This is a genomic window from Vibrio sp. 811, from assembly GCF_033339195.1.
The window spans coordinates 230686-288356 of the sequence record NZ_JAWOUB010000001.1; the positions used below are offsets into that span (position 1 = coordinate 230686).

Sequence of the window (57671 nt, forward strand, 5' to 3'; positions counted from 1 at the left end):
GAGTCATCCAAAATCACTTGTTTAAGGTAATCTAGGCCCCCTTCCATGTTCTCCATCCACACAGACGTGCGCTGCAAGCGATCTGCGGTGCTGACGTAGAACATCAATACTCGGTCGATCATGGTGATCAACTCTGATTTGGATAAGTCGGATGCAAACAAATCTGCGTGTCTTGGTCTCATGCCGCCATTACCACAAACGTATAGATTCCAGCCGTTTTCAGTAGCGATCACCCCAATGTCTTTACTTTGCGCTTCTGCACACTCGCGAGTACAGCCCGATACGGCAAACTTAAGCTTATGGGGCGCTCGCAATCCTTTGTAGCGGTTCTCTAACTCAATGGCTAATCCAACCGAATCATCAACACCATAACGACACCAAGTAGAACCCACGCAAGATTTCACAGTGCGCACCGATTTGCCGTAGGCGTGTCCTGTTTCAAAACCAGCATCAATCAAGGTTTGCCAGATTTCAGGAAGCTGTTCTAACTGCGCACCAAATAAATCCACGCGCTGACCGCCAGTGATCTTGGTGTACAGATCGTATTGCTGAGCAACTTCGCCTAGCACGATGAGTTTGTCTGGTGTGATTTCACCGCCCGGAACACGAGGCACTATCGAGTAAGAGCCATCTTTTTGCAGGTTCGCCATAAAGGCATCGTTGGAATCTTGCAGAGATTGATGCTGTGGCTCCATGATGTGTTCATTCCACAAAGAAGCAAATACAGATGCTGCTGTCGGCTTACAGATATCACACCCATGCCCTTTGCCATGCAGTGCAATTAAGGTGTCGAAGTCTTTGATTTGTTCCACTTGGCAAATATGGAACATCTCTTGGCGACTAAGCTCAAAGTGCTCACAAAGGTGGTTGTTAACCTCTACCCCCATGGCTGCCAGTTGAGTATCCAATACCGACTTGACCATATTGCTACAGCCACCACAGCCAGTACCGGCTTTGGTGTTGGCTTTAAGGTCCGTTAGGTTGGTAGTGCCGGCTTGAATCTCGGCAACTAAGTCACCTTTTGTGACGTTGTGACAAGAACAGATGATGGCGCTGTCTGGCATCTCTCCATCCAACATTCCAGTATCAAACAGCAGGTTCGCCGCGTGGTCTGGCAGGACCGTTTTGTTCAAATAACACTGTAAGAGCGCATCGTAGTCACTGTTGTCACCAACGAGAATCGCACCTAGTAATTGGGTACCGCTCGCATCAACCACCAGCTTTTTGTAGATGCCTGCAACCGCATCTTGCAATACCATTTCCTGTGCGCCTTCGGTTTGCATTTGTGCATCGCCGATAGACGCCACATCCACCCCAAGTAGCTTGAGTTTGGTGCTCATGTCTGCACCTTTAAAACCTTCGCTTGGCATTCCAGTCAGGACATCGGCAGTGGTTCTCGCCATGGTGTAACCGGGTGCGACTAAACCAAAGATCTTCTGCTCCCAAAGAGCACATTCGCCAATCGCATAAATATTCTCATCGCTGGTTTGGCATTGGTTGTTAATCACAATACCGCCTCGCTCGCCTACTTCTAGCTCAGCCATTTTTGCCAGCTCATCTTGAGGGCGAATCCCTGCGGAAAAGACAATCACATCCACTTCGAGAGGATCTTTGTCTTTAAACACCATGCGATGCTTAGCCGTTTCACCATCGCAGATTCGTTCCGTACCCGTTGAAGTGTGAACGGTTAGCCCTAGCGCCTCAATCTTCTCTTTTAGCACTAAGCCAGCACCATCATCTAACTGTACGGGCATCAGGCGAGGTGCAAACTCAATGACGTGAGTTTCTAGCCCCAACAGTTTGAGTGCGTTTGCCGCTTCTAAACCCAACAAGCCGCCGCCAATCACTGCGCCTGTTCTTGCGCCTTCACATGCCTTTTTGATTTGTGAAAGGTCATCAAGCGTGCGGTAGACAAACACGTTGTCTCGGTCTTTACCTTCAATTGGCGGCACAAATGGGTACGAACCGGTCGCGAGCACAAGTTGGTCGTAACCCAGCACATCTTCACCATCAAGCAGAATACGCTTTTGCTCTCTGTCGATGCCTGTTACTTGGCTGCCAAGTACGAGTTGGATGCCATGCATGTCGTACCATTCTTGGTTACTCAGCATTAAATCATCATGAGACTTACCCGCAAACAAAGAGGACAACTGTACACGGTCATACGCGATAAAACGCTCTGCACCAATCACGGTAATTCGGTGCTCCAAATGCGCGTTTTTCTGCACTAATTGCTCGACAAGGTGTTGCCCGACCATACCGTTGCCTACCACAACGATGTGGCTCAATGCGTTCTTTACTGGGATCGTTAAAGGACTGTTCATCGCTGCCTCCTTATGCCGTTTGCGCTGCGGTTTTGGGTTTGTCTTCTTTCGAAGCAGGAATCTCGACTTTGGATTGCTTCTCGTAAAGGAACTTCAGCACCGCTTGTCGACACTTCTGATACTGCGCATCATCCGCCAGTGCGACACGCTCACGAGGGCGAGGTAGATTCACTTCCAACACTTCACCAATGGTTGCTGCCGGTCCGTTAGTCATCATCACGATTTTGTCGGATAACAGCACCGCTTCATCCACGTCGTGAGTAATCATGATGACGGTGTTGTTTAGCTCGGCTTGAATCTTCATCAGTGCATCCTGCAAATGCGCACGGGTTAACGCATCCAACGCACCAAATGGTTCATCCATCAGCAAAACCTTTGGTTGAAGTGCCAGTGCTCTCGCAATGCCGACTCGCTGCTTCATACCGCCCGAGATTTCATCCGGCTTTTTGTGCGCGGCATGCTGCATTTGAATCAACTCCAAATAGTGGCTCACTTGTTCCTGAATCCACGCTTTGCCCTTTTTGCCAGCAATTTGTTTTACTGCGAGCTCAACGTTTTGATATACGGTGAGCCAAGGCAATAATGAATGATTTTGGAACACCACTGCGCGGTCAGGTCCTGGTCCAGCTACTTCTCGTCCATCGACGATCACGCCGCCGTCTGTTGGCATGTGCAGCCCTGCGACTAAGTTCAATACCGTTGATTTACCACAGCCAGAGTGACCAATTAGGGATACAAACTCGCCTTTATTTATTTGTAAATCGACGTTCTTAAGCGCGATGAACTCGCCATCTGGCGTTGGGAATCGCATCCCTAAACGCGTTAGATCTAATAATGCTTTTTCCATGATCGTTTCCCTTATCTCAACGCTTGTTGTTTATTCCAAGACAGCCACTTTTGAAGTTGCAGCATGCCTCTATCGAGCATCAAACCGATAAAACCAATGGTGATGACTGCCACCATGATGCGCCCCAATGATGCCGAGCTGCCGTTTTGGAATTCATCCCAAACGAACTTGCCTAACCCTGGGTTCTGCGCGAGCATTTCTGCCGCAATCAACACCATCCAAGCGATACCTAAAGAGAGACGTAAACCTGTGAAGATCATTGGAATGGCAGAAGGTAATACGATGGTGCGGATGTGCTGCCACCACGACAGTTGAAGCACTTTACTCACGTTGATTAAGTCTTTATCAACGCTCGTTACACCCACAGCGGTATTAATCAGCGTCGGCCATAAGCTACACAGCGCCACGGTGATCAGAGAGTTAATGAACGACTTAGCAAACATCGGGTCATCACTAACATAAGTGGCACTTACAACCATGGTAACGATGGGTAGCCAAGCTAAAGGTGATACTGGCTTGAGCAGTTGAATGATTGGGTTGAACGCTTGATACAGCCCTTGATTAAGACCAAGCACGATGCCAAGCGGAATCGCGATAACCGTCGCCAACAAAAAGCCCGCAGTCACAGTCACTAAGCTTGTTATGATTTGGTCGAAGAACGTCGGTTTACCAGTGTAAGGACGAATCTTTACTTCGGCGTCTGGATTCTTGGCTAACTTCGCAGCATTACGTTTTTCCTGACGCTCGATAAACGCTTGTTCCTTTTCTCGCTCTTGCCAATGGTCATCGACAAGGTTGCTGAACTGCTGAAAAGTTTGCACAGGCCCCGGTAACGTACCTAATGAGGTTTGCACTTCTCTCGCTGCTAAGTGCCACATTGCCAAAAAGATCAGCAAACCAATGACGGGCAAAAGCACCAACCGACTTCGGTTCACTACCTGCTTAGCAGGAAAAAGGGAAATGACATTACTAGACATACTCACTCCTAAGAAATTTACATCCTTGTTGCCACAAGCGAATTCCCTCGCCTGTGGCGTTTATCGTTATGGTTAAACCTTGTCTTTTCCTTTAAGCCCGATAGAGAACTTCTCTAGATATTTATTTGGCTCGCGACCGTCATAAACGATGTTGTCGATAAAGTGTGTTTGTGGCGCACGAAAACCATCTTCAGCACTGAAATCTGGGAAGTCTTTTTTGCTCAACACACCATCTTCAATTAGCGCTTGAGCCGCTTGTTGGTAGATATCTGGACGGTAAACCTCTTTTGCGACATCCATGTACCAATCATCGGATTTCTCGCTTGAGATCTGTCCCCAGCGACGCATTTGGGTCAGATACCAAATCGCATCGCTGTAATACGGATACGTTGCGTTATGACGGAAGAACACGTTGAAGTCTGGCACGTCTCGTTTGTCGCCTTTCTCGTATTCAAATGTACCCGTCATTGAGTTAGCGATAACTTCGGCATCGGCTCCAACGTATTCGCTTTTTGATAGCATCTTCACTGCTTCTTGGCGGTTGGCATTGTCGTTTTCATCCAACCAATGTGCCGCTCGAATCAAGGCTTTCACTACGCGAATGTGTGTGTTTGGATACTTCTCAGCCCAAGCTTTGGAAACACCAAACACTTTCTCTGGATTGTTCTTCCAGATCTCGTAATCGGTCACGACTGGCGTACCAATGCCTTTGAATACGGCTTGTTGGTTCCATGGTTCGCCTACGCAGTACCCTTTGATCGTGCCCGCTTCCATTGTTGCTGGCATTTGTGGTGGCGGTGTAACACTCAAAAGAACGTCAGCATCTAATTGGCCACTGTTATCACCTGAGTCTGGTGCATAAAAACCTGGATGAATCCCGCCTGCCGCTAACCAGTAACGCAACTCATAGTTGTGCGTCGATACAGGGAACACCATACCCATGTTGAACGGTTTGCCTTTATCCAGATAGCTGTCGACCACAGGCTTAAGTGCATCCGCTTTGATTGGGTGAACAGGTTTGCCATCTGGTTGCTTTGGAATGTACTGCTTCATCTGCTCCCAAGTATCATTGGAAACCGTGATTGCGTTGCCGTTCAAATCCATACTGAACGCGGTAATCACTTCTGCTTTTGTGCCGACACCAATCGTTGCGCCCAATGGCTGACCAGCAAGCATGTGCGCGCCAGCAAGCTCACCATCGATGACTCGGTCTAAAAGCACCTTCCAGTTTGCTTGCGCTTCTAAAGTGACGTACAAGCCTTCGTCTTCAAAAAAGCCTTTCTCATAAGCAACCGCCAGCGGTGCCATATCGGTTAACTTAATAAAACCAAACTTCAGGTCTTCAATTTCTGGTTCACCCAACTCTGCCTTTACGCTGACCGTGGTGAATACCGATAACGAAATTGCTGACACTTTCAGCATCGAACTCCATTTCATTGGTTTGCTCCCATAAAAAAAGCGCCACTACTCCGAAGAGCAGTAGCGCCGTTGCTAAGTCTACAATTACCGCCGTTGATAATTGAGATAAGCGATTCAACAATAAACCCAATTCTACTAATCCAATTACTGTGCCAACTTATTTTTCACTGTAAATACAATGAATTAGTTTATTCTACCGTTTCTAATTCCCTGTTATTGCTTGCTGATAGTGCAACACGCACCACGTTAGAAAACGCACCCTAACCCCAAAGAGGTAGAGCGACTAATCCAACACTTCCAAAGTAGTTATCAAATTCTTGGCAACTTGTGCGAGCGTTTGGCTCGATTGCATGGCTGAATTTCTAAGCGCTTTATAAGCTTGCTCTTCATCAACGCTGTGCATCTTCATCAGCAGACCTTTGGCTTTTTCCACCAGCTTGCGCTCTTCGATCTTATGGGTCAGCGATTCAATTTCCGATTGCATACTTTCGAATTTCGCTCTCACTAATGTCGCATGCTCAATCCAAGGTTGAAGTGCAAACTCACTATCGTGCGGCATAAGAACATAGTCCATTTTTTCTGATAACCGATTGATATCATTAGATGAAAGCTGCTTTAAGACGATAAGAAGTGGTGCCGATTTTCTGCGGCAGAAATCGACGATCAAACGCAGTTCTGCCGTTGGCTGCTGCCATCCAACCACAACGCTTGCCGACGGTTCTCGTTGCATTAACGTTTCTAGTTGTGCCAATTGGCAGCCGATGATGTTGTCGTAATCTTTGCTCAATAAGCCGGACAATCGAGCCTGCTCTTGGAGGCTATCACAGCACACTATGATGGGTGTTTTTGACGTTGATCGAGTCATGCACATTCCTTGTTTATATCTCACTCATTAAGAGAGACATAACAAGGACTGTGCCAATTAAAGTTGAAGTATTTTAACTAGAGGTAAGATGTTCTTTGAAGAAGCCTAGTGTGCGTTCCCACGCGAGCGCCGCTTCTTCTGGTGCGTAGCGTGCCGTTGAGTCGTTGTGAAAGCCATGATTGACGTTTTCATACATTAACGCCTGATATTGCGCATCGTTCGCGATTAATTGCTGCTCATAGGCAGGCCATGTGTCGTTGACGCGCTTATCGAGCCCTGCGAAGTGAATCATCAACGGCCCTTTGACCTGCTTTTGAATCTCTTGCGCCGCTGGTGTTCCGTAGAAAGGCACACCTGCATCCAGCTCTTCTGGCATTACCGCTGCAAGCATATTGACGATGTATCCACCGAAGCAGAACCCAACCGCGCCCAATTTACCGTTTCCACCCTCGTATTGTTTTAGGAAGTTAGCGGCTGCAATAAAGTCTTGTTCGATCTTGGCTCTGTCCATCTCTTTCTGCATTGCGCGACCTTCATCGTCGTTCCCCGGATAGCCGCCGAGTGGATAAAGCGCGTCTGGAGCGAAAGCAATAAAGCCGTCTTTTGCAAGTCGTCTTGCGACATCTTTGATATAAGGGTTCAGGCCTCGATTTTCATGAATCACCAACACGGTCGGCGATTTCAAGGTCTTCTTCTGTGGCATAACCAAATAACCACGCCCTTCTCCATGCCCATTTGGAGATGGAAAGGTTTCGTAAGTTGCTTTGATATCAGGATCGTTAAATGAAACTTGTTCTGCGAGTGCGTAATTCGGGGTTAACGCATCGACCAGTGCTGTCATGCTAAAGCCAAGCACAGCAAGGCCACCCAACCTATTTAGAAACTCACGGCGCGAGATTTTTCCGTGGGCGTATTCGTCGTACCAATCGAAGGCTTCTTGCGGGATCGGATGAGAAGCCTTTTCACTAAGAGTGGTATGCTTTAGAACCATTATCCATGTCCTCTGTGTCTTACCATATGGGAATTTCTCATTCTCAAAAGCGCAGCGAGAAACGAACGCTATCGAGGCTAAAACTGCGGTTTCACCCCCTGATACGAAGCAAGGTGGTGAAACACATCATTGGCGAGCTAGGATCTTTTACCTTCTTCAAACAATAGATAATGGATTCAGATTCAACAACTTTGCGCCGTTGGTTTTACATTAATTGACAATAGTACGTTATTGCTGGCCGCAATAGGCTTGCCAGTAAGAAAAGGCACGTTCGAATGCTTTTTCTCTGTCGTGCATTTGTGCAAACAAGACCACTGTCATGGTAGCAAGAACCGTATTTGCCATTTGGTTCATGTCGTCTTCTGACGTCCCAAACGGGCAGTTTGCAAGCATTGGCACCTCAGACAGCATTTGTTCCGTCCAGTAATGCGATGTCACGCCGCTTGTTTGGCTTAACCATACTGTTTGGCTTACTTTCGGGTTGTATTCGGACTCACCCGATTGTCCTTTGAATGACACAACGGCATGAGCGGTTTTGCCAATCTCGAATTCGACTTCAGCATGAAGTTGTTGGAATCCCGGATGGAAGCTACCACGAATACCAATCGTTGCTTGCCCCGGATTCAATGCTCGAACCACGGTATTAATCGGCGTTCTAAGCCCATAACGATTCTTCCAACCGATCATGGTTTCTGCTTGAGGAGCGAACGCACTGAGCGGCAGATACACAATGTTTTGTGTTTCTAACACACGCTTTGCGTCTTCTGCTGATTCCGCTTTCTTGATAGCAAACTTGTCGAGGTAATCTTCGGCATGCAAACGACCAGATTGGCGGTCGTGATAGCCGTGCATCAGCACCTTATGACCATTATCGGCGAGGATCTTCGCTGCCAACAGGTGCCAAGGCTGACCTGCCGCTTCACGTTTGCCTGCATAACATGGCCAGTCAATGTCTGCACCAATGGCTGGCATGCGGGATTGGAATGCTTTCACAAAGCCAGCGATTTCTTGTTGAGTCTCGTTCTGTACGCGGATCAGCATCAACAGCATTGCCATCTGATCGTCGTCGCACTCACCGTTTAGGTATTCATCCATAACTCGAAACGCTTGGTCAAAGTTCAGTGGTTTTCTACCACGTTCGCCACGACCGACGGTTCTAATACATTCCAAAACGCTGCTCATATTCCCTCGTATTCCGTCACTGACTGTACGGTTTCTATTAGTTGTTCGCGCAGTTTGACAACTTCTCCCATCACAATCAATGCTGGGCTCACGCCTTTAAGTGTAATCGATAAATCATTGAGCTGATTGAGTTGTGTAACGTGCACTTGTTGTTGAGGGCTGCAACCATGAGTGATGATCGCGACTGGGAAATCTGCTCTCAAACCAGAGCCTATTAAACCCGTTTGTATTTGCGATGACTTTTCTAACCCCATATAGAAGACTAACGTTTGTCCGCTTTGCATCAGTTGGCTCCACGCTTCAAATGCGCCTGTAACCGCTTGCCCCGTCACAAAGGTAACGCTGCGAGCAACGCCACGATGAGTCAGCGGAATCAAGCTGTTTACTGAGCATCCAATCGCAGCGGTAATGCCGGGAATGACTTCGTACGCGATTGAGTGTTTGACGAGCGCTAATGCTTCTTCGCCTCCGCGGCCAAATACGAAAGGATCTCCCCCTTTTAAGCGCACAACTCGCTTTCCTTGTTGAGCGAGCGATACCATCAAGTCACAAATTTCTTCCTGACCAATACTAGGTTGCCCGCATCGTTTACCCACGTAAATCCAATCGGCTTGTGGCGAAGCCAACTCCAAAATATCTTTGTTAACCAAACGGTCGTAAAGCAACACCTCTGCCGACATAATCGCTTTCACAGCCTTTACCGTTAACAAGTCAGGATCGTGCGGCCCTGCTCCAACAATCGAGACAAAACCTTTGCGGTTCGCGTCGAAGTCTACTGAATGGTCTTCTAAGAGTTGGTTCAGTTTGCTTGCTTGATCATGCTTAGAAAAGCGAGACGAGCGTTCTTGATTCTGACTCGCTTGTCCTTTCTTAAACCAAGACTTTTGATAAGGCGCTTCCATGTGCTTATCCTCTTTATGACTTACTTTATTTGAATAGCCAGACTTTGCTGGTTCGCTTGCTGTTTGCCCTTTTGATGCTGATGACTGTCGACCATTTGTTTGATTTGAGAGACGCACGAGCCACAGTTGGTGCCGCATTTGAGTTTGTTTTGAAGCTGGGTCAGTGACGTGCAGTCTTGTTTCTCCATCGCGTCATGTATTTGTTTATCAGTGACACGGAAACAACTACAAACCAGTTTGGCACTGCTTTGCGATTGAGTGATGGTAAGCAGTTGCGATAGCTCCATTGGCTTGCCAATCAAGCCGGTAAAGTTGGTGTAGTCGGTTTGAATCGGTTCACTAGACACCACTAAAACAGAACGAATGATACGAACGTCTCCAACAAGGTCGTAATCCACTGCTAACCAACCTTGGGCAATATCTATCGTAATTCTGCGGCTCTTTTCCGTTCGACAAAAACTCTGCTTCTTTGGTCGCTTATCGTGTGCAAAGCGCCAAATGCCCAAATTGCTTTCTGCTTGAAATGCGCTGTAGAGAAATTTACCGGAATCAAACTGTGTACCGATGAACATACCGTAGGTTTTTACCGCCGCATCTTGCACTTCAACATAAGACGACTTAAACGCAGGCTGCCCGGAAATAGGGTCTTTTGCGCTGTTTACTATCGCGTTAACACTGTTTTCACCGCCATATCGACCCGCCCAGTGCATTGACATAAATAGCTCTTGAAAACCCAAACCTTCATCAATGGCAACTTTGGCATAAATACTGGTGTTTGAAGTAGGCTGAAACAGCTTGGTGAGTTGTCCTGCTTTTAAGCGATTTTGAGTAGCAGAGAGTGTGTTCATGTACACGGTTGGTTCTAACTCAGAGGCGGCAAGGTGTGCGATATGACCTGTGCGCGTCATGGTATGCCATTGATCACGTTGCCTGCCCGTATTGAGCCACCAGCCTTTTGTTCTTTCTAAACGCGTAGGAGATTCACTGGTCACGACAAAACGTGCTTTACCATCTGGGTGCGAATAGATGCCATCAGCAAAAGGACGCTCTCCTCCCCATTGTGTCGGCATCCACTCTTCGTATTCTTGCTGGGTTAAGTTGGCGTATTGAGAAAGATCTAGCTTCAATGGCGAATCTGCATTCATACCTGTCATCGCCGCATATTCCCTGAATACCGCCCGCTCAGAAGTAAACGCAAAGCCATTTTGTGTCTTTTCCAATGCACACAGAGCTTGTCCGACTTGGCTTATCGCCCACCAATCTGATTTTGCTTCACCCGGAGGCATTTGAAACTGGCGCTGCCTTGAAAGTCGACGCTCAGAATTGGTCACCATGCCTTGCTTCTCCCCCCAGCCAGCGGCGGGTAGCAATAGGTCCGCATAATGCGCTACATCCGAATCCGCTGTGATATCGGAAACAATCACAAACGGACAAATCTCTAGTGCACGTTTTACCAATTGGTTATCTGGCAAAGAGACAACAGGATTGGTTGCCATGATCCAGAGAACTTTAATCTCACCACGTTCTACCGCCTCAAACAGTTCAACAGCTTTTAAACCGGGCTGAGTGGCAATTTCTGGTGACTCCCAAAACGCCTGCACTTGCTTGATAGACTTTGCGTCAAAAGCGCGATGAATCGCTAACTGGTTTGCCAAACCACCGACTTCTCGTCCGCCCATCGCATTCGGCTGACCTGTAATAGAAAATGGTCCGCAACCTGACTTGGCAATTTTACCTGACGCCAAATGTGCATTAATAATGGCATTGCCTTTGTCGACACCATTTTCGGCTTGGTTAACCCCTTGGCAAAACAACGTAATTGCGGTTGGGCTTTGCGCAAACCATTGGAAGAATGTCGTGAGTTTTTCTTCTGAAATGCCAATGGAAGACGTCAAATTAGTGACATCGTAACGAAAATCAGAAACTTCTTCTCTAAGTGCATTAAATCCGTCGGTATAAGAATTTATGTATTCAGAATCAATCAATTGTTGTTCAATAAGAAACTTGAGCAGCCCATTGAAGAGTGACACATCACCATCGTTTTTAATCGGTAGATGCAAATCCGCTTGCTGTGCGGTGACCGTTTCACGCGGGTCAATGACCACCAGCTTGAGATTAGGATTGTTCTCTCTCGCTTGTTGAATGCGTCGAAATAAAACAGGGTGCGTCCAAGCAGTATTCGCACCGCAGATGACCAACAGCTCGGTATTATCAATGTCATCGTAATTGACAGGAACGACATCTTCGCCAAACGCTCGTACATGAGCCGCAACCGCCGAAGACATACACAAACGGGAGTTAGTATCGATGTTTGCGCTGCCAACATAGCCTTTCATGAGTTTGTTGGCGACGTAATAGTCTTCCGTCAACAACTGCCCTGACACATACATCGCGACGGAATCCGATCCAAACTCTGCTTTCGCTTGATGAATCTTTTCTGCAATCAGATCCGTGGCTTGTTGCCATTGCACTTCTTGCCCTTGAGGTCGCAGCTTGGTGACAAGCTTTGGATACAGCAAGCGCGAAGGCATATTCAAGCTCTCTGCCAACGCGACGCCCTTTACGCACAGTGATCCCGCATTTGCAGGATGACACGCATCCCCAACGATTCCTTTCGCATTGACCTCGACACCACATCCAACACCACAATAGGGACAAGTGGTTTTTTTGCATCCTTGCGACATAACACCTCCAGTGCGATTCAGCCCAACTTACTAGCAAAAAAAAGCCTCTCCCGAATCGAGAGAGGCAGCAATGCCTTTAACGCTGTTAGTACATTTTCAAAAAGTAATACCCTATACCGCTCTCGCCTGCTATTGAGAGCGGTGCATCGAGTTATCGATGAACGTTTATGTAAAGCAAGTGAGGTGCCAAGATTAAAAACCATTACTATACAAAAGGTTAGCTTAAAACCAATTATAGCAACGTAATGCTACGCACTGATTGTGTGCAAATTTCGGTCATTATCGTGCAGTATTACTTTACTAATTCCATGACTAACCTGGATTCTTCGTCACCAAAATAATGCGCTTCTTCTTCTAACGTTTTAAAGCCAAGGGAGAGGTATAAAGACAATGCAGGTTGGTTCTTAGGATCGACAGTCAATTTCACGCTTGAGCCTAACGTCAACGGCGCAATAACGTTTTCTAGGAGGGAACGCGCAATACCTTTACCTCTATGTTGAATATCGACGGCCAATGACATGATCCAATATTGATGTGCATTTGTGCTAGTCGTTAGCAATATATACCCTGCGACCTGCTCTCCCTCTTTTGCTACCAGTAAGGTCTCTCCCCAACAATCAAAAGCTTGCCGAAAGAAAAATTGAGGATAGGCGTGTTCTCCAAATAAAGTATTTTCGAGCTTATATATGGCAAATAAGTCCTCTTTTTGCGCAGACAAGATGTCCATTCAATGACTCCTTCTTTAACATGAATGGCAGCAGTATACCTAAATCTCATCTAAATGACGGGACACAAACATCTCAATTAAGTGCTTAAGAAATGTAATATTCTTCCTGAAAATTAGGCCTAACTCACTTAGAACATACATCCGTGATTAAGTTTTAACCGCAAAATCAAAAACCACACAAGATGAAAATTTCAACACATACAACCATTAAACGCATTGAATTTAAGAACTTTATTCTGGTTTATTGAAAAATTCATAGTTGGATAATTTACAACCACCCCGAATTCACAGCATTATTCACCAAGCTTCGCGTGTGATAATAAACACTAAAACCTTTACCATTTTCAGCATTATTATTTTTATAAAAGCGAGTTTTAAAGTGAAAGAATCTCGAAATGCCTTAAATCCTAGCGAAATAAACACAACCACAGCTTGGTCAAAACATGATACACATTGGGTTCTTAGCCTATTTGGAACAGCCGTTGGCGCAGGCATCCTGTTTCTGCCAATTAACCTTGGGATTGGTGGTTTTTGGCCTTTAGTCGCGATGGCAGTACTTGCTTTTCCAATGACCTATCTTGCGCACCGTGGCTTAGCTCGTTTTGTACTATCTTCTAAGATCAAAAACGCAGACTTCACTGATGTAGTGGAAGAGCACTTCGGCGCAAAAGCAGGCCGTTCTATTTCACTGCTGTATTTTCTTTCGATCTTCCCGATCCTGTTGATATATGGTGTTGGAATAACAAACACAGTAGATAGCTTCATGGTAAATCAGGCTGATATGGCTTCTTTACCTAGACCTTTGCTTTCTGGCGTACTAGTGTTTGCACTAATTGCTATTATGATGGCGGGTGAAAAAGTAATGCTACGGGCCTTTGCCATTATGGTGTTCCCACTTGTTGCCATTCTTGCCTTTCTATCATTTTACTTAATACCGAACTGGACCATGCCTGTCATGGATGTGCCAGAAGCGTCAGCTTTTGCTAGCACTATGTGGTTAGCAGTTCCTGTAGTGATTTTCTCGTTTAGTCACGCAGCTGCAATTTCAAGCTTTGCAAATGTACAACGTCGCCATTACGGTAAGCAGGCAGATGCCAAATCCGAAGTTATTCTTCGTCGCACTAGCATCATGCTGATTGCCTTTGTTCTTATTTTTGTATTTTCCTGTGTGCTAACACTGTCACCTGAACAATTGGCTCAAGCAAAAGAACAAAACGTATCCGTATTGTCTTACTTAGCGAACGCAACCGATAATCCATTTATTGCAACACTTGGTCCTTTAGTAGCGTTTGTCGCTATCACTTCATCTTTCCTTGGGCATTTTTTAGGTGCGCGTGAAAGCTTAAATGGTTTAATTAACAAGCATTTTAACCTACCTGAGAAGCGTGTTGATCGTATCAGCGTGGCAGCACTGTTCTTCTCAATCTGGGCGGCGGCGATCATGAACCCAAGTATTCTTGGTATGATGGAAGCATTGTCAGGGCCTGTTATTGCAATGATCTTATTTATTATGCCAATGTTAGCGGTGTATAAAATCGAGGCGATGAAACAATATCGAGGAAATGTCTCTACTTACTTTGTTCTAGCAGCAGGCATTGTGGCGGTAAGTGCATTGATTTTTAGCTTCTTCAGCTAATAACTAAAGACTAGCTTGGATTTTCAGGGGAATACCTTACACAAGGTTAAGGTGATTCCCTGAATTTTCTTACTCTTTAAAAGGTAATCATCGTTACCCTTGACTCTTAAATAAGAGCGAAAACACCCGCAATCATAAGTACTGAAGCGATGCAGGTACGGCCGATAATGCCGAAGTGCGAAGGTTGAATCATTTCATTATGCATAGTTAATCTCCTATTTATTATAAAAGCCATTTTTTATTGGCTTAATAACACTATGTCTAATATCCAGTTTTTAACAACCCATACAAACATTAAATATTTATGACAGAAACGTAATTTTTTACACTTCACCCTGATTTCGAGCGATGAATCCGCGGCTTAAATCATTAGATTGAGTCCACCGAATATGCTCACTTACCTTCCATCGTTACCCTACCTATGCCATCTTCCAATCATTACATAAGTTTTCAATAGATTTTGTTTTTATAAATCATAATATTATAGAGATCCTTCTCGTCTCTCACTCCCAAAGCACTTTGCCACTGGGAATCCATCCGCACTTAACCAACAAGAAATGGTAGACTTAACTGGTATTCGGTTAAGAGATCACATTTTATTAATACGCTCATGCACTTCTCAATTAAAAAACTGGCTTGCGCACTTTGTACTGCACTTGGACTTTTCTTGCATACGACCAACGTACTGGCGAGTACCGAAAAGCAAGCTTATCTGGAAGAACACATTTCAGCAGAAAGCAAGCCCATGTTAAAACTCTACTTTCGCTCGATGGGTAAGCCGCGATCAATTCAAAAAGATGAGTTAAATGCGCCACAGAATGCATCAGCGGAGTCTCTTGCTCTGTATTACTTTGCACGAAAGTACCTTAAGCGTTACGAAGGCGTTCCATTACCGAAAGATATGCCCGATTTAATCGAATTCGGTAAAAAGCACCATTTGGAATGGGTCGTCGCTGAAGCACAGCTCAATAAGGCTGTAACAATGATTGAGCAAGACGATAACTGGAACGCAGAATTGTTACTCCATGACGTTGTTTCTACAGCCCGTGATCTTGGTTATCTAGCATTAGAAGGCCGTGCTTACCGCTGGTTAGGCAATCTAGAAGTATCTCGAAATCAACTACGCAGTGGCCTAAAATATTATCGCAATGCCTATGAGTTATTAGAAAAAACAGTGTTTGAAATACAAGTCGCGATGACACTGAACAACATTGGGACGGTCTACATCGACGCATCAGATTGGGCTCGGGCCAACAGTTACCTAACGCAAGCTCTCGACACTTACCTAGAGAGCGAATATCAATACGATAACAGCTTTTTTATGGGGGTTATCTACGCAAACCTTAGCATCGTTCACTCGAGCCTCGGAGATAACAAAAAAGCGGAATATTATTTCAATGAAGCCATTCGACTTTCAATGCAAACGGGGTCGGACACAGTCAAGCACCACTCTTTATCCAGCTTTTCACAAATGTTGAGCTCGGTAGGAAAAATTGATGATGCATTAATGGTCGCACAACGTTGCGTAGACCTGCCCATTCCAAAAAATCTAGAAATGCTAAAAACGTCTTGTTACGAGGCATTTGCAGAGGCTTACCTCGCAAACAAACAATACGATAAAGCTATTACAACAGCGCTTAACGTTCTAGAACAAACCAAATCAACCAGTGAATTAGAGCTGCGTCAGCGTATTGATATGCTTTCGGTACTGGTAAACGCTCATCAAATTCTTAATGACTATGAAGCGGCTTTTCATTATTTAACCCAATTAAGAGAGCTAGAGGCTGAGTTTTCTCATCATATTCATGGTGAAGAGATGATTAACATTAAGTTTGACCTCGAAGCTAAGTTAGCCCAGAAAGAACTCAAATTGCTAGAAACAAAAAATGCGCTACAAGCCTCTGAACTGCGTTCACAGCGCTATCGAGAAATGTTCTACTTTATCGCTATTGCGGCAATTGGAGTCGTTGGTTTTCGTTACGTACTGCGCGTTAGACGTATTAATAAAGCACTCACTCAAGAAAATACTACCGATCCATTAACTCAACTGCATAACCGTCGCTATCTTCACATTTGGTTGGACAAAATGGCTCGTAGAAGCCCAGATAGAACATTTGCCTTAGCCGTTTTAGATGTCGATCATTTTAAAACCTTTAATGATCAATATGGACACGATATTGGCGATAAAATGCTGACTCATATTGCCACGCTATTTAATGAATCCACCCGCTCTGGTGACCTACTCATTCGTTGGGGTGGAGAAGAGTTTGTCCTATTATTCGAAGTACAGCGAGTTGAAGATTGCGCTAAGTTTTTGGAGCGATTGAGATATACTGTTGAAAACACACCATTGGTGGTTGACTCTAAACCATTAAGCGCGACAATTTCCCTTGGAGCAGTGGACAAACTGTCGGCACAAACAATTAAACAAGAATGGGATCAGTGGTTTTTCTTGGCAGACCAAGCTTTATATGATGCGAAGCAAGCTGGCAGAAACCAGTTCATCATTCACCCTACATCATAAAAAAGCACACATGAAAAAAAATCTAATCATTATTACTTTTGCGCCTCTATTTCTTATGGCGTGCAGTAATCAGCAAGCATCTCAACTGGGAATGCGCAGCAGCAGTGTCAACGTATATGCCCAGCAAATGAGTAACACTCAACTATGTGAAACTCTCTACTACAACCGTGCAACTAACCAAACCAAAGTGGCGATTGGTGCTGAGTTCAATCGACGTGGATTAAACAAAAAGTGGTGTGATAAAGAATTCGATAAGTTGTACATTAAAAAATGGATTGATAACGTGCTGCCTAAGGAAAAAGCCGAACCTAAAAAACCAATGGCAACTATTCAACCCGCTTCAACTAAATAACTCCTCTCTTGAAGCAGACGGTACACTCGTATTTTCTGCTTTTCACTTTTCATGCATGTTCGATACGACATATAAAAACCTCATAGTTTCAGCAAATTAACAAAGACTTATGTTGTCCATCGAACTTTTAATGTAAACAAGTTGTAAATGGTTTTCGTCCTTATTCTTTGTCGTTAGCTTTGTTTGTTCCTGTTAGCGGAATATGAAACAGGAACTAAAAAATTCCAAACAAAGACATGAGGTCAAAAATGGAAATTCGCATTAATCGCCTATTTGCTGCTATGTTGGCAGTAGGCATTGCACCTGCCGTCTCGGCGTTTGATCCACTCTATTCTGAACAATGGCACTTAGACAACACGGGGCAAACTGCGTTTGCGGCTAATCCTGCTGTTGCTGGGAACGACTTAAACACTAAGCTCACTCAGGCAATGGGGATTGCAGGTGTTGGTGTGAAAGTTGCCGTCATTGATTCTGGAGTGCAGATCGATCACCCCGACCTTGCAGGTAATATAGTTACAGGTAGCAGAAACTTCGTCGAAGACTCTTCATTCCCACCAAGTTATCCGGTTGATACTAATGGTCATGGCACTGCTGTAGCCGGTTTGATTAGCGCCGTCGGCAACAACGGTGAAGGCGGACGCGGTGTCGCTTCTCACTCTTCCCTCATTGGTTTTAACTGGTTAGCCAACCAGACATTAGAAGGTTGGTTAATCTCCCATGGCATGGACCCAGCAACACGTGATGTTCGCGTATTTAACCAAAGTTACGGTTTCAGCCCTATAAACCCGATTACTTTTGATGAAAGCGACCCTCAACTAAAACTTGAAATGGACGTGATGAAAAACGTCAGCGAGAGTAACGCCTGGGGTCGAGGTGCTGTATTTGTAAAGTCAGCAGGTAATGGTTACCGCTATTTCAATGCAGGGCGATTCTTCGTATTACCAAGTAACTTCTTTGCTGGTGGAGACAATCAAGGCTTACCGATGCACAACTCTGCTCAGTCTTATGATAACGCCAATTACTTCAATTTAGTCACTAGTGCACTACGAGCGGATGGTACGCGAGCGAGTTACTCATCGGTGGGTTCGAACGTGTGGGTTGCAGCACCAGCAGGTGAATATGGGCAAGACTTCCCTGCCATGGTCACCACCGATTTGATGGGTTGTGAAGAAGGGCAAAACACCAGCGACGGACTTGGTATCAATGGCTTACACGGCGGAACGGAGCTAGACCCGAACTGTAACTATACCAGTACAATGAACGGAACCTCGTCGGCTGCGCCAAACACGTCAGGTGCCATCGCGGCAATTATGTCAACGAACCATGCGCTTTCTGCTCGTGATGTACGTGCTTTACTAGCGGAGACAGCAAAAGTAACGGATAAAGCGCATCCAGGCGTACAGCTTGAATTTACTAACCATAAAGGTGAACAGGTTAGCTACGAGGCCATTGCCCCTTGGCAAAAAAACGCAGCAGGCGTAGATTTCCATACTTTTTATGGCTTCGGCGCTGTAGATTTAGATGAAGCGATGCAACGTGCTCGCATGACGAATCGTGTTTTACCAGCTCAAGTCATTACGCCATGGGTTAATAACGCTACAGAAGTAAGTGTACCCGATGCAAGTCTAGTTGGTGGTTCTTCAAGTATCGCCATTGCCGATGAGCTGACAGTAGAATCCGTTCAAGTGACATTGACATTGGACCACGCTCGTCTGCCCGACTTAGCTATCGAGCTCATTTCGCCATCAGGGACTCGTTCTGTTTTGCAAACACCGCGCAATGGTCTTGTTGGTCAATCTCTTGATCCAACGATTACTGGCTACAAAGATCAATTAATGTTGTCTAACCAATTTTATGGCGAAGATGCAAAAGGCGAATGGACGTTGCGAGCAATAGATACGAACGGCGATGAAGTCTATTCTTACATTGCATATTTCAATTCTTCCACCATCTATGACGTTCCGATGGCAAACAACGCTCAGCCCGGTGTTATTAAGAACTGGTCGATGCGCATATTTGGACACTAAGGAGTCAATAACATGAAATACAAATCATTTTCTATGCTGGCTCTCGTTATCATGACGTCGAGTGTATACGCTGAGCAACAGCTCTCTCAACAACCTGCACCAGAACTGTTTGTGCCATCAGAAGCGGTTGAGATTAATGGCCAAGATTATCGAAAAGTGCAAACTGGCACTGTTAGAACCCTATCTGAAGACGTAAAACTTCAAGCGGGTGATGAGGTGTTTAAGAATGCGTTTAGTAACGTATCCAAAGCCACTGGACTGGTTTATATCACCGTAAACAATCCTAACGAAGCGAAAGCAGTCGCCAAAGAGTTAAAATTAGAAGTTATCTTCGCAGAGGGGGAATCAGCGGTGTTAAAAGCATCTCAAGATCAAGATCTGCTAAGTATTAGCGACTACCTAAACGCAGACAGCCGGGTAAAAGCGTCTAAAATTGAACTAAACAGCGGTAAATACCGTGCACAATAATTCTCTAACAAGAGAAGTTGGCCTGTAAAACCATGCCTCAGCGATTGCTGAGGCATTTTTATGGGTAGGAACAGATAGGCTATTATTCTTTAATAACATTTCGCATAACCAGTATGATACCTAAACACCCTACTCGCCTGCGCCTGTCATTTCTTAAACAAAATAATTTCCGTTCTTAGCTCTTCTTCCGTGGTTTCCTTCGGGCTATTCAGATAGCGTTCGATTCCTAAAGGACTGGTTTTGACTTTCATACCACTCTGACGAACCAAGTTCATCGCTAAAGCCCATGCATTTCCCAAAAACTGATATTCACCTCGGTGTTCAACGACAAATATTTCACTCTCAGGAATGGTACCGGTAACCGCCCCTTGAGGCGCTGGTACTGAGTTATGAAGAGGAAAGCAAGTGATAAACTCGAATGTACCTTTCTGCATATCCATCGACTGGTAATAACAAAACAATTCACCATTCACGGATAGGGTTTCGTCACTAATTAACTGTTCTAGTTGCTGAACATGCTTCTCAATTACCGAACCTAATTCCTGCAAGCTAGCCACACCCTTGATCCCAATGTAATGAATTTGAGGCAACGTTCGGTTACCAATTTCGGCTAAGTCTGAATGCACTCGTCCGGTTTCAAGCTTACTTTTAAGCATGCGTAACCCACGTTGATAATCCATCTCTATCATCGACTTAAACATACTTTTCAGAAAGAACAGATACCAAGGGACGCGAGATTGCATTTGCCATTCGACTAAACAGCCATTTTGTGACGGCGTCACGATTAGAGTCACCTTTCCATGGCTCTTGATTGGGCGAAAGAAATGCAGCTCCATATCTAATCGATGCTCTTGAGTACTTTCCAGTACAATCGCGCCAGTCCCAATACGCTGACCATTCCATTGATAACCAGCTCCAACGTGGCCCTGATTATCACTGAATGTCAGCTCGCAGCTTGGTTCAAGAATGATCCATGGTGACCAGCTGGGCCAGTGTTTGAAGTTCTTGAGATAGCCAATAATTAAACTTTGATTCTTATTAATTTCAATACTTCGGCTGACCTGATAAGAGAGCATAACGGTTCCTCGAGTTTCCGCTTCACTAACTTCAGTCTAATTCAAATTCCAGTTTTTTCTTGTTTGACTGCGGGTTAGATGCGTACGACAAGAAAAATCCAGAGCGTTAATTCTCGCTTGAATCAATACGCGCAAAGCTAAGAGCAGAACTCCACTTTTGCACTAAATCGAACACCATCATCGTCCAGTACTAACGCCCATCCCATCCGTTCACATATTCGTTGTACGATAACAAGCCCACAACCATAACCAGCGTTGTACGTCTCGTTGCCATCGTGACGATTTAGGATCTTAAGCGCATGACCTTTCAACTCAATTTCAATATCTCCCACACTATAGCTAAAGGCGTTTTTAATCAGATTGTTGATAACAATGGCCACAAAACTCTCTGGTGCCTTCACTACACCACTATGTTGTTCGTGCAAAGCGTAATTCGAATCTTGCTTGGCAAATAAAGGAGCTAGCTCTTCCAACTGTTTTTGTAAACAAGTGAGAAGCTGATGCTCTCCGTAATGCTGAGGCTCTATTTTCTCTTTACCAAGTAAGAGAAACGCTTCTGTCAGTACACGCATCTCGTCACAAGCTGACTGCATCCTCGTGATGGCTTTTTGCGCAATTCGAGGTTGATCAGGAATACGCGTCAGAATGTCTGTTGAGCCTTTTATCACCATAATTGGCGTTCTCAACTCATGTGATGCAAAACGACTAAATTCTTGTTCTCGTTTGAAATAGCCCGCGATATCGTTCTTATTATCCAGCAAAGTCTGCTCTATCTGGCGTGTTTCGCTGAACTTAGTTTCAACTTGGAAAGCGGGTTGATCCGGTGACATTTGGCTAATTTTGTCTTCAATTTGCGCTAATGGCCGAGACAATATTCGAACCATGTAAATGCCATACCCAACCATGACAAATGAAAACAAACCACCGAGCAGCAGCGTAAACTGATGCAGCGAGCTTTCGTATTCGTCCAAGTAATCATCTGAGTCATCTTGAAACACAATGTACATAAGCCCCTTCCCTGAGGGGTGTTTCAATACAACAAAGTGTTTATCTTCTTCACCAAGCAGGTATTCGTAAAAACCAGGTGAAGTAAAAGAGAGCAACCAATCGGGTGTCGGTGCTTCACTCCAATATGAGTTGAATTCCAATACGTTTGGCAATGGCGCATCCCAACCCTGTTTCTCGAAATTCTCACTATAAAGCGCAGCTTCAGTATCGAGCCAGTGATGTAAACTCAGCACTTCCAGTTTGTTTTCTGCCACATAAATCAGCGACCAAAAAAGAGTAAACATCACAAACGTCATGACCCCAAAACCCCAACGGACCTTGCGATAAATGCTTGGATATTCGTTATGCTTTAAGTCGGTAACCTTGTCCATGAATAGTCTCTAATCGTGATTCTTCAAAACCTTTGTCTAGCGCGGTTCTTAAACCGTAAATATGGCTACGAAGTGCATCACTTCCGGGTGGTTCGTCTCCCCACACACTATCGATCACTTCTGTGCGCGAGACCGCTGCTGGAGCACGTTGGAGGAGCAATTTTAAAATTTTAGTTTGAATTCGACTCAGCTTAATTTCTTTGTCTTTTCTCGTTACTTTTCCTGTACGCGCATCTAAACAAATATCTGCAAATTTGAGCGCTCCGATATCTTGTCTTGGACCACGATTAGCCAAAGCATGAACACGCAAACTGAGCTCTTCCATCGCAAATGGCTTCATTAAATAATCATCTCCCCCCGCTTTAAAAGCCGCGATTTTGTCATCTAGCGTATCTTTTGCCGTTAGGAAGAGAATTGGCGTTCCACATAACTTATCTTGTCGAAGCTTCTGTACCGTACTGATGCCATCGAGCTTCGGCATCATGATATCCATGATGATTACATCGTAATGATTTTCCTCGATTAACTTAATCGCAGCCTCTCCATGAAACGCACAATCGATAATCATGCCTTCGAGCTCAAGATAGTCTGCAATCGTCTCCGAGACGTTATGGTTGTCATCTACAATTAAAATTTTCATAAAATCACATTTCTTCACGATCTCTTCACGATATGCCCAATAAGATACAGGCAATTTCCTAAACTCGCTCGTAAATTGAGGTTAATACAATGAAAAAACTCGCTCTTATTTCTGTAGTAGGTTTGGCATTGTCTGGTTGTGGTGGTTCAGGTGGTGGCAGCAATAGCGATAGCACACCAACTCAACCAGCAGTGAAACTAAGTGTAGCGATTGGCTCTGTCGAAGCGGTCAACGCTGAAGAAAGCACGTTAACCGTCAATGGACATACGTATCGTGTGTCTGAGGTGGTTTATGACGACACACAAGTGCAATTGGCCGATGTAAAACCAAAAATGGTGGTTCGCGTGGGGTCAGATATTCGGCAAGCTTCGGACAATGGCGTCCGAGTCACACTTGAACCAACCATTACTGGACGTGTTACAGCAATTGATTATGTGAAGAAAACATTTACGGTAAACGGCGTAGATCTGCAGTTTGACGGTTTAAGTGATGATATAGAGATCAACGACTGGGTGATGGTGTCATCCTTGCCGACTGCGGATGCGGGTTATCGAGTGTTGTCTGTGGTCGAAATCGACGTAGATAACGATTACCCAGCCCTTGGAAGCTACTACGAACTGGAAGGCCGTATTACCAGTATCGATGAAAATGCTGGAACATTTAAGTTAGGTGGAAAAGTAACGGTGGCATATAACAACGTTAACCAGCTTAGCATTGGTCAATGGATTGAAGCCGAAGGTGAAATGCAAAACGGTATCTTCATGGCACATGAGGTACAAGTTGAAGACTACGACGATCTAAAAAATGACAGCGATGTGGAAGGTATCGTGACTTGGATTGCCAAGGATTATAGTGAGTTCTCTCTAAACTATCGAGGAGCCTTCTTCATTGATAACGCAACACGCTTTGAGGATGGTAGCAAAGCTAATCTAGAACAAGGTCAAGAAGTAGAAGTTACCTCTGTGATGAAAAATGGCAAACGCACCGCTACCGTCATCGAATTCGAGCAGTCGGAGTTTGACAATGACAACCAATGGCGAGGTAAAGAGTTTGAATGTGAAGGCTATATATCAAACTACGATGCTGATTCAAGAGTGTTTGAAATCGAGCATTGTGAGAATGATGCTGATCAAGTACTAAGTAACACCACCGTTGTGATTGATGCACAAACACGCTTCCAAGGCATTGAAGAACTTAACCTAAATGGTGCTCGTGTCGAAGTCGAAGGTGTGATCATTAACGAGCAAAATATTGCCCGTGAAGTGGAGTTAGACGTTTACGACAACTAATCCCTTCTACGCTTAAGAAAAAGTGTCACTTCGGTGGCACTTTTTCTTTTTACCTTACTTTGCTTCCCAAGCTCAAACCAACAAATTCTCAGCCAAAGCCTTTTCTCTCCGTTACACTTTACCTATGTTTCACAACATTGGTGACGAATATGAAAAAACGCAACCTCATTTTGTTAATCTTGTTTTTTGGTTCAGCCACGAGCTTAGCTAGCGTTATGGATCCTGACTGCGATGCAGAAAAGGCAGCTAAAGCCGCTGCGACAAAAGCCGTGGTTGGTGTTGGTGGTCGCTGTACGCCTAAAGAGGCACTGAAAGATACCGCAGTTGATGCAGGAAAAGACAAATTGCCAGATGAAGGGATGGCGGGTAAAGCTGTTGATGCAATGACACCGGAAAAAGAGAAGAAAACGGTGAAAGATGTAACCAAAAAGCTCAATAACGATTGATACCTACATCATAGATGTTTGAGCGTAGAAAACATTTTCCTAGAATAAAGTGGCGATTTACCAGTTGTTTGAAGCACACGTCTAATCTTGGTTTTTCATATTCAAAAACCTGCATTTGACCACACACTATTTTTACTACACAAGTTCAAAAATTAGTAATAATTCCTCCTAACTTTGAGACTTTGAGCCTAACGAGAAATGTAACAACTTGCATACAAGTCACTTGGCTATATTGTACACATACTATATATCGAAGAAAGGAGGTTTAACGATGGTTAGAGGTTATAGTGAACAGACTCTAAAAGCCGAACCTGTAGTTCAATTGGCGGTACTGACAGGCTTAGATGCCGATTTGAACTTCATCAGAAACAACAGAGAAAAGGTTTTGCCTATAATCACAGGTGTCATTTTGTATCGACAGCTCAATAGACGCGACCAAAGAAAAGTCCTTGAGCAGGCACAGGCTTTAGGGAATTCGAAATTTTTCGGTAAGATTCAAATGCTGGTAGCGCAAAGTATTGCCAAGCCAATGTGGAACCCTTGGAGCCTATCAGATGGTGAGCTGCGCCAGTATTTTAATACTCATAAAGCAGTTGCAAATTTCCTTTCTACATGGTTTATCACCATCGATATTAAACTTGAGGTCGGCTTTATGGCAGCTGTTATATACGCACTATCAAAAGGTCAAGGGGCTGCATTGATTAAAGAAATGGCTTCAGTGCACATCGCTGAAGAGACTTTCAAAAAACTCAGCCTCTCATCAACTGCACAACAAGCTGGCGCGAGAGCATTTTTTGTAGCTGTTATTCTCGCTAGTGTACTCAAAGGCTTTAACGAGGCAGATGCGCTAGCTGCAAAGAAAGAGTTGTTACGACGTAACATGCTTGGAATAGAGGATTTGTAAGCTATGTTTTGGATACTGGGTCTTTTAGTTTCCTTGTTTATCATGTACTCGGATTACGCGCATTACTTCTATACCAAGCGACATGGAAAGAAATCTAGGGTTTCTCGCTTATTTAGCTTGTTGATCACGGTAACGCTTCCTATGATTGCGACTACCGAGATTTTGAACGATCTTAATGTAGAGAAAACCAGCTACCAAGTGTGTGTAGTTTTAGTCTCAGCTTTAGTTGGCCTTCTGGTCTGCTTGTCGGAACAGTATCGTTTTAAGTCAGAAAGAGATTAGTGGTATCGGGTTGTCCAGCTATCACCAAAGGCATCAAATTGGTGCCTATTTTATTATTGGTTTATTAATAACTGATCTGGCGAGTAAGGCCGGTTCGAATATCTTCTAACGTTCACCCTCGAGCACGAGACCGCTATCATGACTTCTTTAATGAAAAAAAGAGAGCCTTTTGACTCGGGGATTTAGAGCTCTTGGACGTCTGAATGCGCATAGTTCATACCCTCTATTGAGACGTCGGAATTATTCGCTGTACCGTGATAGAAAATTATTTATGTATTGAAACACATATACCTTGCTCGTGAATATCTAGCCGTCTCGGACATCTCAAATCTAACCTCAACTTATATCCAAATGAATTTGTAGTTTGTATCACCAACTGCTCATAGTTTATTTAACAATTAACAACGAGTTCATGGGGAGCTAATACAAAAAAGAGCGCCGATTGACGCTCTTTCCGAACTTTAATAGATAACCAATTATGCAGTCTCTGCTTCACCTATCCAATGATAATGGTGGTTGGCTTTTTTCCCCACTAAACCGAGCTCTGCCAATTCTTCAAATACCTTGTCTACCTCTTCCGCAGACAGCCTAAACTGTTTAGCAACGGCTTTTTTGGTGCACGTAATTTGATGCGTTTTAAGCGCATCGCTAACTTGCTCTAACAAGGTTTTCGGTTCCTTTGGTTCTTCTGGCTCCGGCGCTACTGGTATTTCTTGCTCTTCTTCCTCTTTTATATGAGGAAGATAACCCGCAGGCGCTGGGTCTATATCGCGAACTGTTTTCAATATCATGCCCTCATTTCTGCGATAGAAATATCGGAACCGTTGCTCTTCACCAATCAAGCCAACAAAAAATGCAGCAAAGAAGTCCAAAAGAATCGAAAGAAATACAACCAAGCCAAGCTGAGCTTGTTGAGAGGTGGTACCAAATGCGTTGGCTAGGCTATCAATCAAACCAATCACTGAGCCTTGCGTGACCGGCGGTAAACTATCACGCTCCATAGCCAAGCGTTGCTGCTCTTCACGTAAGGCTTTGTTTTGATCCTGAATGCGAGTTACACCAGTCGCGATACGCTCCATCTCGATGTATTTCTGCGCTGCCATATTGTTGAGCTCAATCTGCTTATCGATTGCCGCAATCTGACGATTAAACGCTTCCACTTTCGCCTGCTCTAACGAAATATGACTTTGTGCACTATTGGTTGCACTATTAATCCCACCAATACTACCGCCAATGGAAATCGCAGCTAAGACTAAATAAAACACGAGAGCGGTTGCGGCTCCTGTGTAGTTGCGATGGGCTCGGCGCTCACCGTATTCATACCAAGCGTAAAATTTACCCGCTTCAAAAATGATCGCTAAACCACCAAATAAGGTTTGCATCATCGGGTTTTCGTCGATCGACAAAAACAGCAATAGAGAAAAAATAGTCGATGCTAAAATCGCAGCACCGGTGAATGCATATACACTCACCATGGCAAATCGACCTTTAGGGTATCGATATCCAATCTGTTGTTCGTATTTCATTTGAGAAATTTCTTAAGATTAATCGCCCCTCCGACTAAGTAGGACGGACGTTTCTGGCATATACAAAGGAGCGCAGAATACCGTATCCTTTATTAAATTACTGTCATAATTCCGTTAATGGAAAACAAGTGAAGATTCGGTGTGCATTTTGAATCGATATCAGCCAAATCTAGCACGTAAAAACACCACCACGACACCCACTAACCGAAGCTTCAGTGACATATAAGAGAGATTAATTCGGTATCTTCAGAAGCGACTAAGCAAGACTGACAAGTTGAATTGGAGGTTGTGAATGTCAGCCGAATCAAGACATTAAAGCGTTAAAAATAGGCAACAAAACAAATAATGCACACTTGCATCACCTTTTAGTAAACTGATAATTACATTGTTTGGTTAATTTGTTAGTATCCCGCGCCGAAGAAGATAAGCACTCAATTGTATGGAAAACACTCTAATACAGCACAAACACCATCGCTTGCACGCTATTGCGGTTATTATCGCGGTGTTGTTTCAGTTGTATTTAGCGTCCACAGCCGCTCTTAATCCTACACAAGTTCACAGCACAACTTGGCTCAACAAAGTCCAAAGTGAAAAGGTTTTACTGTGTACCGCAGATGGTTTCAAATGGGTGGATATCAATACGTTGATTGAGGCTAACGCTCAATCTTCTTCTAAGCTCATCCAAGATCTTAACTTACACGACGGCTTCCAGTTTGAATGCCCGCTTCTTCAAGCTGTTCAATTCTTTCTTTTGGTTGCGATTGGGCTTTACCTGACAACCATCCATTGGCTGCGCCGAGTAAAGTATGCACTGACGACTTATCACTTTTCAAAATGCGATAAGCTCGTTTACAAACACATCGCGCCTAAGCACTCTCCGCCGAGTGTTTTTCCTGCCTAACAGGCATCTAATCATTGACAACTTTATTCAAAAATAACGATGACTCTGTTTGTTGTCCATTCAGAGAAGCTATTCATTCAAAAGGAAAAACACATGCTTAAATCATTTAAAACCGCCGCTATCGCGCTTATTGCTGTCATCGCTAGCCCACTGAGTTTAGCGCACGATTATGAAGCAGGAAAAATTCATATCGACCATCCATGGAGCCGAGAAGCGCCACCAAACGCACCTGTTATCGGTGGTTTTTTTCAACTAACCAACCACGGTGACAGTGAAGATACATTGATCGCAGCAGAAAGCCCTATCGCAGGGCATGTCGAAATTCACACGCATAAGAAAGAAGATGGTGTGATGAAAATGATTAAGATTGACGAAGTGCGCGTTCCAGCCAATGAGTCTGTGTTGTTTAAACCAGGCAGCTTCCATTTAATGATTTTTAACCCAACACAAACTCTTAAAGAGGGTGACCGCTTCCCTATGACATTAACCTTCAAAAACGCAGGTAAGGTTGAAGTGGAAATGGCGGTTGAGAAACAAGGCCACATGGAAAAACACATGCATCATTAATGACGCAAACAAAAGTGCCCGCTGATTTAGCGGGCATTTTTATCTCAGCTTAGTCAAAATCATTATCCAATAGGTCCTAACTCGACTCTTCAGAACAATGGTGATAAATAACGCTTGGCGAAACGGCGTCATATATCATAACAGCGTGCTCGGGCAAGAGATTCTAAATCACGCTCGTTCCTCGCTATTCAGAATGACCTTGAAAGACTTAAGATCCTAAAAAGGTTCCCTAACCGCTTAAAACTCAACCTCTCGACAAAGTTATCCAACCATCACTTGGCAAGCCTAAATGAAATCATAAGTTTGGCAACAAAGACCCACGGTTAATCGGCTTTCTTTCTACTTGCAACAAACCTCGGCCCAACGAGCTAAGCCCGCAGCTATAAGTTCAATTGTTTATATATCCCGATTATCCTGACTAGATACAAATCATGCACGACCGTAAAAGTCGATATATACCACTGGATGAGTCAGCATCTCAAGAAAGTACGTGATCGACTTCTCATTGTTGGTGTTTCTCTGTTTATTAAACTCATTTGTATTACAATAATACTCTATGTTAAATAAAAAATCCTTTCCAACTCTACAAACATGAGAGAACACCATTATGTCTACTAAAATTGCATTTATTTCTGGTGCTACTGGCGGTATCGGCTTCCAAGTGGCAAAGCGTCTTGGTCAGGATGGATACACGGTCATTCTAAACGGCATTGAAGATGAAAAAGGTTCGGAGTGTGTCTCCAAACTACATAACGCAGGAATTGAGGCTGAATACTACGGTTTTGACGTTACAGATGAACATGCCGTCGATGAAAACATCAATGCTATTGGTGAAAAATACGGCAAAATCGATGTTGTCGTTAATAACGCAGGTGGTCTTGGTGGTCGTAGTCCTATTGAAGGTATGGAAACTGATTTTTTCCGTAAAGTCATGGCTTTAAACCTCGATAGTGCATTCTTCGTATCACGCGCAGCGATTCCATTTCTAAGAAAGTCTGATAATGCATCAATTATCAACTTCACTTCAAACGCGGCTTGGAATGCAGGTGGTCCAGGTGCAGGTATTTACGGTACATCAAAAGCCGCCGTTCATACATTAACTCGCGCTTTAGCTAAAGAGTTAGCTCCGGCTGGAATTCGTGTCAATGCAGTATCTCCTGGCACTATCGATACACCATTCCATGCTCAAATCAAAGCAACCAAGCCTGAAGTATTTGCTTCTTGGGCAGACAGTATTATGCTTGGACGCCTAGGCCAGCCAGAGGAAGTCGCCTCTGCTATCTCTTTTCTGGTAAGTAAAGATGCATCATTCATTACCGCAGAAACACTGCAAATTGGTGGTGGTCAAGCTTTAGGCATTTAGTACCAATAAGTCTTTTTACCTATCAGTAAGTGCGCTTTAGTACTGATTTGATAACGGCCGCAGTATGTTTGTACTGCGGCTTATCCTTATACCACCTCGCCTTTCACCCCATCTGGAACGTTTCACCCATTTTTGGTATAGACAGTATTCCTCTAGCTGAAACAAAATCACTTGTATTACAATAAATCTTATTTTACGTTATTTAAGCCTCCTAAAGGATTTGTTCACGATAAAATGGAAGCGTGATGAATCCGCTTTTCTTATATACACTGATGAATAAAACCCCCACAAACCTTACTTACATCTCACTTTTAGAAAAAATTCATCCCAAGCCCGCTATGCTCATAATTTTCAATTGCAAAAGCCACAATAGTCATTATGATTACTAACAAGCAATATAATCATACAATAGTATTTTTGGAGTTAAAATGACTAAACCTATCATTGGTTTCATCGGCCTAGGCTTGATGGGCGGAAACATGGTTGAAAACCTACAGAAACGTGGTTACGAAGTTGCTGTAATGGACCTCAATAAAGATGCTGTTGACGCAGTACTAGCTCGTGGAAACGCTTCTGAAGCTTCTTCAGGTAAAGAGCTAGCAGAGAAAAGTGATATCGTGATGCTGTGCCTAACAACATCTGAAGTTGTCGAAAAAGTTGTTTACGGAGACACTGGTGTTCTAGCTGGCATGTCAGAAGGTAAAACACTCATCGACTTCGGTACATCTATTCCAGCTTCAACGAAGAAGATTGGCGCTGACCTTGCTAAGAAAGGGGCTGGTATGATTGATGCGCCTCTAGGTCGTACACCTGCCCACGCAAAAGATGGTTTACTGAACATCATGGCCGCAGGCGACGTCGAAACATTCAATAAGGTTAAGCCCGTACTGGACGATCAAGGTGAAAACGTATTCCACCTTGGCGCACTAGGCTCTGGTCACGTAACTAAGCTTGTGAATAACTTTATGGGTATGACAACCGTAGCAACCATGTCTCAGGCATTTGCTGTTGCTAAACGTGCTGGTGTTGATGGTCAACAATTATTCGACATCATGTCTGCAGGACCATCAAACTCACCATTTATGCAATTCTGTAAGTTTTACGCCGTAGATGGCGAAGAAAAACTAGGCTTCTCTGTCGCAAACGCAAACAAAGACCTCGGTTACTTCCTTGCTCTATGCGAAGAGCTTGGTACAACTTCCCTAATTGCAGAGGGCACTTCTAAGAGTCTACAAGCGGCAGTTGATAAAGGCCTTGGTCAAAATGACGTTCCAGTCATCTTCGACTACTTTGCAGAGCTAGAAGCTTAGTCACACTCAGTTGCAACTATAAGCCCAGCAACCAATGTAGCTGGGCTTTTTTGTTTTTCCCAAACGCTCATCACTCCTTGATACCCTAGCCACTCCTTTAAAGTTTTGCAGGGCAGCCTCTTCCAATTCTCTTATATATTTTCCACTCACACTTCAAAACCTCTCTCCTATTTCTGGCGTACGCCTCATTAAAGCTACGTCTGGTTTAATGCTTTTTCTTTGCTAAGAAGGCACACATATTTATTTAAATAGACAAAGCATCAGGTTTGGGGTGTAAAGTGTAAACACGGCATGCAAAGAAAGTTAGATTGCTTTTTCGCTTTAGGCTGACGACTCTAATGTGAATATAGTCGCACCTTATTGGGAGTTCCCCAATACAACGAATAACAACAAACGATGCGCCACGCTTTCTCAGTCAGCTTGATCAAAAAATCCCACGGCTTTAACACCGCGGGATTTTTCATTGAGAGTCTTTAACTTTGGTTAGCTTTTCGCGTTAGCTAACTTTGGGCTTTTAGGCCCTCGGGCTGCGTTCACCAATAGAACACCCACCGAGAGAACAATCGCACCACACAAGATAAAGAGTAGTCGACCAGATGGTTCATTTGGAATTAGAGCCATAGCTAGGATACCGAAGCCCGCTACGCTGATAAGCTTACCAAGCATGCCGCGCTGTTTTGTATCTAGGTTCTGCTGCTCTTCGCTGTCAGCCACAAGTGGCGTATTCCAGTTCTCGAACAATTGGTCCACTTCTTTCTCACGTTCAGGTGATAGACCTTTGTAGAAGCGCGTTGTCAGCAAGAAGAAACCACCGGTGAAGATAACGTGTGCCGCTAAGCTCAAGCCAACTTTCAGATCTGCCCACTCACGTCCTGTAAACGCTTGCTCTAGACCGAATAGGCGCTCTACATCTTCTGCTTGTAGTGAGATACCGAAGATGTAAGAAACAAAGCCACCAACAACCAGTGTTGCCCAACCAGCCCAATCCGGCGTCTTACGAATCCACATACCAAGTAGTACAGGAATCAGCATTGGGAAGCCAATTAATGCACCGACGTTCAGTACGATATCGAACAGGCTCAAGTGACGTAGTGAGTTAATGAATAGACCGATACCAATGATGATGAAGCCCATCACGATAGTCGTTGCTTTACTCACGATAACCAGTTCTTTTTGCGACGCTTGTGGACGCACAATCGGGCTGTAGAAGTTCATCACAAAGATGCCCGCGTTACGGTTAAGACCAGAGTCCATTGAAGACATGGTCGCCGCAAACATTGCTGACATCAGAAGACCCACCATACCTGCTGGCATTACGTTTTGTACGAATGCTAGGTATGCTGCATCACCACCTACTGAGCCGTATTGCTCTGCGAAATCAGGCATAAATGCCGCAACGTACCAAGGTGGTAGGAACCAGATGATAGGACCAACAATCATCAGCACACATGCAAGACCTGCAGCTTTACGTGCGTTTTCACTGTCTTTTGCACATAAGTAGCGGTAAGCGTTGATGCTATTGTTCATGACACCGAACTGTTTAACAAAGATGAAGACAACCCAAAGGATAAAGATACTGAAGTAGTTCAGGTTGTTACCCAGCATGAAGTCGCCGTGGAAGTTCGACACGATGTTGCCAATACCGCCACCATGGAAGTATGCCGCCACCGCACAAGTGATCGTCACTGCCATGATAACCAGCATCTGCATAAAGTCAGATGCAACAACCGCCCAAGAGCCGCCTGTTACCGCCATTAGCATTAGCACTAAGCCCGTAACGATGATGGTCGCTTCCATAGGAATGTTGAAGACCGCTGCCACGAAAATCGCAAGACCATTCAACCAAATACCGGCCGAGATCAAGCTGTCTGGCATACCAGCCCAAGTGAAGAACTGCTCTGAAGTCTTACCAAAACGTTGACGAATTGCTTCAATCGCCGTCACTACACGTAGTTGGCGGAACTTTGGAGCAAAATAGAGGTAGTTCATAAAGTAGCCAAACGCGTTGGCTAAGAATAGGATTACAACAACGAAACCGTCGTTGAACGCGCGTCCTGCGGCACCTGTAAACGTCCATGCTGAAAATTGCGTCATGAAGGCGGTAGCACCTACCATCCACCATAACATCTTACCGCCCCCTCGGAAGTAGTCACTGGTCGAGGTAGTGAACTTACGGAACATCCAACCAATTGCAACTAAGAAGAAGAAGTAGGCAAGAACAACAAGAGTATCAATAGTCATTTTTTCAGCCTTTCAAGTTTGATCATTTTCTAACGTCTAGACTACTCTCCTCATAACTCTATTTGTACTACAATAAGTTTTAATTGTGATCTAAAGCATAAGTTATTCAACGAAAAAAACACGTCAAACCCCTTACTTTCTTAGACCAATGGCTTTCTAGGAGATAATTGCCATTCAGAACACCTCAATATATTGTAATACAAATCGTCTAATTGAAATTTATTAGAGTATGGAATATTTTTCTTCTTCGCGCTTTGTCTGAAGATCAAAAATGCGCGGCATTTCTTTGAAGGAAACGTAATGAGATGTTTCGAAAAAATTTGATAGAAAGTAGGATTTATATGAATGCGATTCTTAACTCTCGCCTCTTTCAAACTTTCAAACACAAAAAAGCGAGCACTGAGGCTCGCTTTTCATTCTTTCGCTAGTTTTATCGGGGTGTTACGACACTTATGCTACGTGAGCTACTGCGTCGCGAACCAGTGTCCCTAGTTCATCCCACTTACCTTCATCGATAAGTTTTGTTGGAACCATCCAAGTGCCGCCACATGCCAGTACTGAAGGGATAGACAGGTACTCGTCTACGTTACCTAGGCTCACGCCACCTGTTGGCATGAATTTCACTGGGTAAACCGCCGTTAATGCTTTAAGCATACCAACGCCGCCAGATGGCTCAGCAGGGAAGAACTTAAGTGTACGCAGACCCATTTCCATCGCTTGCTCAACAAGGCTTGGGTTGTTTACGCCAGGTACGATAGCCACACCTTTGTCTAGGCAGTATTGAACCGTGCGAGGGTTAAAGCCAGGGCTTACGATAAAGTCCACACCAGCTTCGATCGCTTGGTCAACTTGCTCGTTAGTTAGGATCGTACCTGCACCGATCAGCATTTCTGGGAACTCAGCGCGCATAGCACGAATCGCTTCTGCAGCACACTCTGTGCGGAACGTGATTTCAGCGCAAGGCATACCGTTTTCAACCAAAGTGCGGCCCAGTGGAATCGCATCTTCTGCTTTGTTGATGGCAATAACAGGAATTACTTTTAGGTTTGCTAATTGTTCGTTTAATGTCGTCATAAGAGTGTACTCGTCGTCGTTAACTTGAGTTCAATAAATCACTGCGGAGCGCCGATTACTCAACGCTCCGCAAAAGAATTACAAAGGAAGATCTGGCATCACTTCACGTGGAATGATGGCACCTTTATGTTGAATTACCGCGCCAGCCATACAGTGGCCAGAGTAAGCCGATTCCGCTGCATTGCCGCCAGTCAAACGCTTCGCCAAGAAGCCCGCACTGAAAGAATCACCAGCCGCTGTTGTATCAATCACGTTGTCGACTTTGTTTGGCGCCACGTATTGCGCTTCGCCATTCGCGACAACCAAGCAATCTTTGCTACCACGTTTGATGATGATTTCATCCACGCCCAGTGCAGAGGTTCTCTCGATGCACTGTTCTAGATGCTCGTCACCGTAAAGCATTTGCTCATCTTCAAATGTGAGCAGTGCGATATCCGTATGCTTAAGGATCTTAAGGTACCAAGACATGGCATTCTCGCGGCTTTCCCACAATTTAGGGCGGTAGTTGTTATCAAAAATAACCTTACCACCTTGTGCCTTGAAGCGCTCAAGGAAGCCAAACAATTGCGTCTTACCTTCTTCAGTAAGGATCGCTAATGTAATACCGCTCAAGTAAACCGCATCATACGAGTAAAGTTTGTCGACTAATAGCGGAGACTCGTTTTGCTCGAATAGGAACTTCGCGGCCGCTTCGTTACGCCAGTAGTGGAAGTAACGTTCGCCAGTTTCATCGGTTTCGATGTAATAGATACCTGGTTGCTTTTCTTTAACGGAAAGAACCAGACTAGTATCGATGCCCTCTTCTTGCCATGCTGATAGCATTTCTTGGCTAAAAGGATCGTTACCCAGAGCCGTTACATAGCTGGTTTTGATATCGTGAGCTTTGGTCAAACGAGATAAATACAGTGCGGTATTCAACGTATCACCACCGAATGACTGCTTTAGCTGACCTTCCTTTTTCTGTAGCTCAACCATACATTCGCCAATGACCGCGATGTTTAATGATTTCATGTTGTCACCTTAGCAACTGAGGTTGCGCTATAGATTATTTTAAGAAGTCTTCACGTGCTGGGTTGAAGATATCTAGAAGAATGCTGTCTTGCTCTAGTGCAACCGCACCGTGCATCATGTGCTTACGAGCAAAGTATGCATCGCCTTCTTTTAGTACTTTCTTCTCGCCTTCGATTTCTGCTTCAAAGCTGCCACGTACTACATAACCGATTTGATCGTGAATCTCGTGAGTATGTGGAGCGCCAATCGCGCCTTTGTCGAAACATAGGTGAACCGCCATTAGATCATCTGTGTAAGCAACAATTTTACGTTTGATACCGCCGCCTAGCTCTTCCCACGGGTTCTCATCTAATACAAAGAAAGAATTCATCGTCATACTCCTAAAAAGTCTCTATTAAAGCGAACCCTACGGCACTTCATTCTTAACCATGCTTTTATTAAAGGGTTCTCTTAAAAAAGCGTCGTATTGATAAAAGTGAAACGCGCAGCGAAAGGGTCTGCTGTCGAATTGGTAACGAGCATATCTGATCTATTTTAATTGTCATACAATATATCTAAAAATATGTGATATTCATCAAACGGTGCTCGTTAAAGCATTCCACTTAACGATTGATAACGCCGAAACATCAGTCACAACAAGGATTACCACAACAATACAAATCAATGGGTTAGCTAAATTCGCGTGATTTCACTCTCCCTTTTTGCCACAAAAACTACACCCAAACCTAATATTGTATTACTTTATAGAAAGTTTAAGAAAACAACACACTTCATCTGAGGGTGGTAAAGAAATGACTACACAACCGATTTTGTTGACTGAAGCAGAAGTCGAACTACTAAGAAAGGAAGTCGGAAAGCCGAGCTTAATGGGCAAATCCATTGAAGCGAATCGCAAGGAACTTGAAGCCTTCATGCGTCTGCCTCTAGACGTACCAGGTCACGGCGAAGCGGGTGGCTACGAGCACAACCGCCACAAACAAAACTATACCTACATGAACCTAGCGGGTCGTTTGTTCTTGATCACTCAAGAAGAAAAGTACGCGCAGTTCGTTAAAGATCTTCTCGCTATTTACGCAGAGAAGTACCTCACTTTTGATTTCCACGTACAGAAAAACACTAACCCAACAGGTCGTCTTTTCCACCAGATCCTTAATGAACACTGTTGGTTAATGTTTACTAGCCTTGCTTACTCTTGCGTGGCATCAGTGATGACAGAAGAAGAGCGCACAGCCGTTGTTGAGCGCATTTTCGAACCAATGCTAGACATGTTCACCGTGAAATACGCGCACGATTTCGACCGTATTCACAACCACGGTATCTGGGCAGTTGCGGCTGTTGGTATTTGTGGTCTAGCTATTGGCAAACCTGAATATCTAGAGATGTCGGTGTACGGTCAAGATCGTGATGATACCGGTGGCTTCCTAGCGCAAATCTCACAGTTGTTCGCACCTTCTGGTTACTACATGGAAGGTCCGTACTACCATCGTTATGCGATTCGTCCAACTTGTGTATTTGCAGAAGTAGTACACCGTCACATGCCTGAAGTAGACATCTACAACTACAAAGACAAAGTGATTGGCAACACAGTACAAGCGATGCTGGCAACGGCTTACCCGAATGGTGAGTTCCCTGCCCTAAACGATGCATCTCGTACCATGAGCATTACCGACATGGGTGTTCAAGTTGCAGTGAGCGTTTACAGCAAACACTACGGTATGGATGACAACATCCTAGGCATGGCGAAGATTCAAAACGCCGTTTGGATGCACCCATGTGGTCTTGAGCTTTCTCAAGCTTACGATAAAGCCATCGCAGACCGTGAAATCGGCATGCCTTTCTGGCCAAGTGTGGAGCTCAACGAAGGTCCAACTGGTAACAACGGAGCACAAGGCTTTATCCGTATGCAGGATAAAACCGGTGATGTGTCACAGCTTGTGATGAACTACGGTCAACACGGCATGGGACATGGTAACTTCGATACGCTTGGCATTACCTTCTTCAACCGTGGTCAAGAAGTGCTGCGTGAATACGGCTTCTGTCGCTGGGTAAACGTTGAGCCTAAATTCGGCGGTCGTTACCTAGACGAAAACAAATCGTACGCACGTCAAACTATCGCGCACAACGCGGTAACGATTGATGAGCAATGTCAGAATGGTTTCGATGTAGACCGCGCTGATTCAGTGCACGGTTTGCCTCACTTCTTTAAAGTAGAAGGCACTGAAATCAACGGTATGAGCGCGTTTGCGAACGACCATTACCCGAACACAGACATGCAGCGCAGTGTGTTCATGCTTAACCTAGATGAGCTTGAAGCACCGCTATTGCTAGACCTTTACCGCATCGAAGGTGAAGGCGGGCATCAGTACGACTACTCTCATCAATACGATGGTCAAATCGTACGTACTAACTTCGATTACCAAACCTTTGGTGAACTGAGCACGCTTGGCGATGACTTCGGTTACCAACACCTTTGGAAAGTAGCAAGCGGCAAAGTGCAAGATACGGCGCTGGTTAGCTGGCTACAAAACAACACCTACTACACTTGGTTAGGCACAAGCAGCAGCGCGAAACAAAACGGTGATAATGAAGTAATCTTCACTCGCACTGGCGCCAATGACCCAAGCTTTAACCTACGTAGCGAACCGGCATTCATTCTACGCAGCAAGGGAGAATCGACGTTATTTGCTTCTGTGCTAGAAACACACGGCTACTTCAACGAAGAGTTTGAGCAGTCTGTGAATGCACGTGGTCAGGTGAAAGATATCCGCGTCGTGGGTTACAACGCCGTTGGCAGCATCGTAGAAATCACGACTGAAAAATCACTAGTTACTGTGATGATCAGCAATGTGCTAGGCGCTGACGACCAAACCCCACACCAAGTAGAATTGAACGGTAAAACCTACAGCTGGAATGGCTTCTACTCTCTAGAAGTAAACGCATTCGGGCAGGAGAAATAATAATGAGCTACCAAACCCAGTCTTACCAACCGCTATTAATGAACTTTGAAGAAGCGGCAGAACTAAGCAAAGCACTTGGCACGGATAGCCTATTAGGAAATGCATTAGCACGTGACATCAAACAAACTGACGCTTACATGGCCGAGGTGGGTATTGAAGTTCCAGGTCACGGCGAAGGTGGCGGTTACGAGCATAACCGTCACAAGCAAAACTACATCCACATTGATCTAGCGGGTCGCCTATTCCTTATCACTGGCGAACAGAAATACCGCGATTACATCGTGGACATGCTAACGGCTTACGCGAAGGTTTACCCGACGCTAGAAAGCAACACCAGCCGTGACTCTAATCCTCCGGGTAAGATCTTCCACCAAACTCTGAACGAGAACATGTGGATGCTATACGCGTCTTGTGCGTACAGCTGCATTTACCACACGTTGGAAGAAGAGCAAAAAACACTGATTGAAAACGACCTGTTCAAACAAATGATTGAGCTGTTCGTAGTCACTTACGGTCACGACTTCGACATCGTACACAACCACGGTCTGTGGGCAGTAGCTGCAGTAGGTATCTGTGGTTACGCGATTAACGATCAAGATGCAGTCGACAAAGCGCTTTACGGCTTGAAACTGGATAAAGTTAGCGGCGGCTTCCTAGCTCAGTTAGACCAACTGTTCTCACCAGATGGCTACTACATGGAAGGTCCTTACTACCACCGTTTCTCGCTGCGTCCAATCTACCTATTCGCAGAAGCGATTGAACGTCGTCAGCCTGAGCTTGGTATTTACGAGTTCAACGACTCGGTCATCAAGACCACGTCTTACGCAGTATTTAAGACGGCATTCCCAGATGGTACTTTGCCAGCACTGAACGATTCATCGAAGACGATTTCGATCAATGATGAAGGCGTAATCATGGCAACGTCAGTATGTTTCCACCGTTACGAGCAGTCTGAAACGCTACTTGGTATGGCAGACCACCAGCAAGACGTTTGGGTTCATATCTCAGGCAAAACATTGTCTGACGCGGTTGCAGCCGCAGACAACATCAAACCATTCAACTGGGGTAGCCTATTCGTAACTGACGGTCCAGAAGGTGAAAAAGGCGGCGTAAGCATTCTTCGTCACCGTGACGAGCAAGACGACGACACAATGGCGCTTATCTGGTTTGGTCAACACGGCAGCGATCATCAGTACCACTCAGCGCTAGACCACGGTCACTACGATGGTCTGCACCTGAGCGTATTTAACCGCGGTCATGAAGTGCTGCACGATTACGGCTTTGGTCGCTGGGTAAACGTTGAGCCTAAATTTGGCGGTCGTTACATCCCAGAGAACAAGTCTTACTGTAAGCAGACAGTCGCGCACAACACAGTAACGGTTGACCAAAAGACGCAAAACAACTTCGACACAGCGTTAGCAGAAACCAAGTTCGGTTCTAAGCACTTCTTCAAAGCTGATGACGAAAAACTGCAAGGCATGAGCGGTCGTATTTCTGGTTACTACAACGGTGTAGACATGCAGCGCAGCATCATTCTTGCTGAGTTGCCAGAATTCGAAAAACCACTTGTGATTGATGTTTACCGCATCGAAGCAGATCAAGAGCACCAATACGACCTGCCAGTGCACTACTCTGGTCAAATCATCCGTACGGACTTTGAATACGACGTAGAAAGTACGCTGCGTCCAATGGGCGAAGACAACGGTTACCAACATCTATGGAATGTAGGTTCAGGCCAAGTTCAAGGCAGCTCGCTTGTTAGTTGGTTGCACGACAACAGTTACTACTCGCTAATCACAAGCGCAACAAACGGTGGCAAAGTGTTCTTCACTCGCACTGGCGCAAATGATCCAGACTTCAACTTGAAGAGCGAGCCTGCACTGATCCTACGTCAATCTGGTCAGAACCACGTGTTTGCTTCTGTGCTAGAGACACACGGTTACTTCAACGAGTCTATCGAAGCATCGGTTGGCGCTCGTGGCCTAGTAGAGTCAGTAACCGTCATTGGCAACAACGAAGTGGGTACCGTGATTCGTCTGCAAACTACCACAGGCAACGCTTACCACTTCGCTATCTGCAATCTAGACGAAGACAAGCAAAACGCGGCACATCGCGTTGAGTTCGACGGTGTGACTTACACTTGGGAAGGCGCATTCGCACAAATTTAATCTTTAGCTAGTCACTAAAAATTAATGTAAAAATCGGGAACTAATTCAAAGCCGGACGTCATGTTCGGCTTTTTTTGATTGTTTACATGACTCTACATGAGCTTATCAATTAGCGTTTAATCATAGTAAAACCGTTAATAACTCTTAGGAAAAACAGACATAACTTAACCTTACGCCTTATCAAAGACACCACTTATAGATATAGAACTCTTCTGAGATTTAATTAACACTTTTACTATTTAACTTATGACTAAACTACTCCCCAATAACACTAAAATGATATTGTATTACAAATATTAAATGGTGTAAGAGACGTACTACTGTGTTTATAAAATCAACTAAATTGCTTCTAATAAGCTTCTCTGGGCTTGGATTAATAGGGTGTGGAGGAAATACCTCCCCTACAAGCCAAGATGATAAACCAAATATTCCACACCAAGAGCATGTAGCACCATACTCAATAGCAAAATTTCAAAACATATTGAGTAATTCAGATTTACAAGTATCAGATCCCAATAGGGAGGAGGGAAACAAAAACAGTGACGTCAAAAATGGAGCATTCTCGGATTATAAGAGTGACCACTTTTACGCAGAAAAGGATTCCAATTACCTTGTCTTTAAAATGTCGAACTACAAAATGCGCTCAGAAGTTCGTGAGCGAGAAAACTTTAACATTTCAGAACAAGGCGTCTTTAGAACTTTGTATGCAGATGTTCGATTACCAGAGATTAACCTTGCAATGGCTAGCTCCCCTGCAAACCACGATGAAGTCACTTTCCTGCAAATTCATAACAAAGGCACAGATACTTCTGGTATAGGTGCTATCCCACACCCTTTGTTACGGATCGTTTGGGAACAAGAACGAAACAGTATCACTGGTCATTACTGGGCGGTAGTAAAGAACAATGCCATAGATTGCAGTCTACCTTCTAGCGCATCAGATTGTTATGCAACATCATATGATCGTTATGATTTAGGAAAAGCCGATCTCAACGCATTCACGCGATTCGAAGTAAAAATCGGAGAAAACACATTAACCATTAAAGTGAACGATGAGCAAAAGGTAAATGTAGATGTATCCTACTGGCAGCACCTCCTGAGCTACTTTAAAGCCGGAGTTTACAACCAGTTTGAAAACGGTGAAGCAAAGGTACAATTTAAGCAGCTAGGACTAACCAAAACTGACCATACTGATTCAATAGCCTGGAATATTGACGATTGGAAATTAACCATTCCTGCAAGCAAAAATGATTGGTATGGTTTTGGCGGTGACAGCGCGGCTGAATTAGAGCCTGAGCGTTGTAATTCAAGTAAAGATCCTCTGTCTAACGAAGAGAGCGTTTACCAACGCGAGATTGATTTATCATACTTCAATGTTATTGACGGTAGCATGCATTTCCGTGCCGATATGGGTTACGGCACGTCAACGGCCAACTCCAGTTACATCCGTTCAGAGTTGCGAGAGCTCTACATCAGTACTAACTCCCCGGATTGCAGCACCAGCGATGAAGAGACAAGTTGGTATATTGAAGATAGTCGTACCGGTGCAACTTCGCATACGCTAAACGCAACACTAAGAATCAACGAATACCCTAAAATCGACGGTCAATTACCAAAAGTCGTGGTAGGCCAGATACATGGTTGGAAAATCAGCCAAGCACTCGTGAAGCTACTTTGGAAAGGTGACAATAAGCCAGTCCGAGTTATTCTGAACGATAACTACAAACTTGATAACAACAAAGACTGTACTGATTGCAACGCATTCAGTGTTAAGCTTGGTACCTACGCGGTAAACGAAGACTGGCAATATACGATCCGTGCCGATAAGGAAGGACTGTTTTTAGCCACCTACGATGCAGATGGCAGTAATATGGTCTCGCACACACTGAAGTGGGGAGAAGCATACTCAGACACCGCTAACAACAAGTCCTATACTCTTACTGAAAGATGGGCGTCGCCTGATATTGCGTTTTACTTCAAAGCCGGAATTTACCCTCAGTTTAAACCTGATAATGCATATCGAGGAGAAATCTTTGATGTGAGCTTTAGTGCTTTGAGCACTCTTCATCAATAGTCATTTCAATCTCTTAGCAATAGGCTTGCTACTTTGCTCTAAAGCAACGAACAAAGCTCATACTGCCGCCACGGGAAATTTATTTTCTCGTGGCCTCTTCTTTTAGAACACCACAATTCAACTCGCTTCACGCATAGTGTTTCCTTCTACGATAAATATATAAATCAACCTCCACTTAGGCAGCTTAAAAACAGCTTCTATAGTTTCGTGAGATATTTATCTACCCTAACGCTGAGTTATTTTAAATTTAACCAATTAAACTACTCTAATATACATTAGCACTTAAAAATAAACATTGTCAGAAGATAAAAGCAATCAATAATTATTACCTATCTATGGTGATAAATTTTTAAATTAATTTATCTATGTCAATTAAAATAATATTTGAGCTGTTTTATTCTTCTATAGAAAAAAAGCCCTCAGCTACAAAGCTGAGGGCAAAGGACTTCAATCAACTAAAAGTGATAGAACTAGCCTTGGTACTTACCAAAAGATTGTTTTAATTTATAGAAAGTAGCTTGTGCGTAATCATCTGGATTACCGTACATATTCTGGTTATAGACACCGGCTTTAAAGTACATATATCTGCCACCTTCGTCATAGCCACTGTCACTCATATCTACGACTTGAACAACATCATCTTTACCATCACGTTTTACCGTAACTGTCATTGTGTTGCCTTTCACATCAATGATGTAGCTGAATTTTTCACCTAGCGCGATGCCATCGTCACCGATTTCACCAGTCATATCACCCACTAAGCTGTAGTAATCCTCTGTTCCAGTTTTGGTTTTTTCGTGAGCAAAGTAAACTGTACCTGTTGGTTGGTCTGGTAGCTTACGATAATAAAGACGAATTGGCTCATCATCTTTGTCATGAATCTGGCCGATAATAAAGCGGCCAACTTCATGCGACTGACCAGTTGTGGTTGCGTGGTCAATCTTCAGAGTCGCTTCAAGCGTACCGTCTACACCACCCGCTTCTTTTTGATCTTCAACTGGTGCAGAACTGAATACCCAGTTATTAGGATTTACACCTTTTGTGCTGTAAGACTTATCACCAGCACGAAGCATGGTACGTAACTCAGTTCGCGCGTATTTAGTGTTTTCAGAAGTTCGAGCGCCTTTCACATAGCTCTTGAATACCATTCCGCCATCATCTGCTGTGTAGAATATATCAGAGTGTTGGAAGCCGTTAGCCAAGTCCCACTCATCAATATCATCAGCACGACCATCTTTGTCATGGTCGAAAGGTGTCGTCAGTTTCCAACGTGTTAAGTCAAAGTTTTCACCCGGTGCATTTGTAGCGAGTGGCTCTTTCGGTAACGTAGGGTAAGGCATCGCTTTAGAAAGATCACACGTCACAGTCGTTTCACAAGGACGGACGATTGGTGCTCCAAAGTCGCCTTTACGATTCTTTTTGAGTAAATCCTTTTGTGCCTTTTGCTCCGCTTTCATTTGCGCAATCATAGCCGCTTCAACGTTAACGACGTCATCAGTAATGATGTGACTTGCCGGACAGGCATTAATTCCGCAATTAACTGCAGCTAACTCAGTAACTGAGTTCCATTGGTTTTTGCTATTACCGTGGCCAACGTAACGAACATAGCGTGCTTTTACTGCAGGCTCAAACTGGAAGCGCTCTAAGCCAAGTGCGCGACCAGAGCTTTGCGCACCCTCAATAACCGTCACCCAGTTTTCACCATCAGTACTAAACTGAACATCAAATTTGCTGACGCGTTCGTTACCTTTGCTGAACGAGGCTTGAATTGCGTCGAACTCATAAACCGAGCCGTAATCCAACATCGCCCACTCACCATCACCATTTGCTGACCAACGTGTCATAATATCTTGGTCAAACAACTGCTCTGGAACATTACCATCATGACTACTCGCCGTTATCGTAACGGGAGTCAGAATATCAGCACCAGTTTCTTGGTTGTTTGGAAATGGATCTACCATGGTCGTCGTACTATTACAGCCCACAGCAAGTAAAATAGAAGAAGCTAACAAGCTTTTGAAGAAAATATGCTTCATGTAATCTAACACCTACAATATAAAAATGAATTAACAGCTCTTTTGCTGTAACAACAATTAGGCAATAACACTCGGGTTAAAAGCTGTATTTAAGGCCAAGGCGTGTTCTCAATTGGCGGTCATCCGTGGTTGAACCATCCTTACCTTTGACATTCCACAATTCAAAGTAAGGACGGAAATCTCCCATTTGGTAACCAACAATTAAGCCAGCATCCCACTCAGAATCTTTCCAATCAGATAAACGCACTTCGTCATAGTTTTTGTTGTAGTTGATCTCATAGCTCAGCTTGACGTTATCAAGGTACTCGTTATCAAACTGACGCATATCGTAAGAGCCTGTCAGTGTCCACTTACCTTGTTCAACTGTTTTCCCAGCAACGCTTACCGAAGTACCATCCGTTAGTGTTTTGTTACCTGCACCATCTGAATAAACTTGAAATTCGTGTCGGTAACGTAAAGCGGTACTTAAGCCAAAAGAGGATTTGTAACCAACACGAACTTGTGGTTTATAAGTGGTTTTTTCGTCATCATCACCAAAAGTAATAGGCATCCCTGGTTGGATAAACCATTGTTTATTTATTTGGTAGCGAACTCCCCAATCAAACTCAGAATCACCAGCAACGAGTTGATCCCAAAAATGCGAGTTGTCGTAACTATGGAATTTTTGTTCAACACCAAAGTTCAGTTTGGTCTGATCGTTAATTTTAGAACTACCACTAATTTTGATACGTTGGGCATAAGTTTCACTCTCATGCTTATATTCTGCGCGATAGTCTAAAGTTGCTGCGGAAACCGCTCCCGCCATTAATGTGGAAGCAACGAATAGGGACATTGTTGTAACTGCTTTCATGATTATATCTCTCTGTATATATTTTTTGGGATACCACTTAAATCCCTGGACCTGATTCAACACTATTGAATTAATGTATGACAAATACTAGTTAATTCATCATGAGAGTTCTGTGATATTAATCATGTAAGTGCCCCTCAACTGACAATTTGTATTATTATATATTCAAAAGTGTTAGCTATGTCTGATTCTAAAACGACCTTTGTAGACATCACTTACAGAGAAATGTTTTAACTCGTTTCATATGATAAAGAAGAAAATTAAAAAATATAAAAAGCAGTAAATTCAATGATTTAAAATCAAAAATCTTGATGTGAAATCAAATTTCTTTCCTAAATCACCTTTAGTTTTTGCTGTTTCTCTATAAAGAAAGCCCTCAACCTCATAAACGTTCAGCTCTTATTGATGTTGATATTCAACTATTTTGTGTGACTTATTCATCACTTCAGTGAGCAATCATTGTATCTAGTGTGAGTCGGATCATTCTATTGATAAAACCATCTAGATGACAGAAACTATTTGTCTAACAATATTACATAAATAAAAACACATAGAAGTGAGTACCTACCATGCAAGTAACAAAAATTGCAGCAGCAATTGCTATTTCCACAGGTTTGTTAACCGGATGTAACACTGATTTAAGGGATGCACCATCGGCTCCCCCACCAACAGAAACTGAGTCTGAGTTGAGCCAAGGTATGTGGGATATTTCAACACCAGCCACTGTGGCGAAATCCGATGATGAGCACGACCTGCCAAACGTCTATGTCTTTGAAGACGGTACGCAAAAGTATTATAACGATGATGATAACTTCGGTACTTACACAATCTACACTTCAACTTATACCGAAGATAAAGATACAGAGACGCTTACATTCAACCTTTATGACGAGAGCGATCTAGGTAACCCTACCGAGTTAACAGGGACTTATGAAGTTTCAAACGGCATGTTAACCATCTCAGGAACAAATGACGGAAACTTCACCGGTAACGATGAATCAGCAAACGATGCGGTGAAAGATGCAGTTGCAGCGGCAAATAATGACGCTGGCGATAACAACGTCGTACAAATTTTGGATACCAATAAAGGTGGAACAGAAGAAGACACCGGTGAGTTACGAATCAAGCTGTCTGATTCAACGAGTGTTTCAGAAATTTCAACAGGCCGACTAACTGTAGATCTAACTTACCAGCATCATGAAGAAACAGAACAGGAAGCCGACGGTTCTGGTGACAATGCTTACATCTCATTTTATGCAGCAAAAACCTCGAATTCCAACTTGCATGGCGAAGTGGCATTTGAAAACGGCAAAATCAAATACCGCGATGCAAGTGGAAACTTGACGGAAACAGGCGACACGTTTGAGTTAGGTGAAAACCTCGCGATAGAAGTCAGTTGGATAGAAAACTTCTTCTCTTTTTCGGTTAACGGTAAACAAATAGGTGAAATGTTACCTGTCGCTGATGGCACCGCTGTAACCTATGTATCACTGAGACTAGGTGATAATGGCAACACTACAAACTTTGAATTAAATGCAGACAACTTGAAGATTTACTCTAGTGATTCGGGCTCTGAAGTGTTGGTTCTAGAAGAGGATTTTGACAACTACATTCCAGGCTTAGACCTTGCGACAATTTACAATAGTGCATCAAGCGAAGCGGTTGTCATTTCAGACGGAAGTTCTAATCCTGATAAACCGTCAGAAGACGTGAGTGAAAACTTTGACTCATACCCAGTAGGAACAAATATCAGTTCAGCAAACTCTAGTTGGAAAGAATACAATACGGTTGCTGATGACTCCTCCACCTTGACCTCCGTGGCTGTAGTAAGTGATGACGTATCAAAGAGCGGCACTAACTCTCTGCTAATATCCGACACAGATACGACCAACAAACCATACGTTACGCGCGAGTTTTCAAACGGAGCAACATCAAACGGTAGCGTGTCATTCGATGTTTACATTCCGTCAGACAACGAAAAAACTACATACATTAATGTTGGCTCAGGTAAAAACAACTCAGATCGTTACTACGAATTGAGAATTTCGGGCAGTGGTAAAGTTGAAGCCGAAGCAGGATCAGATGACGTAGAAATAGGCACTATTACGACTGACGCTTGGAGCTCAATGTCCCTAGCTTGGGATGGTGATGAGATTAACGTTTCTATTAATGGAAAAACGGTTGATGCGCCAAGTCAGTCCGAAACAGGCTTAGACGCAACGAATACACCATCACAACTGACTATTTATGTAGGGGACACAAGTGGTGCTTCAACAAAAGCATATTTCGATAACATCGATTCAAAGCAACTCTAGTGTTATTTTGTAGCACTTGATACTAGGCCAGGCTTTCGAGCCTGGCTTTATTTTTTTACCTCTTCAGAAGAACAAAATTCAACACAATACTCTAAATTCAAGCCAGTCCCAGTGATTGCTTGCTCTATCTTGTTTCTTACCTTTTAAAGAATTCCACTGAAAACAAAAGCCTCATCAAATCGATGAGGCTTAAGTAGAAATCGAGTAGCTCTTAGCTTTCTATTAGTTTCAATTTTGATTTAGCTTGAGCTTAGAAAATGTCACGCTGTTATAGTCACCGTTTTTCTTGTCGACTGAAAAATCACCGGTGCCCGCACATCCTGTACCCCACACAGGGTGAGACTCACTGACGCTACATTGACCATAAGCTCCTGCTTTAAAATAGAACATGTCTTCTGCGTAGCCATGCTCAAAGTCCTTACTATCAATCCCCTTACTGAGATCTATGGAATAAGTCACTGTCTCGTGGCGTTCTGTTTCAAACGTCAAGTTCATCATAGTTCCTTGAACTTCTATCTTGTAGCTGAACTCTTCACCAAGAGCGATACCTGCTTGGCCTGGTTCTTCAAGGTTATCCCAAGTATTTCCCCATACTGGATATGCAATATCAATACGATTTGGATCTTCCTTCGCTAGGTTACGCTCGTAGTTCCAAAATACAGAGCCCATTTTGTGTTCTGGGAATTTTTTATAGAAGATTTTAATGGGTTCATTTCCATGTCCATAACCTTTACCCTCTTTTATTTTTGCATCAATTTTTTTCGCGTGGATTTGACCGACAACAACAGAATGAGCAGGCCCTTTCTCTGGAAATTTGGCGTGTTCAGAAACATGGTTCACTTTCAAGGTCGCTTCCAACGTTCCACCTACACGACTGTGTTTAGCAGCCTGAGGGTGGCTCGATAAAGCCCAATGGTTTGCTAAATCATCGGTTTGAATAGAAAAGTCAGCGCCACGAGGCATTTCACGTAGTTCAGAGCGTGCATTCTTCGAGTTTTTTGTCGTTACCGCTTTATTCTGCACTTCAAACACCAAGTTGCCTTCTTCGTTCAAGAAGAAGAAATCTTTGTGTGAATAACTCAGCATCGCCACACCCTCGATTTCGTCCACTTTTCCGTCTTCATTGATATCGGAAGGAATAGTGATCTTCCAGTTTCGCATATCAAATTTATCGGCAGGGACTGGATAATCAACGCCATTATTTAAATCAGAAGCGATAGCAAGAGTTGGTAAGGTAACAGCCATTGCGGCTACGAGTAGATTGAGCTTCATGTTCAAACCTTATTATATGTAATATTGTCATACATATAATAAGGTTTGCAAAGGAATGATTCGAGGAAAGAAGTTATGATGTGCTCTATTGATCACAATTTATAAACTCGATAAACGCCAAAATGATAAGCTAGACATACTCCTCTTTAGTCCATAGCATCTACGAATATTTTCGACCTAATCCGAAAGTCATAGGATCAATCGTACATTAGCTTGTCTGCCTTATTAATATCGAAACCTTTCAGAGACTTACGTGCTAAATGCCTAAATGGCCATGCCTTAACAATTTCTTCAAACGGCATGATTGCAAACACCCAAAACACTGAAAGGTCCAAGTATAAAATCATCAAAGCACATAACGGTATTGAGATTACCCACTGACCGGTAAAGTTAATCTTAAACACCTCCGTTGTTTTACCTAACGCTCTCAAAATATGACCATGAACGGTGTTATAGCCACGTACTATCGGTAGCAGTATGTAAAGTGGAGCAATCGCGGATAACGCTTTGTAAGTACTCGGGTCTAAGTCGGGATACAAATCAGGAAGAACGAAACTAAGTGCAAAAAAGAAAAATGCTGAAACGAACGAGATCATCACGGCCATATCAATACTAATATCGACATTGTTACGCAGCTCATCCATTTTTCTTGATCCAATTGCTTGGCTAATCGTGATTGCCGATGAATGCGCCCAAGCAGTAATGAACTGAGTACCCGCTTTGATCCAAGGCATCACGATAGTCATAGCGACATAAGCATTTAAGGTCAGTTGCGAGTACAGCAACATGTATATCGTTGCGCCAGTTTGTAACATTGTGACGTTCGCCGCGACGGGGAAAATCTCTTTAAAATGCTTATGTATATTGCTTTTCAATGACGCATCAAGCTTCTTAATAGACAAGATGATAGAATCATCAAGCTTAATGCACATGGTTAAATATAACAGCCGAATACTAATAGCAACCAAACTACCCGCCGCGGCGCCTTGAACGCCAATACCTTCAAAATTAGTCAGGCCGTGAATCAGAACATAAGACATCGCCACGTTGACTGGCAATTCAATCAAATAGCCTTTAAATGGAACTTTGGTCCGTCCAAGCGCATTGAACACCGCAATCATAACCTGAGTAATGGCATTGAATATGACGATGAACTTAGCAATTGCAAGGTAGCATTTTGTCTCCGCATAGAGATCAACGTTATCCGTCAACTTACTGATTAACGCTTCATCAAAGACAGTAATCAACAGCCAGAATAAGGATGCGACTAGAACGTTGATAACTAAAGCTGCCCAGAAACCTTTATTTAACGATAGATAATGACCAGAGCCTACGGCACGGCTAAGTACCAATTGAGACCCATTTGCTAGAGCCATTTGGATACCTAAAACAAAAGAAACTATTGTTGTAGCAATCCCCATAGCAGCAAGTGAAACTTCACCTAATGGCGTAACAAGCAGCGTATCAATCATAAGCATTGATTGCATCAACAAAGCATTAAGAGCAAGCGGCCAAGCAAGAGATAAGTTTTTCTTTATATATGGTTGGGAAAACATTAGTAAACCTTTGTAATGAGGTTAAACGTTTAAACTAAAGAACTCTGTCATTAGGCAAAGTTCATGACAAAAAGAAACGACAGAAAACTCTTTTTAGTCAATAAAATGTACGCAAGCTCTTAACTATTCACGGCGTCGGAAAGCCTCTGATTCTCATCATTTAACAGCGTTTGAGAGGCTAAACGAGCTTGAAATGAGTTTCCGACCATAATTGCATCATAAATTGCACGGTGCTCATTAAGGCAGAACCTCCCTCCTTCAACTGACTTGTCAATAAACACCTTAAATATGGTCGAAAGTATATTGCTGAAGGGAACGTAGAAGTGATTATCGGTACAAAGGAATATCGTTTGATGAAACAAATGATCGTTAGCAATCCACTCATCATAATCGTGACATCGTGCTGCCATCGTCATTCTTTGAAATACAATTGACAACAGCTTTCTTTGCTCAGCATTGGCATTTTGGGCTGCCAGCGCACACGCCTCTGGTTCTATAGCTTTACGCAATCCTAAAAACTGAGATAGAAACGGCTTAGTATCTTCTAAATCTTGGATCCACTCTAAGAGTTGAGGATCAAGAAAATGCCAATAATTTCTTGGTAGTACCGTAGTTCCAACTTTTGGTTTAGAGATAATTAAGCCTTTAGCAGACAGCAACTTCGTCGACTCTCGTAGTGCTGTCCGACTAACACCAAACAACTTACACAGCTCTATTTCACTCGGGAGTTTCTCATTTTGACTTAATTCTCCTGACAATATTTTGCGAGAAATCTGTCTTGCTACTTGTACATGTATCTTGTGATTTGAATTCCCGAGAAGTGAAAACTCTGCCATCTATATTCCTCATTGCCAACAGCCTAAACGACTTGTTTAACTAATAATTAGAAAAGGCCAAATGAAACACGCTTTGAAGGCGGAGACTTTCTGTGTAAATGTAAAGCACTGTTATTTAGCGTCTAAAATCTAACGATCTTATGAATATGATTTTTACTCGCGAGGTATATTGGCCAAACTCAATATTGAATGGTCGAGTAGTAACATCATGCACACCGATCTTTAGTATATAATAATACAATATCACTTTATTTAACAAGAAACCTGATCTTCTATTCAAATTGTGTGCTGTGTATTGAAAATCAGTGAGTACAATAAGTAGGCGCGACTAGAGTTAACTAACATATTGAGCTAACAAATAAATAAGGAATGATGTAAGAATCGGTGGCCTCATCTGTTATACGCTAAGTATCATAATCATGAAGGCTTCATAAAGCAGTCGGAGATTCAAAATGGATTTGTGAAGACAGCTGTTATTACGTAAACATCTTCTTGGTGAGCTACACTTTGGATGATATAGTCCAAGCTTAAATAATACAATTTTAACGATAAGTGATTTTATGTCTGGTGAATTTCATTCTATCTCCGGTTCCAAGCGCAGCTTACATGTGCAAGTAGCTCGCGAAATTGCTCGTAGCATTTTGTCAGGCAAGATCCCTCAAGGGTCCATTCTTCCAGGAGAAATGTCCCTGTGTGAACAGTTTGGTATCAGTCGCACAGCTTTGCGTGAAGCCGTAAAACTTTTAACATCAAAAGGTTTACTCGAGTCACGTCCAAAAGTTGGTACTCGAGTCATCAACCGAGCGTACTGGAACTTTTTAGACCCACAATTAATTGAATGGATGGACGGTCTAACAGAGATAGATCAGTTCTGTCATCAATTTTTGGGGTTACGACGCGCGATAGAGCCTGAAGCTTGTGCACTCGCAGCGAAAAATGCCACTGCGGAACAGCGAATTCAGCTATCAGAAGCATTCCAAGATATGTTGGAAGTCGCTAAAGCAGACGAACTGGACAAAGCGCGCTGGATGGATGTAGATATTCGTTTCCATAGCATTATTTTTAACTCAACCGGAAACGACTTTTTCTTACCGTTTGGGCATGTTCTGACTACAATGTTCATTAACTTTATTGCTCACTCATCTGAGGAAGGCAATACGTGCATCGAAGAACATCGTGAGATTTATGAAGCAATAATGGCAGGCAATGCTGAAAAAGCACGTCAAGCTTCGGCTAACCACTTGTTGGAGTCAAAACATCGCTTACCTGAAGCCAGTTAAGCTTAGGGCTTGGGCGATCTAATAACTAGGCAAAAGCACGCATCTCGCGTGCTTTTTTAATTTCGTTTCCTCCATTCTTTATGGCACACCATCAACATTTTGATATATAGTAATACAAATGTATTTTGAGAATGTTGTGTTATGACCGACTCGCTACTGCCAAATATCATACAGTTTATCAGCCAGATTGATCCGTTTGACAAGGTACCTAAAGGTGCACTTCGCGAGCTTGCTTCATCTGTTAAGATCACTTATTTAAGCAAGGGGGATGTTGTTGATCAGTATTCTTCTAAGAACGAAAAGTCACTTTATATTATTAGAACTGGCTCTATCGAACAGCGTAAATCTGATGGCATATTGAGAGCTAAACTTGGTCCGGAAGATTTGTTTGGCTTCACTTTTCTTGGTAACGAAGTCGAAAGCGGAAAAGAATACAAAGCAATTGCAATCGAAAATTCATTAGTTTATGTAATTCCAAATGCTGCGCTGAAAAAGTTGTGCACTTCTCATCCTGAATGTGCTGAACATTTTGCATCACAAGCTCAAGTACGGCTAAAGTCAGCATTAGATGTCGTGTGGTCTAAGGGTTGTTTATTCGGCGTGTAGAGGAAGTTGCTAGTGGTCGAGTTGCAATTGTAACCGCTGAGCAATCCATTCAGTCAGTCGCCAACGAGATGATCGATAAGTGCTCTCCCTGCGCTGTCGTTTATCGTGATAATAAAATAGTTGGACTGATTACCGACCGAGATATGACAAAGCGAGTCATCGCCAAAGGATTAAGCATCTCAACACCAGTCGTCGAAGTCATGTCGCCTGATCCTAAAACAATTCATCCTGACGATTTAGTTCTACACGCAGCCTCCATTATGATGCAGTACAACATAAGAAATTTACCCCTAGTCAGAGACAATAACGTCGTTGGCGTTTTGACAACAACGCACTTGGTTCAAAACCATCGAGTCCAAGCAATATTTTTAATTGAAAAGATCAAATATGCTGGCAGTGTCAAAGCTTTGTCTAGTTTTACGTCTGAGCGCCAAGCTATTTTTGAAGCATTAGTCGAAGGACGGGTTTCACCAGAAATCATTGGTAAAGTGATGACCATGATTATGGATGCGTACACTCGTAGGTTAATACAAATAGCCATTGATAAGTTGGGAACACCTCCCTGTGACTTCTCTTGGATTGTGGCAGGCTCTCATGCTCGCCAAGAAGTACATATGCTGTCAGATCAAGATAGCGCCATCGTATTAGATGATTCGGCAACAGATAACGACCGTATCTACTTCAAACATTTAGCAATGATAGTAAGTAATGGCCTGAATAAATGTAACTATCCATTGTGTCCAGGGAAGTTTATGGCAGCGACCCCTAAATGGTGCCAGCCTCTCTCTGTTTGGAAAAAGTACTATAAGAAATGGGTGGCAAATCCTGAATACGAGCGCCTCCTCAATATCAGTGTCTTTTTAGAAATCCGAACCGTTTATGGAAACAAAGACTTTGAACAGATACTTCGCGATGAGCTTCACTCTAACATCAACGCTAATAGAGAATTCCTTACGATGTTAGTTAACGATGCGGTGAAAACAAACCCACCGCTAGGAATATTCAATAGCCTAGTATTACAAAAATCGGGAGAGAACAAGAAAACGCTCGACGTAAAAAAATACGCGATTAATCTAATCATTGATCTTGCAAGGATTTATGGTCTTGCAGTTGAATGTGACCTCACTGCAACTGATGAGCGTTTTAAAGCAGCTAACGAAAAAGGGCTGCTCAGCCATGACGCGTACAAAAATATAATAAACGCATATCAATTCATCTTGTCGTTTCGATTTGCCCATCAATTAGAAGCACTAAAAAGTGGAGATGAGCCAAATAACCACATTGACCCCAATACGTTCGGTAGTTTTGAACGTCAACATTTAAAAGACGCGTTCCGCATCATTGCAGATCTACAAGAAGTCGCCAAACTCCGTTTTGGGAGCCGATAATGAAGCGCTTACTTGAGTACTTTCATCCATTGACACGAAAAAATCGTCAGAGACAAAAGCACTCTAAAAAGAAGCACATCCCTCTTTATCTTAAAAAGCTGCTTCGCTCGCCAAATCTGGACATAAATCAACGAGCTTTTGACACTGAGTTCATCGTTCTTGATCTTGAAACAACTGGCTTAGACAGTGAGGAAGAAGTCATTCTTTCCATGGGCTGGGTAGAGATTCGACAAAGCCATATTGACTTAGCAACAAGCCAACACCTTTATGTACATAGCGACTCAAAAATCAAGCCCGAAACCATAGTTGTTAACCATATTACCCAACAAATGCTGACTGATGGAATCTCTATTCATGAAGCAATGCGGACATTCTTTAAAGCAGCAGAAAACAAAGTTATTGTTGCGCACGGATGTATAGTCGAAACTAGCTTTATTAATCAATATTTACAGCGAGTTTTCAACATAAAAGAGTTGCCGCTCATTTGGATAGACACCTTGCGAATAGAAAAAAGGTTACAAAGAGCTATCAATGCTTCCGATGAATCAGATGTGACTCTAGCAGCGACAAGGGAACGTTACGGGTTACCCGCTTACAACGGCCATAATGCACTTGCAGATGCAATTGCAACTGCAGAGTTACTATTAGTTCAACAAACCCGTATCGCACCTCAGACAAAAGCGACAGTCGGGCCCCTTTATCGGCTTAGCCTGTAATCATCCAGATCACAGGCCTATTTGCTAAACATGTTCTCTGTCACAATTTGGTATCATCAGCATTTACCTTAATTAATAATACAATATCATTAATAGGGTCGGCGTTAGCAAAATGCAGCGAATAGCCATTGTCACTTGCCAACATCAAAGCGAGTGTAAACTGATTAGTTGCTCCATATCATAACTACATTTTAGAGAGCTTAGCATTGCATGTGCGCAATGATTGTCGAAGATCTAGCAGCGTTACATAAACAACCGAATTCAGGTGATGTCCCCTCGAACGTCATCTGCAGTGGTTAGTAATCATGTAAAGCCGCTGTTGCGAACTTCAGCCGACAGCTCGCGGTACTAGTACCGTTTGGCCCATGCAGTACAGGCTTGCATGGGCTTTTTTTAACAATCCTACATCAATCGATGTTATATCCCTCTGCCAGATATGCATAAATCCGCGTCCATTCTTATTAGAGGACTTAAGATTCTTTATAAGTATATTCATAGAACCCATGCCTAAACTCGACACTTTTAGCAGCTTCAGAGAAAAGCAATATCTGACACCGATCACTTGTATGATTAATTAAAGGGTTTATTACGCCTTACTGGTCACGATTTTGAGTTATTGTACTACAAATAAGGGGAGCGAACGTTACTATTACTTAGGACAATAAACTACTTCAAAGGTCTAAAGATGGAACTCAATACTCTCATTGTGGGCATCTATTTTCTATTCTTAATCGCAATAGGTTGGATGTTCAGAACTTTTACTAGTACTACAAGCGACTACTTCCGAGGTGGCGGTAACATGCTTTGGTGGATGGTTGGAGCAACGGCGTTTATGACTCAATTCTCTGCTTGGACATTTACTGGCGCCGCTGGTAAAGCCTACAATGATGGTTTTGCTGTCGCCATTATTTTCCTTGCAAACGCGTTTGGTTACTTCATGAACTTCGCTTACTTTGCACCGAAGTTTCGTCAGTTACGCGTCGTAACTGTCATAGAAGCCATTCGTATGCGTTTTGGTACAACAAACGAACAAGTATTTACTTGGTCTTCGATGCCAAACAGTGTTGTCTCTGCAGGTGTATGGCTTAACGCCCTCGCTATTATAGCTTCAGGTATTTTTGGTTTTGATATGACAGCAACCATCTGGATTACCGGTTTAGTTGTACTTGCGATGTCGGTAACTGGCGGCTCTTGGGCGGTTATCGCCTCCGATTTCATGCAAATGGTCATCATCATGGCGGTAACGATCACATGTGCAGCCGTTGCTATTGTTCAAGGTGGTGGCGTTACTGAAATTATCTCTAACTTCCCAGTCGCAGAAAGTGGGAGCTTTGTTGCAGGTAACAACCTGAACTACTTAAGCATCTTTAGTATTTGGGCGTTCTTTATCTTCGTTAAGCAGTTCTCTATTACAAACAATATGTTGAACTCTTACCGTTACCTAGCTGCAAAAGACTCTAAAAATGCAAAAAAAGCAGCTTTGCTAGCATGTGTATTGATGCTGGGTGGAGTTTTCATTTGGTTCATGCCTTCTTGGTATATTGCAGGCCAAGGTGTTGATTTAGCGGCAGCTTATCCAGATGCTGGTAACAAAGCAGGCGACTTCGCGTACCTATACTTCGTTCAAGAATACATGCCAGCAGGTATGGTTGGACTTCTGGTCGCTGCAATGTTTGCTGCTAC

Annotated in this window: 43 protein-coding genes and 1 pseudogene (2 of these 44 only partly in view); 21 read left to right on the top strand and 23 right to left on the bottom strand. The window is 43.5% G+C overall.

Going from position 1 to position 57671, the window contains the following annotated elements:
• The 10 genes from nirB to R7Q46_RS01075 all read right to left on the bottom strand — a co-directional run.
• Positions 1-2324, bottom strand: the 5' portion of a protein-coding gene (gene nirB / locus R7Q46_RS01030) for a nitrite reductase large subunit NirB (protein ID WP_318077226.1). The gene continues 196 nt to the left of window position 1, outside the view; the window shows 2324 of its 2520 coding nt (coding positions 1-2324); the start codon lies at positions 2322-2324; the stop codon falls past the left edge of the window.
• A 10-nt stretch (positions 2325-2334) separates the two neighbouring features.
• Entirely contained in the window at positions 2335-3171 is an 837-nt protein-coding gene (locus tag R7Q46_RS01035) for an ABC transporter ATP-binding protein (protein WP_318077227.1), read from the bottom strand.
• An 11-nt stretch (positions 3172-3182) separates the two neighbouring features.
• Positions 3183-4148 carry an ABC transporter permease gene (locus R7Q46_RS01040; protein WP_005375889.1) on the bottom strand — a complete coding sequence of 322 codons (966 nt, stop codon included), beginning with the start codon at positions 4146-4148 and terminating at the stop codon, positions 3183-3185.
• Between the two features lie 72 nt (positions 4149-4220).
• Positions 4221-5585 carry a CmpA/NrtA family ABC transporter substrate-binding protein gene (locus R7Q46_RS01045; protein WP_005375887.1) on the bottom strand — a complete coding sequence of 455 codons (1365 nt, stop codon included), beginning with the start codon at positions 5583-5585 and terminating at the stop codon, positions 4221-4223.
• A gap of 265 nt (positions 5586-5850) precedes the next feature.
• Complete coding sequence (locus tag R7Q46_RS01050; protein ID WP_318077228.1) at positions 5851-6432, bottom strand: ANTAR domain-containing response regulator; 582 nt, start codon at positions 6430-6432, stop codon at positions 5851-5853.
• Positions 6433-6505: 73 nt separating this feature from the next.
• Entirely contained in the window at positions 6506-7423 is a 918-nt protein-coding gene (locus tag R7Q46_RS01055) for a dienelactone hydrolase family protein (protein WP_318077229.1), read from the bottom strand.
• Between the two features lie 228 nt (positions 7424-7651).
• On the bottom strand, positions 7652-8605 hold the full coding sequence (locus tag R7Q46_RS01060) for a glycosyl transferase family protein (RefSeq protein WP_167415992.1): 954 nt from the start codon (positions 8603-8605) through the stop codon (positions 7652-7654).
• On the bottom strand, positions 8602-9507 hold the full coding sequence (cobA, locus tag R7Q46_RS01065; protein ID WP_318077230.1) for a uroporphyrinogen-III C-methyltransferase: 906 nt from the start codon (positions 9505-9507) through the stop codon (positions 8602-8604). Before cobA ends, R7Q46_RS01060 begins: the two co-directional genes overlap by 4 nt.
• A 20-nt stretch (positions 9508-9527) precedes the next feature.
• Entirely contained in the window at positions 9528-12191 is a 2664-nt protein-coding gene (locus R7Q46_RS01070; protein WP_318077231.1) for a nitrate reductase, read from the bottom strand.
• Positions 12192-12483: 292 nt separating this feature from the next.
• Positions 12484-12918, bottom strand: a complete 435-nt coding sequence (locus R7Q46_RS01075) for a GNAT family N-acetyltransferase (protein ID WP_054574324.1) — start codon at positions 12916-12918, stop codon at positions 12484-12486.
• Between the two features lie 379 nt (positions 12919-13297).
• On the opposite strand from R7Q46_RS01075, the gene R7Q46_RS01080 reads away from it, so the two are divergent.
• The 5 genes from R7Q46_RS01080 to R7Q46_RS01100 all read left to right on the top strand — a co-directional run bounded on the left by R7Q46_RS01080 (position 13298) and on the right by R7Q46_RS01100 (position 19925).
• Positions 13298-14554, top strand: coding sequence for an aromatic amino acid transport family protein (locus R7Q46_RS01080; RefSeq protein ID WP_054574325.1), 1257 nt, complete (start codon positions 13298-13300; stop codon positions 14552-14554).
• 610 nt (positions 14555-15164) lie between these two features.
• Positions 15165-17078: a tetratricopeptide repeat-containing diguanylate cyclase gene (locus tag R7Q46_RS01085; protein WP_318077232.1), complete on the top strand. Its 1914-nt coding sequence runs from the start codon at positions 15165-15167 to the stop codon at positions 17076-17078.
• 10 nt (positions 17079-17088) lie between these two features.
• A complete protein-coding gene (locus R7Q46_RS01090; protein WP_033906993.1) occupies positions 17089-17430 on the top strand; it encodes a hypothetical protein in 342 nt (113 codons plus the stop codon).
• 248 nt (positions 17431-17678) lie between these two features.
• Positions 17679-19457, top strand: coding sequence for a S8 family peptidase (locus R7Q46_RS01095; RefSeq protein WP_213871152.1), 1779 nt, complete (start codon positions 17679-17681; stop codon positions 19455-19457).
• Between the two features lie 12 nt (positions 19458-19469).
• Positions 19470-19925, top strand: coding sequence for a hypothetical protein (locus R7Q46_RS01100; RefSeq protein WP_025767689.1), 456 nt, complete (start codon positions 19470-19472; stop codon positions 19923-19925).
• A gap of 146 nt (positions 19926-20071) precedes the next feature.
• Here R7Q46_RS01100 and R7Q46_RS01105 read toward each other — a convergent pair whose 3' ends face one another.
• The 3 genes from R7Q46_RS01105 to R7Q46_RS01115 all read right to left on the bottom strand — a co-directional run bounded on the left by R7Q46_RS01105 (position 20072) and on the right by R7Q46_RS01115 (position 23020).
• Entirely contained in the window at positions 20072-21001 is a 930-nt protein-coding gene (locus tag R7Q46_RS01105; protein ID WP_213871153.1) for an SRPBCC family protein, read from the bottom strand.
• Positions 21002-21138: 137 nt separating this feature from the next.
• On the bottom strand, positions 21139-22380 hold the full coding sequence (locus R7Q46_RS01110) for a sensor histidine kinase (protein ID WP_213871154.1): 1242 nt from the start codon (positions 22378-22380) through the stop codon (positions 21139-21141).
• Positions 22352-23020 carry a response regulator transcription factor gene (locus R7Q46_RS01115; RefSeq protein WP_053303698.1) on the bottom strand — a complete coding sequence of 223 codons (669 nt, stop codon included), beginning with the start codon at positions 23018-23020 and terminating at the stop codon, positions 22352-22354. The genes R7Q46_RS01110 and R7Q46_RS01115 overlap by 29 nt, the downstream gene beginning before the upstream one ends.
• 89 nt (positions 23021-23109) lie before the next feature.
• On the opposite strand from R7Q46_RS01115, the gene R7Q46_RS01120 reads away from it, so the two are divergent.
• The 4 genes from R7Q46_RS01120 to R7Q46_RS01135 all read left to right on the top strand — a co-directional run bounded on the left by R7Q46_RS01120 (position 23110) and on the right by R7Q46_RS01135 (position 25941).
• Positions 23110-24309: a DUF5666 domain-containing protein gene (locus tag R7Q46_RS01120; protein WP_213871155.1), complete on the top strand. Its 1200-nt coding sequence runs from the start codon at positions 23110-23112 to the stop codon at positions 24307-24309.
• Positions 24310-24458: 149 nt separating this feature from the next.
• On the top strand, positions 24459-24755 hold the full coding sequence (locus R7Q46_RS01125; protein ID WP_213871156.1) for a hypothetical protein: 297 nt from the start codon (positions 24459-24461) through the stop codon (positions 24753-24755).
• A 271-nt stretch (positions 24756-25026) separates the two neighbouring features.
• Positions 25027-25659 (top strand): hypothetical protein, encoded by a 633-nt coding sequence (locus R7Q46_RS01130; RefSeq protein WP_225473152.1) that lies wholly within the window; start codon positions 25027-25029, stop codon positions 25657-25659.
• A 3-nt stretch (positions 25660-25662) separates the two neighbouring features.
• A complete protein-coding gene (locus R7Q46_RS01135; protein ID WP_080996836.1) occupies positions 25663-25941 on the top strand; it encodes a hypothetical protein in 279 nt (92 codons plus the stop codon).
• A 476-nt stretch (positions 25942-26417) separates the two neighbouring features.
• On the opposite strand, the gene R7Q46_RS01140 is transcribed toward R7Q46_RS01135, so the two are convergent.
• Positions 26418-27467 carry a Preprotein translocase subunit SecY gene (locus tag R7Q46_RS01140; protein WP_213871157.1) on the bottom strand — a complete coding sequence of 350 codons (1050 nt, stop codon included), beginning with the start codon at positions 27465-27467 and terminating at the stop codon, positions 26418-26420.
• 439 nt (positions 27468-27906) lie between these two features.
• Between R7Q46_RS01140 and R7Q46_RS01145 the strand changes: the two genes are divergently transcribed.
• From R7Q46_RS01145 to R7Q46_RS01160, 4 genes are all read left to right on the top strand, one after another.
• Positions 27907-28368, top strand: a complete 462-nt coding sequence (locus tag R7Q46_RS01145; RefSeq protein ID WP_005388493.1) for a hypothetical protein — start codon at positions 27907-27909, stop codon at positions 28366-28368.
• Between the two features lie 93 nt (positions 28369-28461).
• Positions 28462-28935: a copper chaperone PCu(A)C gene (locus R7Q46_RS01150; protein WP_085568981.1), complete on the top strand. Its 474-nt coding sequence runs from the start codon at positions 28462-28464 to the stop codon at positions 28933-28935.
• Between the two features lie 607 nt (positions 28936-29542).
• A complete protein-coding gene (locus R7Q46_RS01155; protein WP_017821229.1) occupies positions 29543-30298 on the top strand; it encodes an SDR family NAD(P)-dependent oxidoreductase in 756 nt (251 codons plus the stop codon).
• Between the two features lie 413 nt (positions 30299-30711).
• Entirely contained in the window at positions 30712-31608 is an 897-nt protein-coding gene (locus tag R7Q46_RS01160) for an NAD(P)-dependent oxidoreductase (protein WP_372051950.1), read from the top strand.
• A 483-nt stretch (positions 31609-32091) separates the two neighbouring features.
• Here R7Q46_RS01160 and R7Q46_RS01165 read toward each other — a convergent pair whose 3' ends face one another.
• The 4 genes from R7Q46_RS01165 to R7Q46_RS01180 all read right to left on the bottom strand — a co-directional run bounded on the left by R7Q46_RS01165 (position 32092) and on the right by R7Q46_RS01180 (position 36304).
• Complete coding sequence (locus R7Q46_RS01165; RefSeq protein ID WP_005388503.1) at positions 32092-33849, bottom strand: sodium:solute symporter family protein; 1758 nt, start codon at positions 33847-33849, stop codon at positions 32092-32094.
• Positions 33850-34299: 450 nt separating this feature from the next.
• The gene (locus R7Q46_RS01170; RefSeq protein WP_005388506.1) at positions 34300-34923 is read right to left on the bottom strand and encodes a bifunctional 4-hydroxy-2-oxoglutarate aldolase/2-dehydro-3-deoxy-phosphogluconate aldolase; all 624 of its coding nucleotides are present in this window, start codon (positions 34921-34923) and stop codon (positions 34300-34302) included.
• A 78-nt stretch (positions 34924-35001) separates the two neighbouring features.
• Entirely contained in the window at positions 35002-35934 is a 933-nt protein-coding gene (locus tag R7Q46_RS01175) for a sugar kinase (protein ID WP_005437155.1), read from the bottom strand.
• 34 nt (positions 35935-35968) lie between these two features.
• Positions 35969-36304: a cupin domain-containing protein gene (locus R7Q46_RS01180; RefSeq protein ID WP_005450851.1), complete on the bottom strand. Its 336-nt coding sequence runs from the start codon at positions 36302-36304 to the stop codon at positions 35969-35971.
• 421 nt (positions 36305-36725) lie between these two features.
• Here R7Q46_RS01180 and R7Q46_RS01185 point away from each other — a divergent pair, with 421 nt between their 5' ends.
• The 3 genes from R7Q46_RS01185 (at position 36726) to R7Q46_RS01195 (ending at position 43133) form a co-directional block, all read left to right on the top strand.
• Positions 36726-38891, top strand: a complete 2166-nt coding sequence (locus tag R7Q46_RS01185; RefSeq protein WP_213871158.1) for a heparinase II/III family protein — start codon at positions 36726-36728, stop codon at positions 38889-38891.
• Between the two features lie 2 nt (positions 38892-38893).
• Complete coding sequence (locus tag R7Q46_RS01190) at positions 38894-41059, top strand: heparinase II/III family protein (protein ID WP_213871159.1); 2166 nt, start codon at positions 38894-38896, stop codon at positions 41057-41059.
• Positions 41060-41381: 322 nt separating this feature from the next.
• Positions 41382-43133: a polysaccharide lyase family 7 protein gene (locus R7Q46_RS01195; RefSeq protein ID WP_213871160.1), complete on the top strand. Its 1752-nt coding sequence runs from the start codon at positions 41382-41384 to the stop codon at positions 43131-43133.
• Positions 43134-43603: 470 nt separating this feature from the next.
• Here R7Q46_RS01195 and R7Q46_RS01200 read toward each other — a convergent pair whose 3' ends face one another.
• Together R7Q46_RS01200 and R7Q46_RS01205 are read right to left on the bottom strand one after the other, a co-directional pair.
• Positions 43604-45169 (bottom strand): polysaccharide lyase family 7 protein, encoded by a 1566-nt coding sequence (locus tag R7Q46_RS01200; RefSeq protein ID WP_213871161.1) that lies wholly within the window; start codon positions 45167-45169, stop codon positions 43604-43606.
• 76 nt (positions 45170-45245) lie between these two features.
• The gene (locus tag R7Q46_RS01205; RefSeq protein WP_017634227.1) at positions 45246-46019 is read right to left on the bottom strand and encodes an oligogalacturonate-specific porin KdgM family protein; all 774 of its coding nucleotides are present in this window, start codon (positions 46017-46019) and stop codon (positions 45246-45248) included.
• Positions 46020-46588: 569 nt separating this feature from the next.
• Between R7Q46_RS01205 and R7Q46_RS01210 the strand changes: the two genes are divergently transcribed.
• Entirely contained in the window at positions 46589-48334 is a 1746-nt protein-coding gene (locus R7Q46_RS01210; RefSeq protein ID WP_318077233.1) for a hypothetical protein, read from the top strand.
• A 228-nt stretch (positions 48335-48562) separates the two neighbouring features.
• On the opposite strand, the gene R7Q46_RS01215 is transcribed toward R7Q46_RS01210, so the two are convergent.
• From R7Q46_RS01215 to R7Q46_RS01225, 3 genes are all read right to left on the bottom strand, one after another.
• Positions 48563-49606 (bottom strand): polysaccharide lyase family 7 protein, encoded by a 1044-nt coding sequence (locus tag R7Q46_RS01215; RefSeq protein WP_213871163.1) that lies wholly within the window; start codon positions 49604-49606, stop codon positions 48563-48565.
• A gap of 197 nt (positions 49607-49803) precedes the next feature.
• Positions 49804-51093 carry an MATE family efflux transporter gene (locus R7Q46_RS01220; protein ID WP_372584768.1) on the bottom strand — a complete coding sequence of 430 codons (1290 nt, stop codon included), beginning with the start codon at positions 51091-51093 and terminating at the stop codon, positions 49804-49806.
• A 188-nt stretch (positions 51094-51281) separates the two neighbouring features.
• Positions 51282-51998: a FadR/GntR family transcriptional regulator gene (locus R7Q46_RS01225; RefSeq protein WP_213871164.1), complete on the bottom strand. Its 717-nt coding sequence runs from the start codon at positions 51996-51998 to the stop codon at positions 51282-51284.
• Between the two features lie 560 nt (positions 51999-52558).
• On the opposite strand from R7Q46_RS01225, the gene R7Q46_RS01230 reads away from it, so the two are divergent.
• The 4 genes and pseudogenes from R7Q46_RS01230 to R7Q46_RS01245 form a co-directional block, all read left to right on the top strand.
• Positions 52559-53278, top strand: coding sequence for a FadR/GntR family transcriptional regulator (locus R7Q46_RS01230; protein WP_005388529.1), 720 nt, complete (start codon positions 52559-52561; stop codon positions 53276-53278).
• 141 nt (positions 53279-53419) lie between these two features.
• Positions 53420-55272 (top strand): annotated as a pseudogene (locus R7Q46_RS01235) (putative nucleotidyltransferase substrate binding domain-containing protein).
• Complete coding sequence (locus R7Q46_RS01240) at positions 55272-55988, top strand: 3'-5' exonuclease (protein ID WP_053307763.1); 717 nt, start codon at positions 55272-55274, stop codon at positions 55986-55988. Before R7Q46_RS01235 ends, R7Q46_RS01240 begins: the two are co-directional and overlap by 1 nt.
• A gap of 685 nt (positions 55989-56673) precedes the next feature.
• Positions 56674-57671: the 5' portion of a sodium:solute symporter family transporter gene (locus tag R7Q46_RS01245; protein WP_031781211.1), read on the top strand. The gene runs 784 nt beyond the window's last position; only the first 998 of its 1782 coding nucleotides appear in the window; it begins with the start codon at positions 56674-56676; its stop codon lies beyond the right edge, outside the window.

What these genes read in the sequence shown, in the direction of transcription:
- R7Q46_RS01035 (WP_318077227.1), bottom strand. Translation starts at nt 3,171, where the DNA reads ATGGAAAAAGCATTATTAGATCTAACGCGTTTAGGGATGCGATTCCCA.
- R7Q46_RS01040 (WP_005375889.1), bottom strand. Translation starts at nt 4,148, where the DNA reads ATGTCTAGTAATGTCATTTCCCTTTTTCCTGCTAAGCAGGTAGTGAAC.
- R7Q46_RS01045 (WP_005375887.1), bottom strand. Translation starts at nt 5,585, where the DNA reads ATGAAATGGAGTTCGATGCTGAAAGTGTCAGCAATTTCGTTATCGGTA.
- R7Q46_RS01050 (WP_318077228.1), bottom strand. Translation starts at nt 6,432, where the DNA reads ATGACTCGATCAACGTCAAAAACACCCATCATAGTGTGCTGTGATAGC.
- R7Q46_RS01055 (WP_318077229.1), bottom strand. Translation starts at nt 7,423, where the DNA reads ATGGTTCTAAAGCATACCACTCTTAGTGAAAAGGCTTCTCATCCGATC.
- R7Q46_RS01060 (WP_167415992.1), bottom strand. Translation starts at nt 8,605, where the DNA reads ATGAGCAGCGTTTTGGAATGTATTAGAACCGTCGGTCGTGGCGAACGT.
- cobA (WP_318077230.1), bottom strand. Translation starts at nt 9,507, where the DNA reads ATGGAAGCGCCTTATCAAAAGTCTTGGTTTAAGAAAGGACAAGCGAGT.
- R7Q46_RS01070 (WP_318077231.1), bottom strand. Translation starts at nt 12,191, where the DNA reads ATGTCGCAAGGATGCAAAAAAACCACTTGTCCCTATTGTGGTGTTGGA.
- R7Q46_RS01075 (WP_054574324.1), bottom strand. Translation starts at nt 12,918, where the DNA reads ATGGACATCTTGTCTGCGCAAAAAGAGGACTTATTTGCCATATATAAG.
- R7Q46_RS01085 (WP_318077232.1), top strand. Translation starts at nt 15,165, where the DNA reads ATGCACTTCTCAATTAAAAAACTGGCTTGCGCACTTTGTACTGCACTT.
- R7Q46_RS01090 (WP_033906993.1), top strand. Translation starts at nt 17,089, where the DNA reads ATGAAAAAAAATCTAATCATTATTACTTTTGCGCCTCTATTTCTTATG.
- R7Q46_RS01095 (WP_213871152.1), top strand. Translation starts at nt 17,679, where the DNA reads ATGGAAATTCGCATTAATCGCCTATTTGCTGCTATGTTGGCAGTAGGC.
- R7Q46_RS01100 (WP_025767689.1), top strand. Translation starts at nt 19,470, where the DNA reads ATGAAATACAAATCATTTTCTATGCTGGCTCTCGTTATCATGACGTCG.
- R7Q46_RS01105 (WP_213871153.1), bottom strand. Translation starts at nt 21,001, where the DNA reads ATGCTCTCTTATCAGGTCAGCCGAAGTATTGAAATTAATAAGAATCAA.
- R7Q46_RS01110 (WP_213871154.1), bottom strand. Translation starts at nt 22,380, where the DNA reads ATGGACAAGGTTACCGACTTAAAGCATAACGAATATCCAAGCATTTAT.
- R7Q46_RS01115 (WP_053303698.1), bottom strand. Translation starts at nt 23,020, where the DNA reads ATGAAAATTTTAATTGTAGATGACAACCATAACGTCTCGGAGACGATT.
- R7Q46_RS01120 (WP_213871155.1), top strand. Translation starts at nt 23,110, where the DNA reads ATGAAAAAACTCGCTCTTATTTCTGTAGTAGGTTTGGCATTGTCTGGT.
- R7Q46_RS01125 (WP_213871156.1), top strand. Translation starts at nt 24,459, where the DNA reads ATGAAAAAACGCAACCTCATTTTGTTAATCTTGTTTTTTGGTTCAGCC.
- R7Q46_RS01130 (WP_225473152.1), top strand. Translation starts at nt 25,027, where the DNA reads ATGGTTAGAGGTTATAGTGAACAGACTCTAAAAGCCGAACCTGTAGTT.
- R7Q46_RS01135 (WP_080996836.1), top strand. Translation starts at nt 25,663, where the DNA reads ATGTTTTGGATACTGGGTCTTTTAGTTTCCTTGTTTATCATGTACTCG.
- R7Q46_RS01140 (WP_213871157.1), bottom strand. Translation starts at nt 27,467, where the DNA reads ATGAAATACGAACAACAGATTGGATATCGATACCCTAAAGGTCGATTT.
- R7Q46_RS01145 (WP_005388493.1), top strand. Translation starts at nt 27,907, where the DNA reads ATGGAAAACACTCTAATACAGCACAAACACCATCGCTTGCACGCTATT.
- R7Q46_RS01150 (WP_085568981.1), top strand. Translation starts at nt 28,462, where the DNA reads ATGCTTAAATCATTTAAAACCGCCGCTATCGCGCTTATTGCTGTCATC.
- R7Q46_RS01155 (WP_017821229.1), top strand. Translation starts at nt 29,543, where the DNA reads ATGTCTACTAAAATTGCATTTATTTCTGGTGCTACTGGCGGTATCGGC.
- R7Q46_RS01165 (WP_005388503.1), bottom strand. Translation starts at nt 33,849, where the DNA reads ATGACTATTGATACTCTTGTTGTTCTTGCCTACTTCTTCTTCTTAGTT.
- R7Q46_RS01170 (WP_005388506.1), bottom strand. Translation starts at nt 34,923, where the DNA reads ATGACGACATTAAACGAACAATTAGCAAACCTAAAAGTAATTCCTGTT.
- R7Q46_RS01175 (WP_005437155.1), bottom strand. Translation starts at nt 35,934, where the DNA reads ATGAAATCATTAAACATCGCGGTCATTGGCGAATGTATGGTTGAGCTA.
- R7Q46_RS01180 (WP_005450851.1), bottom strand. Translation starts at nt 36,304, where the DNA reads ATGAATTCTTTCTTTGTATTAGATGAGAACCCGTGGGAAGAGCTAGGC.
- R7Q46_RS01185 (WP_213871158.1), top strand. Translation starts at nt 36,726, where the DNA reads ATGACTACACAACCGATTTTGTTGACTGAAGCAGAAGTCGAACTACTA.
- R7Q46_RS01190 (WP_213871159.1), top strand. Translation starts at nt 38,894, where the DNA reads ATGAGCTACCAAACCCAGTCTTACCAACCGCTATTAATGAACTTTGAA.
- R7Q46_RS01200 (WP_213871161.1), bottom strand. Translation starts at nt 45,169, where the DNA reads ATGAAGCATATTTTCTTCAAAAGCTTGTTAGCTTCTTCTATTTTACTT.
- R7Q46_RS01205 (WP_017634227.1), bottom strand. Translation starts at nt 46,019, where the DNA reads ATGAAAGCAGTTACAACAATGTCCCTATTCGTTGCTTCCACATTAATG.
- R7Q46_RS01210 (WP_318077233.1), top strand. Translation starts at nt 46,589, where the DNA reads ATGCAAGTAACAAAAATTGCAGCAGCAATTGCTATTTCCACAGGTTTG.
- R7Q46_RS01215 (WP_213871163.1), bottom strand. Translation starts at nt 49,606, where the DNA reads ATGAAGCTCAATCTACTCGTAGCCGCAATGGCTGTTACCTTACCAACT.
- R7Q46_RS01220 (WP_372584768.1), bottom strand. Translation starts at nt 51,093, where the DNA reads ATGCAATCAATGCTTATGATTGATACGCTGCTTGTTACGCCATTAGGT.
- R7Q46_RS01225 (WP_213871164.1), bottom strand. Translation starts at nt 51,998, where the DNA reads ATGGCAGAGTTTTCACTTCTCGGGAATTCAAATCACAAGATACATGTA.
- R7Q46_RS01230 (WP_005388529.1), top strand. Translation starts at nt 52,559, where the DNA reads ATGTCTGGTGAATTTCATTCTATCTCCGGTTCCAAGCGCAGCTTACAT.
- R7Q46_RS01240 (WP_053307763.1), top strand. Translation starts at nt 55,272, where the DNA reads ATGAAGCGCTTACTTGAGTACTTTCATCCATTGACACGAAAAAATCGT.